Origin of the sequence: Leucobacter alluvii (assembly GCF_039530485.1) — a bacterium.
Taxonomy (GTDB): domain Bacteria; phylum Actinomycetota; class Actinomycetes; order Actinomycetales; family Microbacteriaceae; genus Leucobacter; species Leucobacter alluvii.
The window spans coordinates 679865-723274 of sequence record NZ_BAAAOP010000005.1 but is presented as its reverse complement, the minus strand read 5'-3'; the positions used below and the strand labels follow the sequence as shown (position 1 = coordinate 723274).

The 43410-nt window shown below is 66.9% G+C and carries 40 protein-coding genes (1 of these 40 running past the window's edge); 12 read left to right on the top strand and 28 right to left on the bottom strand.

Translation table 11 applies throughout. The features are described 5' to 3' along the window. Positions 1 to 102 precede the first annotated feature (102 nt). The 4 genes from qcrB to ctaE are packed head-to-tail and all read right to left on the bottom strand — an operon-like array spanning position 103 to position 4334. Positions 103 to 1731: a cytochrome bc1 complex cytochrome b subunit gene (gene qcrB / locus ABFX18_RS07900; protein WP_090149058.1), complete on the bottom strand. Its 1629-nt coding sequence runs from the start codon at positions 1729 to 1731 to the stop codon at positions 103 to 105. After that, positions 1728 to 2843 (bottom strand): cytochrome bc1 complex Rieske iron-sulfur subunit, encoded by a 1116-nt coding sequence (qcrA, locus tag ABFX18_RS07895; protein WP_090149056.1) that lies wholly within the window; start codon positions 2841 to 2843, stop codon positions 1728 to 1730. Before qcrA ends, qcrB begins: the two co-directional genes overlap by 4 nt. Positions 2844 to 2889: 46 nt before the next feature. Continuing rightward, positions 2890 to 3699, bottom strand: a complete 810-nt coding sequence (gene qcrC, locus ABFX18_RS07890) for a cytochrome bc1 complex diheme cytochrome c subunit (protein ID WP_346057940.1) — start codon at positions 3697 to 3699, stop codon at positions 2890 to 2892. Between the two features lie 20 nt (positions 3700 to 3719). After that, entirely contained in the window at positions 3720 to 4334 is a 615-nt protein-coding gene (ctaE, locus tag ABFX18_RS07885; RefSeq protein WP_090149051.1) for an aa3-type cytochrome oxidase subunit III, read from the bottom strand. A gap of 195 nt (positions 4335 to 4529) precedes the next feature. Between ctaE and trpD the strand changes: the two genes are divergently transcribed. Beyond that, the gene (trpD, locus tag ABFX18_RS07880) at positions 4530 to 5594 is read left to right on the top strand and encodes an anthranilate phosphoribosyltransferase (RefSeq protein WP_346057939.1); all 1065 of its coding nucleotides are present in this window, start codon (positions 4530 to 4532) and stop codon (positions 5592 to 5594) included. 40 nt (positions 5595 to 5634) lie between these two features. Here trpD and ABFX18_RS07875 read toward each other — a convergent pair whose 3' ends face one another. The 5 genes from ABFX18_RS07875 to ABFX18_RS07855 all read right to left on the bottom strand — a co-directional run bounded on the left by ABFX18_RS07875 (position 5635) and on the right by ABFX18_RS07855 (position 13761). Then, complete coding sequence (locus tag ABFX18_RS07875; RefSeq protein WP_346057938.1) at positions 5635 to 6402, bottom strand: M23 family metallopeptidase; 768 nt, start codon at positions 6400 to 6402, stop codon at positions 5635 to 5637. A gap of 192 nt (positions 6403 to 6594) precedes the next feature. Next, positions 6595 to 7917 (bottom strand): carboxypeptidase-like regulatory domain-containing protein, encoded by a 1323-nt coding sequence (locus tag ABFX18_RS07870; protein WP_346057937.1) that lies wholly within the window; start codon positions 7915 to 7917, stop codon positions 6595 to 6597. Between the two features lie 38 nt (positions 7918 to 7955). After that, positions 7956 to 10961, bottom strand: coding sequence for a glycosyl hydrolase (locus tag ABFX18_RS07865; RefSeq protein ID WP_346057936.1), 3006 nt, complete (start codon positions 10959 to 10961; stop codon positions 7956 to 7958). Positions 10962 to 11192: 231 nt separating this feature from the next. Beyond that, entirely contained in the window at positions 11193 to 13106 is a 1914-nt protein-coding gene (locus ABFX18_RS07860) for a BCCT family transporter (RefSeq protein WP_346057935.1), read from the bottom strand. Continuing rightward, on the bottom strand, positions 13099 to 13761 hold the full coding sequence (locus ABFX18_RS07855) for a phosphoribosylanthranilate isomerase (RefSeq protein ID WP_200328793.1): 663 nt from the start codon (positions 13759 to 13761) through the stop codon (positions 13099 to 13101). The genes ABFX18_RS07860 and ABFX18_RS07855 overlap by 8 nt, the downstream gene beginning before the upstream one ends. 141 nt (positions 13762 to 13902) lie before the next feature. Here ABFX18_RS07855 and chrA point away from each other — a divergent pair, with 141 nt between their 5' ends. Further along, positions 13903 to 15129, top strand: a complete 1227-nt coding sequence (gene chrA / locus ABFX18_RS07850) for a chromate efflux transporter (protein ID WP_346057934.1) — start codon at positions 13903 to 13905, stop codon at positions 15127 to 15129. Between the two features lie 480 nt (positions 15130 to 15609). On the opposite strand, the gene ABFX18_RS07845 is transcribed toward chrA, so the two are convergent. The 3 genes from ABFX18_RS07845 to ABFX18_RS07835 are packed head-to-tail and all read right to left on the bottom strand — an operon-like array spanning position 15610 to position 18178. Then, positions 15610 to 16407, bottom strand: a complete 798-nt coding sequence (locus ABFX18_RS07845; protein ID WP_346057933.1) for a phosphatase PAP2 family protein — start codon at positions 16405 to 16407, stop codon at positions 15610 to 15612. After that, a complete protein-coding gene (locus ABFX18_RS07840; RefSeq protein WP_346057932.1) occupies positions 16404 to 17258 on the bottom strand; it encodes a TrmH family RNA methyltransferase in 855 nt (284 codons plus the stop codon). Before ABFX18_RS07840 ends, ABFX18_RS07845 begins: the two co-directional genes overlap by 4 nt. Then, a complete protein-coding gene (locus ABFX18_RS07835; protein ID WP_346057931.1) occupies positions 17255 to 18178 on the bottom strand; it encodes an alpha/beta fold hydrolase in 924 nt (307 codons plus the stop codon). Before ABFX18_RS07835 ends, ABFX18_RS07840 begins: the two co-directional genes overlap by 4 nt. 125 nt (positions 18179 to 18303) lie before the next feature. On the opposite strand from ABFX18_RS07835, the gene ABFX18_RS07830 reads away from it, so the two are divergent. Then, entirely contained in the window at positions 18304 to 19002 is a 699-nt protein-coding gene (locus ABFX18_RS07830; RefSeq protein ID WP_346057930.1) for an exonuclease domain-containing protein, read from the top strand. 75 nt (positions 19003 to 19077) lie between these two features. Here ABFX18_RS07830 and ABFX18_RS07825 read toward each other — a convergent pair whose 3' ends face one another. Next, positions 19078 to 19326: a type B 50S ribosomal protein L31 gene (locus tag ABFX18_RS07825; protein ID WP_090149019.1), complete on the bottom strand. Its 249-nt coding sequence runs from the start codon at positions 19324 to 19326 to the stop codon at positions 19078 to 19080. 121 nt (positions 19327 to 19447) lie between these two features. Beyond that, positions 19448 to 20239, bottom strand: coding sequence for an ABC transporter ATP-binding protein (locus ABFX18_RS07820; protein WP_346057929.1), 792 nt, complete (start codon positions 20237 to 20239; stop codon positions 19448 to 19450). A gap of 24 nt (positions 20240 to 20263) precedes the next feature. On the opposite strand from ABFX18_RS07820, the gene serB reads away from it, so the two are divergent. Then, on the top strand, positions 20264 to 20914 hold the full coding sequence (gene serB / locus ABFX18_RS07815; protein WP_346057928.1) for a phosphoserine phosphatase SerB: 651 nt from the start codon (positions 20264 to 20266) through the stop codon (positions 20912 to 20914). 18 nt (positions 20915 to 20932) lie between these two features. Here the strand turns inward: serB and ABFX18_RS07810 are convergent, their stop codons facing one another. Together ABFX18_RS07810 and fabG are read right to left on the bottom strand one after the other, a co-directional pair. After that, positions 20933 to 21742 carry an isocitrate lyase/PEP mutase family protein gene (locus ABFX18_RS07810; RefSeq protein WP_346057927.1) on the bottom strand — a complete coding sequence of 270 codons (810 nt, stop codon included), beginning with the start codon at positions 21740 to 21742 and terminating at the stop codon, positions 20933 to 20935. Between the two features lie 64 nt (positions 21743 to 21806). Beyond that, the gene (gene fabG, locus ABFX18_RS07805; protein WP_090149010.1) at positions 21807 to 22517 is read right to left on the bottom strand and encodes a 3-oxoacyl-ACP reductase FabG; all 711 of its coding nucleotides are present in this window, start codon (positions 22515 to 22517) and stop codon (positions 21807 to 21809) included. Positions 22518 to 22648: 131 nt separating this feature from the next. Between fabG and ABFX18_RS07800 the strand changes: the two genes are divergently transcribed. Genes ABFX18_RS07800 through ABFX18_RS07785 form a run of 4 tightly spaced genes read left to right on the top strand, consistent with a single transcriptional unit; the run spans position 22649 to position 25079 of the window. Further along, positions 22649 to 23023, top strand: a complete 375-nt coding sequence (locus ABFX18_RS07800; protein WP_346057926.1) for a DUF3099 domain-containing protein — start codon at positions 22649 to 22651, stop codon at positions 23021 to 23023. Beyond that, on the top strand, positions 23020 to 23265 hold the full coding sequence (locus ABFX18_RS07795; RefSeq protein WP_346057925.1) for a hypothetical protein: 246 nt from the start codon (positions 23020 to 23022) through the stop codon (positions 23263 to 23265). Before ABFX18_RS07800 ends, ABFX18_RS07795 begins: the two co-directional genes overlap by 4 nt. Then, the gene (locus tag ABFX18_RS07790) at positions 23258 to 24181 is read left to right on the top strand and encodes an SURF1 family cytochrome oxidase biogenesis protein (RefSeq protein WP_346057924.1); all 924 of its coding nucleotides are present in this window, start codon (positions 23258 to 23260) and stop codon (positions 24179 to 24181) included. Before ABFX18_RS07795 ends, ABFX18_RS07790 begins: the two co-directional genes overlap by 8 nt. Beyond that, positions 24174 to 25079 carry a cutinase family protein gene (locus ABFX18_RS07785; RefSeq protein ID WP_346057923.1) on the top strand — a complete coding sequence of 302 codons (906 nt, stop codon included), beginning with the start codon at positions 24174 to 24176 and terminating at the stop codon, positions 25077 to 25079. Before ABFX18_RS07790 ends, ABFX18_RS07785 begins: the two co-directional genes overlap by 8 nt. Here ABFX18_RS07785 and ABFX18_RS07780 read toward each other — a convergent pair. From ABFX18_RS07780 to sufB, 10 genes are all read right to left on the bottom strand, one after another. Continuing rightward, entirely contained in the window at positions 25076 to 26674 is a 1599-nt protein-coding gene (locus ABFX18_RS07780) for an ABC-F family ATP-binding cassette domain-containing protein (RefSeq protein ID WP_090148997.1), read from the bottom strand. The genes ABFX18_RS07785 and ABFX18_RS07780 overlap by 4 nt on opposite strands. Positions 26675 to 26762: 88 nt before the next feature. Further along, on the bottom strand, positions 26763 to 27500 hold the full coding sequence (gene pgl / locus ABFX18_RS07775) for a 6-phosphogluconolactonase (RefSeq protein WP_346057922.1): 738 nt from the start codon (positions 27498 to 27500) through the stop codon (positions 26763 to 26765). A gap of 16 nt (positions 27501 to 27516) precedes the next feature. After that, a complete protein-coding gene (gene gndA, locus ABFX18_RS07770; protein WP_336662052.1) occupies positions 27517 to 28971 on the bottom strand; it encodes an NADP-dependent phosphogluconate dehydrogenase in 1455 nt (484 codons plus the stop codon). Beyond that, positions 28968 to 29906, bottom strand: coding sequence for a glucose-6-phosphate dehydrogenase assembly protein OpcA (locus ABFX18_RS07765; RefSeq protein WP_090148993.1), 939 nt, complete (start codon positions 29904 to 29906; stop codon positions 28968 to 28970). The genes gndA and ABFX18_RS07765 overlap by 4 nt, the downstream gene beginning before the upstream one ends. Beyond that, the gene (gene zwf, locus ABFX18_RS07760; protein WP_346057921.1) at positions 29903 to 31438 is read right to left on the bottom strand and encodes a glucose-6-phosphate dehydrogenase; all 1536 of its coding nucleotides are present in this window, start codon (positions 31436 to 31438) and stop codon (positions 29903 to 29905) included. The genes ABFX18_RS07765 and zwf overlap by 4 nt, the downstream gene beginning before the upstream one ends. A 218-nt stretch (positions 31439 to 31656) precedes the next feature. Further along, complete coding sequence (locus ABFX18_RS07755; RefSeq protein WP_211648429.1) at positions 31657 to 32007, bottom strand: metal-sulfur cluster assembly factor; 351 nt, start codon at positions 32005 to 32007, stop codon at positions 31657 to 31659. Between the two features lie 17 nt (positions 32008 to 32024). Further along, positions 32025 to 32783: a Fe-S cluster assembly ATPase SufC gene (sufC, locus tag ABFX18_RS07750; RefSeq protein ID WP_090148986.1), complete on the bottom strand. Its 759-nt coding sequence runs from the start codon at positions 32781 to 32783 to the stop codon at positions 32025 to 32027. Between the two features lie 3 nt (positions 32784 to 32786). Beyond that, a complete protein-coding gene (locus tag ABFX18_RS07745) occupies positions 32787 to 33113 on the bottom strand; it encodes a non-heme iron oxygenase ferredoxin subunit (RefSeq protein WP_346057920.1) in 327 nt (108 codons plus the stop codon). Continuing rightward, complete coding sequence (gene sufD / locus ABFX18_RS07740) at positions 33113 to 34300, bottom strand: Fe-S cluster assembly protein SufD (RefSeq protein WP_346057919.1); 1188 nt, start codon at positions 34298 to 34300, stop codon at positions 33113 to 33115. Before sufD ends, ABFX18_RS07745 begins: the two co-directional genes overlap by 1 nt. Further along, positions 34300 to 35718, bottom strand: coding sequence for a Fe-S cluster assembly protein SufB (sufB, locus tag ABFX18_RS07735; protein ID WP_090149813.1), 1419 nt, complete (start codon positions 35716 to 35718; stop codon positions 34300 to 34302). Before sufB ends, sufD begins: the two co-directional genes overlap by 1 nt. A gap of 284 nt (positions 35719 to 36002) precedes the next feature. On the opposite strand from sufB, the gene ABFX18_RS07730 reads away from it, so the two are divergent. Then, positions 36003 to 36953: a COX15/CtaA family protein gene (locus ABFX18_RS07730; RefSeq protein ID WP_346057918.1), complete on the top strand. Its 951-nt coding sequence runs from the start codon at positions 36003 to 36005 to the stop codon at positions 36951 to 36953. 229 nt (positions 36954 to 37182) lie between these two features. On the opposite strand, the gene ABFX18_RS07725 is transcribed toward ABFX18_RS07730, so the two are convergent. Further along, on the bottom strand, positions 37183 to 38211 hold the full coding sequence (locus tag ABFX18_RS07725; RefSeq protein ID WP_346057917.1) for a hypothetical protein: 1029 nt from the start codon (positions 38209 to 38211) through the stop codon (positions 37183 to 37185). A gap of 584 nt (positions 38212 to 38795) precedes the next feature. Then, positions 38796 to 39728, bottom strand: a complete 933-nt coding sequence (locus ABFX18_RS07720; RefSeq protein ID WP_090148975.1) for a heme o synthase — start codon at positions 39726 to 39728, stop codon at positions 38796 to 38798. A gap of 88 nt (positions 39729 to 39816) precedes the next feature. Here ABFX18_RS07720 and tkt point away from each other — a divergent pair, with 88 nt between their 5' ends. The 3 genes in view from tkt to ABFX18_RS07705 are tightly spaced (at most 29 nt apart) and all read left to right on the top strand, a layout consistent with a single transcriptional unit that may run on beyond the window. Beyond that, the gene (gene tkt / locus ABFX18_RS07715; RefSeq protein WP_346057916.1) at positions 39817 to 41904 is read left to right on the top strand and encodes a transketolase; all 2088 of its coding nucleotides are present in this window, start codon (positions 39817 to 39819) and stop codon (positions 41902 to 41904) included. Between the two features lie 29 nt (positions 41905 to 41933). Then, positions 41934 to 43043: a transaldolase gene (tal, locus tag ABFX18_RS07710; RefSeq protein ID WP_346057915.1), complete on the top strand. Its 1110-nt coding sequence runs from the start codon at positions 41934 to 41936 to the stop codon at positions 43041 to 43043. Between the two features lie 2 nt (positions 43044 to 43045). Then, on the top strand, positions 43046 to 43410 hold the beginning of the coding sequence (locus tag ABFX18_RS07705) for a glucose-6-phosphate isomerase (protein WP_346057914.1). Its footprint extends 1264 nt past the window's final position; 365 of the gene's 1629 nt are visible here — the first part of the coding sequence; it begins with the start codon at positions 43046 to 43048; the stop codon falls past the right edge of the window.

Sequence of the window (43410 nt, the reverse complement as noted above, 5' to 3'; positions counted from 1 at the left end):
CGACGGCCGGTACGACGAACACACCCCGGGTGTCGGACCAGAACTGCGGTCCAACACCCGGGGTGTGTTCAGAGGGGAGCCCTCCGCTGGGTCGTGCGAGGGCTAGTGGCCCTCGTGGTGACCCTGCTCGATCTCACCCTTGCTCGGCGGAACGATGCGGTCCTCGAAGAACCAGCGGCTGAACCCTGCACGAAGTCGCTTCGAGAACGGGATGCGGCCGTCGTCGTTCGGGCGGAGCATCATCGGTGCGTAGTCGTGGTAGCTGACGAGCTGCCACGACTCGTACTCGTCGAGCGGTTTGTGCACCTCGACGAATTCGCCGCCGGGCATGCGCACGATGCGACCGGACTCGTACCCGTGTAGTGCGATCGAGCGGTCCTTCTTCTGGAGCGCGATGCATGTGCGCTTCGTCACCTGGTAGGCGATGATCGGCCCGAGGATCAGCAGCGCCTGGAGGCCGTGGATCACCCCTTCCATCGACAGCTGGAAGTGGGTCGCCATGAGGTCGGAGCTGGCTCCTGCCCACATCACCGCGTAGAACGTCACGCCGGCAGCGCCGATGGCGGTGCGGGTCGGGGCGTTGCGGGGACGGTCGAGGATGTGGTGCTCGCGCTTGTCGCCCGTCACCCAGGCCTCGATGAAGGGGTACACCATGACGAGAACGATGAAGATCCCGATGATGCCGAGGGGGAGGAGCATGTTCCAAGACCAGGTGTACCCGAACCACTCGGTCTCGAGCCCCGGCGGAATCAGACGGAGCATGCCGTCCGCGAATCCGATGTACCAGTCGGGCTGGGTACCGGCCGACACCGGGGATGGGTCGTACGGACCGTAGTTCCAGATCGGGTTGATGCCTACCAAGGAGGCGATCAGCACGATCACACCGAACACGATGAAGAAGAAGCCGCCGGCCTTCGCCGCGTACACGGGGAGGACCGGGAAGCCGACGACGTTCTGCTGCGTCTTGCCCGGGCCAGGGTACTGCGTGTGCTTGTGGATGACCACGAACGCGAGGTGCAGAGCGATGAAGAGGATCACCAACGCCGGCAGCACCATGATGTGGAGCATGTACAGGCGTCCGACGATCGCAGTGCCCGGGAACTCTCCACCGAAGAAGAAGAAGGAGAGGTACGTTCCGATGACGGGGATCGCCTTGATAATGCCGTCGATGATGCGGAGGCCGTTGCCCGAGAGCACATCGTCGGGGAGCGAGTATCCGGTGAAGCCCTCAGCCATGGCGAGGATGAACAGCACGAAGCCGATCACCCAGTTGAGCTCGCGCGGCTTGCGGAATGCGCCCGTGAAGAAGATGCGGAGCATGTGCAGGCCGATGGAGGCCACGAAGAGCAGCGCCGCCCAGTGGTGCACGTGGCGCATGAGCAGCCCGCCGCGCACCGAGAAGGAGATGTCGAGGGTCGAGGCCATGGCCACCGACATCTCGACGCCCTTCATCGGAACGTAGGGGCCCGTGTAATGGGTCTCCACCATTGACGCCTGGAAGAAGAGCGTCAGGAAGGTTCCGGAGAGGAGGATGACGACGAAGCTGTAGAGCGCGACTTCACCGAGAAGGAAGGACCAGTGGTCGGGGAAGACCTTGCGGCCGAACTCCTTGACGGCGACGCCGATCTTGGTGCGCTCGTCGATGTAGTTCGCGGCGGCGGCCGTGAAGCGGCTCGATCCGTTCTGAGCCTGCTGGCTCGACGCGGGGGATTCGGTGACGGTGCTGCTCACTTGAGGCGCTCCCAAAAGCTCGGGCCGACGGGTTCATGGAAATCACTCTGAGCGACGAGGTAGCCCTCGTCGTCGACAGTGATCGGCAGCTGCGGCAACGGACGCTTCGCCGGTCCGAAGATCACCTTCGCGTGCTCCGAGACATCGAACTGCGACTGGTGGCAGGGGCACAGGAGATGGTGGGTGTGCTGCTCGTAGAGCGCGACGGGGCACCCGACGTGCGTGCAGACCTTCGAGTACGCGACGATGCCGTCGTACGACCAGTCCTTGCGCTCCGGAAGTTCGCGGAGATCTTCCTGGTTCAAGCGCATGAGCAGCACGATGGCCTTCGCCTTGGCGTCGAGCAGGTGGACGCTGCCACCGCGCTCATCGAGGGTCATCTTCTCGAAATCCTCGTGATTCAACGTCTCGGGGATCACGTGGAATGCCGAGCCGATGGTCACTTCGCTGGCCTTGATGGGGACGCCGGAAGGATCGCGTGCGAGTCGCACGCCCTCGGCCCACATCGTGTGGTGCGCGAGTTCGACGGGATCGCGATCCTGCGGTCCGAGACCGCGCAGGAGCGTGATTCCGGGCAGCGGGAATGCGATGAGCGCTCCGATGAGGCTGTTGCGCACGAGCGAGCGCCGGGAGAAGCCCGACTCCTCATCAGCGAGCTTGAAGACCTCGGCCGAGCCCTCGCGGGTCGGCGCGTCGCTCGGGGTCGGGTGGCGGTAATCGATGGACTCGTGGTCCGCCATGATCGCCTTGCCCCAGTGCACTGCGCCGATGCCCACGGCGAGCAGGGCGAGAGCCATGCCGAGGCCGACGAACATCGTGTGCAGGCGGATCGCCATCAGTTCGCCCGTTTCGATCGGGAAGAACATGTAGGCGAGCACGGCGCCGAGGCTGCCCGCGATCGACAGGTAGAAGAGGCTGTACACCGTGCGTTCAGCGCGCTTCTCCTTCTTCGGATCGAGATCCGTAACACGCTTGCGGTGCGGGGGAAGGCCCGGATTCTGCACGGCGTCGGACGGGATGACCGCGGTACCTGCGGCTGCCTCGGCCGAGCCGTGGCCGGCGGCAACGACAACGGCGTGCTCGCCGCCGTTGTTCTTCGCTTCCTCTGCCATGTTGCTCCTTGACTCCTGACTCATGAAAACTGTGACGCGTTGTCGACTAGTTCGACTTCGCGGTGACCCAGACCGTGAGGCCGATGACGGCTCCCAGGCCGATCACCCAGATGAACAGACCTTCGGCGACGGGGCCGATCGATCCGAGGGTGAGGCCGCCGACCGCCGGCTGATTCTCGATGTACTTCAAGTACGAGATGATGTCGGCCTTCTCCTGCGGGGTGATGTTCGCATCGTTGAACACCGGCATGTTCTGCGGTCCGGTGATCATGGCTTCGTAGATGTGCGTCGGAGCGACACCGGTCAGCTTCGGAGCGAATTTGCCCTCGGTGAGCGCGCCGCCGGCGGCCGCCACGTTGTGGCACATCGCGCAGTTGATGCGGAAGAGCTCAGCGCCGTTCGCGATGCCCTCGTCGTCGCTGTCAGCCTGCAGGTAGCGCGTCTCGGGAAGCCCGGGTCCGGGAGCGAGCGAGGCGACGTACGCCGCCATCTGCAGCGTCTGCTCCTCGGTGAACTGCTGGGGCTTCACCATGCCCTGCGGCCCCTGGAAGGCGAGGGGCATGCGTCCCGTGCCCACCTGGAAGTTGACGGACGCTGCTCCCACACCGATGAGTGTGGGGCCATCGGGAGTGCCCTCTGCGGCTGCTCCGTGGCACGTGGCGCAGTTGGCGCCGAACAGCTTCTCGCCCGCTTCGATCGTCGCGGGGGAGGTGAGGTCGACCTCTGCCGTGGCGGAGGTCTGGCTGAAACCGGCGTACGCTGCGCCGGTCACGAGCAAGCCGACGGCGACGAGTGCGGCCGTCGCGAGCGGGTGCCTGCGGCCGGACTTGCGAAGATTCTTCTTGGCGCGAGCCATGATGTCGATTGCTCCTGACCCTATTTGAGGACGTAGATGACGATGAAGAGGATGATCCACACGATGTCGACGAAGTGCCAGTAGTAGGACACGACGACTGCGGTGGTCTCTTCTTTATGCGTGAAGTTCTTGACGGCGTAGATGCGGCCGATGACCAGCAGGAAGGCGACGAGGCCCAGGGACACGTGAATGCCATGGAAACCGGTGGTCATGTAGAACGCCGAGCCGTAGGGATCGGAGGCCAGGGTGATGCCCTCTGACACGAAGGTCGCGTACTCGTACGCCTGGCCGGCGACGAAGATGGCTCCCATGAAGAAGGTCAGGTAGAACCACTCGACGGTTCCCCACTTCTTCATGCTGGCGCCGGTGGCGCGCGGCTGCATGCGCTCCGCCGCGAAGACACCCGCCTGTGCGGTGAATGACGATGCGACCAGAATGAGCGTATTGATCAGCGCGAACGTGAAGTTGTGCTTCTCGGTCTGCTCGGCCCACAATTCGGGGTTCATCGCCCGCAGCGTGAAGTAAATCGCGAAGAGGCCCGCGAAGAACATGACCTCGCTGCCGAGCCACACGATCGTGCCGACGGCGACGAGATTCGGTCGCTTCACCGCAGGCACGGCTGACTTGGTATTCATAGTGGTCGTTGTCACCCTTCCATTATGGCTGAAAGTCAGGTGTGGATTTTCACCCGGGCACGGCGAGCCGAACTTTCTGCATCGTTCACCGGTAGCCTACCGTCTCCGGTGGCCGACGGATCGCACGCGAAGCCCTCATTCATCGGATGAAGTGGCGTGATCTCGCGGGTTTCCAGCCGTCGATAGAATCGACGCATGATCGACGAACGGACTTGGCCGACCGTACTCACCACCCTTCTCGAAGGGGATGATCTCAGCGTCTCGCAAGCCGAATGGGCGATGTCCCGGTTCATGACGGGAGACGCGAGCGGCGCGCAGATCGGTGCGTTCCTCGTGGCGCTGCGATCGAAGGGCGTCACCGTCGATGAGGTCATCGGGTTCCGCGACGCGATTCTCGCGGAAGCGCTCCCGCTGGATCTGCCCGCCATGTCACTGGACATCGTCGGCACAGGCGGAGATCGCTTCGGTACCGTGAACATCTCGACGATGGCATCGATCACCGCCGCCGCGGCCGGTGCGCCGGTGGTGAAGCACGGCAACAAGGCGGCGAGCAGCCTCTCCGGCTCCTCGGACGTGTTGAGCGCGCTCGGCATCGATCTGGCTCTCGACGGGCCGCAGCTCTCGCGCGCCTTCGAGGCATCAGGGATCGCGTTCGTGCACGCGGCGAGGTTCCTCCCGGGGTTCCGCCATGTCGGAGCAGCCCGTAAGGAACTCGGGATCCCGACGGTCTTCAACTTCCTCGGCCCGCTCTGCAATCCGGTGAGGCCAGAAGCATCGGCGGTCGGCGTGGCCGACATCGACCGCATCCCGATCTTCGTCGGCGTCTTCCGACTGCGAGGTGCTTCAGCGCTCGTGTTCCGGGGCGATGACGGGCTCGACGAACTGACGACGACGGGCCACTCGCGACTCTGGGAGGTGAGCCGGGGCGGGCTGACCGAGCATGACATCGATCCACGTGATCTCGGGCTCCCGCGCGCTCAGATCAGCGACCTCGTCGGGGGCTCGCCCGATGAGAACGCCGAGGTGGTCCGCCGCGTCCTCGCCGGCGAGTCCGGGCCGATTCGAGACATCGTGCTGCTCAATGCGGCGGCGGGTCTCGTCGCGTTCGATCTCGCGCAGCGCCCCGAGACGGCGGAACGCGCGCTGCTCGAGCGCTTGGGCGAGAAGCTCGTCGTAGCCGCAGAGGCGATCGACTCGGGGAAAGCGGCTGCGAAACTCGACGACTGGGCTCGCGCCACGTCGTCAGCTTCTGACGCCTGATACAGGCGTGCACGGGGGAGCGCTGCGCGGGAGTGCCCGTCTAACTCGAGGGCGGCTCTTCCCGATCCGGCGTTCGGGCGGGAACCGGTGACGCATCGCGGTCGGTGCGGTAGTACTTCGCGAGGAACGGCATCGGATCCACCGGCTCATCCTCGACGCGCAGCGCGAGGTGGAGATGAGCTCCGAACGAGATACCCGTGGAACCGACCCGCCCTGCGGGCTCGCCCATCTCGATTCGATCGCCGACCTTCCAGGAGTGGGAGCCGGACTGCATGTGGCAGTAGCGGCTCGTCACGTCCTTTCCGTCGATCTCGTGATCGATCGTGAGCGCGAAACCGCATCCGTCCGTGGCGTCGCCGGCTTCCGAGACGACTCCATCGGCGATCGCGAGGATCTCCGTGCCCGCGCCAGCCGCGAAATCCTGTGCGTCGTGGAACTGCTCGACCGGCGCCGTGCGATATCCGAACGGGTCGGTGAGCGCCACGGGGGTCGCGAACGGATAGTTCACGACGGAGCGCGCCCGGAACGAGTAGCCGATCGAAGAGGGCGCGTCGGTGTCGACGACATCGATCTCTGCGAGCGACGACGGCAGGTCGTCGACGGACACCTCTGAGAACAGTCGCTGCTGCACGGCCGCAGCGTCGGCAGTTCCCGACTCCTGCATCAGCGGCAGCGCGAACGTGGCGACAAGCCCGCAGACGCTGACCGCTGCCGCACCGCGGGAGAGACGGGTCCGTCGAGCTCGCGAAGCGGCCGGGGCGTTCGGCATCTCAGCGTCCGGCACATGCGCGCGCCGTGGACTGGTCACGTATTCAGGTTCGGCGGACTCTGCCGAAGCAGTGCCGTTCGAGCTGTCTAGCGGAGGTGCGGAGGTCGTCATGCAAACTTTCATCTGGGGGGAGCGAGTGGATCCGCTCGGGCATAGGGGCCAGGGTACCGGCTCGCGTCCGTGGGCGCCACCGAGGGCCGCGGGCGGCATGACGCATGCCGCCCGCGATCCTCACTCGGTGCCGAGCTGCTGACGACGGCGCGCGACGAGGGTGCCGCCCGCAGCGAGCAGCGCTGCCGCGAGTGCGACGAGCCCCGCGATTCCGGCGCCAGTGACGGGCAATGATCCGTCTCCCGGTTCACCGGCGCCGCCTGACGCGCCGTCCGCATCGCTTGCCGCCTCTGCCTGCGTTCCCGCGGCGGCGCCCGACGCATCGCCCGCGGCGTCGGATGCCGAAGCGTCTGCGTCCCCGGAGCTCGCGCCCCCAGCATCGGCGCCGTCGGCGGCGCTCGATCCGGCGGCATCGGATCCGGATCCTGCTCCGCCAGCTGCGGCAGCGGCATCCGAATCCGCGTCCGCTGCGAGCACCGCATCCGAGGTCACCAACGAGACGAAGGGGGAGCTTCCCGTTCCGTGCGCGAATACCCATGCCGTCACAGATTCGCCCACGAGCTCGTCGGTCAGGTCAAGGCTGGTGCTGGTGCTCTCGAGCGCCCTCTCCCCGGCGCTCCAACGATGGGAGACGGACTCGAGATCCGGATCGAATGCGGGATCGACAACGGTCAGCGTTTCACCCGAGCGCGCTTCTCCTGCGATGGTCGGTTGGTCCGCAGCGAACTCCCCTTCCGGCGCGGTGCCCAGGGGGATCGAGCCGAAATCGACGGAGGCGCCCGCGAAGACCAGCGCATCCTGCGGCGCCGGTGCGGCAGCCTCTCCTCGCGCGGCGACCCACGGCACATAGCCTCCGGCCGGGACCCGGGGAATCGTGATCTCGCCCTCCTCGTCGGCGTATTCGCGCTGCGACTCGCTCGGGGCGCCGTTCACATCGATGCCTCGCACATGCGCGGCGGCATCATCGAGATCGATGAGCGTCTCTCCGCCCTCAATGATCGAAAGAGTGATCTCGCCGCCCCACCGCTCGAGGTCGTGCTCCGCGAACGGTGCCGCATCGCTCACCCCATCGGTGATCTCGAACGCGGGCCGATCGTCCGCGTACGAGGAGTTTCCGCCGAGTGACTCCCCGAGCGCGAAACGGGCGTTCGAGACGGACGTATCGTACTGCAGCGTGTAGGCGCCATCCGGCAGGAAATCGAGCGCCCAGGACCCGTCGGAGCCCGTCTCGGTCGCCTGTTCGAAGACGTAGGACTGCTGATCCCCTTCCCATCGGTAGGCAGAGACCTCCACGCGGCCGACGGGGGCGTCGTCTTCGGTCACGCTTCCGGTGATGGTGGCATCGACGGCGGCTGCGCTCGTCGCGCTCAACGGTGCTGCGATCAGCACTGCAGCGAGGAGGGCGGCCGGCATTCCACGGCGAAGGGCGGGGCGAGAGGTCATGCTGTTCTTTCTGGTCGTGACGGTTGTCGTGCGCATGTTCAGGCCACCCGCGCCTTCCCGAATGCCGTGAGCGTTACCGGCCCCATGAGCCCGTAGGCCTGCGACGGCACGACGCCGTAGACAGCCGGATTGACGACCCTGAGACGGTTGATCAGCGGGGACGCGACCTCGACGCGCAGCGTGTTGCGGCCGGTGCGCACGTAGTCGGTGATGTCGAGTTCCGTATCACTCAGATCCACATGGTCGACCGGCACGCTGTTCACCCACACGCGGAAGGTGTCGAGTACCTGCCCCAGGGAGAGGCGGACACCGCCCGAGCCGGGCCGCCACGACGCGTCGAGCGCGAAGGTGGTGCGATAGTCCCCGATTCCGGCGACGTCGGCGTACCCCAATTGCGTCCAAGCACCGAGCGCACCGCTCTCCACGCGGTGGGAGACATGGTCGGTGGCGACGCCGTCCGCAGCGGGCTGCCAGTCGTGGAGCGTGAGCGACCACTCGGCGAGCTCGATGGGGTCCGGGAGGGAGGGCACGAGCGTCTGCTTCTGCCGGCCGTCGGCGAAGCGCACCGAATGAGGGCCCGCCTGCGAGGCGTGGAGGTACACCGCTCCGTCAGCGCGCACGGACACATCGTCTCCACTCGTCTCGATGACGACCGCGCGGGGCGTCGTCGCTCCGGCCCAGCCCTGCGGCGCGAGCACGACGACGGTCGACTGCGCCGGTTGCAATCGCAGATGCACGGTGATGGCCGCACCGTCTCGCGTGTATTTCGCGAGCGGCCGGATCGCTCCCGTCCACGCGTCGAGTTCGTAGGGCACGTGCGAATCCGAGGTGGCGAGTACGGTGACATCCTGCTCGACGTACGCGAGCTTATCCTTGCCCGGATTGTGCTTGGCGTTGACGAAGTAGAAGTAGTCGACGCCGTCGGAAACCCGGTGCACGTGCTTCACGCTCGAGCTGGAATGGCTGACGGTTCGGGTCACACCCAGCGCGGCCAGGGCCAGCGGAATGTCGTCGTTGCCCGCGGCATCGGCCACATTCGGGAGTGCGCGCATCTGGGCGATGATGTCGACGACTCGCTGATTCGTGGCGGCGTCGCGGAACCCGGTCGACGCAGGTGCGCTCCAATTGCCGAAGAAGACGATGGGGAAGCCCGACTGAGCCAGGGCGAGCAACGCCTCACCGGCGCGCACCGACATCGTGGCCTCGTTGCCGCGGAACCGGTCGATGTCGAGGATGAACGCGCGGTAGTTGCCGCCGTCCGGCGCGAAGCGACCGCCCTGGAGCACCGAGAGTTCTTGGAAGAGTCCTGATTCGTTCAGGAATCCGTGCGACCACCCGATCGGGATGCCCGCAGCCGTCGCCCACGGCGCACCGATGCCCGTCTGCGCCCAGCCCTTCTGCCGGAAGAACGCGATGTCGTACACGGGGCGTCCCTGCTGGAGTACCCACTGCGTGCGCGAGATGGCTGCCGCGACCCGGTCGAGGTGCTTCCACACGGGCATGCGCGGACCCCATGCCTCGGAGTAGCCGACGCCGCCGTTGTAGGGGGAGAAGGCGGCGAACCCTGGCCATGCGGCGCCCGGTGCGGCCGCGTACGCGTATCCGTGCAGCACCGTCTGATTCACTCCGCCGCAGAAGGTCTCGGCGAGCGTGTAGAGCACTTCGTTGCGCCACGTCGTGAGATACGCCTTGTTGAGGTACGCCGACGATTCGCAACTGAGCAGCTTGCGCCCAGCGATGTCTCGCCCGCTTGCGAGCACGCGGTAGTCGTCGACGTTCTTCGCGCCGAGGGACTCCGTCTCCGGGATGTCGACGATGCCGGCCTGCTCGATGGAATCCTGCTCGAGGCCGTATGCCTGCACGCGGTATTCGAGTCCGTACGAGTGCGCCCAATCCCGCAGCGGAATGAGGTGGTACTCGGAGTACAGCTCGCTCATGACCTGGTTGAAATCGTCTCGGACGCGAGTGGTGACGACGTCGTCGAAGTCGTAGAGGTACTTCTCCTTCGTCTCGACGAGTGCGGGCAGGAACGGGAAGACGTCGTAGCTCATGCGCTTCTGGAACTCTTCGCGAGCCTTCGGCGTCCAGATGGTGGCGTGCGTCTCGATCTCGAGCGAATCCTCGAAGAAGCTGCCGCCGACGGTCCCGAGCAGTCCTTTGATGCGGTCAGTGAGGAGGTTCGTCTCCCAGTAGTCGATGAGCGTCTGCGCGCCTGTCGCGCTGAAATGATCGACCACGTACGACGTGGGGTTCGTGTGGTCGCCGCCCTCCGGGCGCTGACCGCTCCCGCGTTCCCAGTACGCGAGGAGCACCCAGGAGCCGCCCGTGGCGGGCGCCGTCCACTCGAGGCGTTCGTTCGCGACGTCGCCCGTCAGGTCGACGAGGCTGCTGCGCTTCAGCACGGTCGTCTTCCCGACGCTGACGATCTCGAGCGCGTGCACGCCGATGAGCGCGCGCTCGGTCACCCCTGGCTCCGGGGGAGTGATGGGCTCGGGGAGCGGCCCCGAGAACGCGCTGCCCGGGGCGAGCGTCGTCGATCCGTGGGCGATCTCCTTGATCGCGGCCTCGGACTGGGGCGTGATGTTCGGCGTCGCCGCGGGCCATGACGGCCCGAGGGTGATATCGATCTCGATGCCCTCTTCCTCCGCGGTGGCGAGGGCGGTCTCGACTGCGGCGATCCAGTGCTCACCGCCCCATCCGAAGTTGTCGATGTCGAGCCCGCCCTTGACGCTGTGGTGGACATCGGAGATCTCGAGGCCGCCGAAGCCGGATCGCGCTGCGGTGCGCACCTCTGCCGCGATCTGCTCGAGGTCCACCTGACCGTTGGGCCACCACCAGCGGAATCGCGGAGCCGTGGCCATCGTCGGGTTCGTGAACCCGTCGAGCGTCGCGGCTCCGGTGCCGGTCTCAGCGCCAGCGACGGCGAGGGCGGCGGCGGGGTGGGACGCCGAGAGGGCGGCCACCCCCGCGGCGGTCACCGCCGAGTAGCGGATGAGTTGTCGGCGAGTCAGGCCAGATGGCCGGCGGTCGACGTGGTGTGGCATGCGATTGCGCTCCCTTGCGACAACGGCGCCGCAGCTTTCGCACACTCGCCGTCGAGTTGAATCGTTTCAAAACCGTGCAGCAAAAGCCTACTGACCGTTCATCGGCAATGTCAACGTTGCCGAGACGCAACACAACGTGCTATTCGCGGCCGATCCGTGCATCGAGCATGACGCTCGCAAGTCCGTGCGATGCCGACGCGGTTGCATGCCGCGCGTCGCCATCGCACGGACTCAGCGGTCGGTCTCTCGCTCCGTCTCTCGCTCGGCATCCTCGATCGCGTGAGCGACCCCGGGAGAGGAGCCGGGGGAGGAACCGGGGGTGGGTTCCTCTTCGGGCGCGGCGATGGTGTCGATCGGCCCCGTCGTCGCGTCGACGTACCAGTCGGTGAGCGCGGGATCCTCGCTGTCGAAGCCGGCGCCGGCGCCTTGGTGGGCGGGCACGCTGTTCGTGCCGAAGACGAAGTCATCGCCGAACTCGTCGATGCCGCGCCTCACGCCCTGCGCGATCGCAGCACGAGCATACGCGCGACGGATGATGTACGGATCGGTCCGCAGGTCCTTCGCCCAGGCGATCATGATCCCGATCACGATGAAAGCGAACGGCAGCGCTGACACCACCATCAGCGACTGGAGGCCGGCGAGCGTGTCTCGTCCACCCGCAAGGAGGAGAGCGACGGCGATGAGGCTGAGGAGGAGACCCCAGACGATCGTCACCCATTTCGCCGGCTCCGGCCGTCCCATCTGCGACATCGAGGCCATCACGATGGATGCGGAGTCGGCAGCCGTCACGAAGAAGACGAGCACAGCGATCATCGCGACCACGGAGGCGATCATGCCGAACGGCAGCTCGTTCAGCATGTCGAAGAGCACTGACTCGCCGGAGCCTCCGGTGTCGAGCTGAGCGCCATGGAGCGCCTGGAAAATGGCCGTACCGCCGTAGATCACGAACCAGGTGATGACGATCGCCGAGGGCACGAGGACCACGGTCGTCACGAACTCTCGCAAGGTGCGGCCGCGGGAGATCTTCGCGATGAACATGCCGACGAAGGGCGTCCATGAGACCCACCAGGCCCAGTAGTACGTCGTCCAGGTCGACAGGAACTGCGTCGCATCCTCTCCCTGATTGGGGTTGCGCGCGAGCATGATCATCGCCTGCTGGAAGAACTCGATGATGGACGACGGCAGGAAGTTGAGCAGGTAGACCGTCGGTCCGACGATGAAGACGAAGAGGGCGAGCAGGCCGGTGAGGAACATGTTGATGTTCGAGAGGCGCCGGATGCCCTTCTTGACTCCGGCGACCGCCGAAGCGATGAAGCAGGCCGTCAGGATCGCGATCGAACCCACGATGAAGGCGTTGCCCATGGGGCCGAGCCCGGTCACGATGCGGAAACCGCTCTCGATCTGCAGGGCGCCGATTCCGAGCGAAACCGCGGTGCCGAACAGGGTCACGATGATCGCGAAGATATCGATGATCCGGCCCAGAATGCGGTTGCTGCTTCCGGGGAACACCGGCTCGAAGAGGGCGGAGATGAGTGGCGCGCGGCCGCGACGGTACGCACTGTAGGCGATCGCGCCCCCGACCAGTGCGTAGAAGGACCACGCGATCGGACCCCAGTGGAGGATGGTCTGCGCGAGTGCCGGAAGAGCTGCGTCCCCGCTGCCGGGCTCGACCTCGAGACCCGGTGCCGGATCGAGGAAGTAGGTCAGGGGTTCGAGCGGGCCGTAGAAGAGCAGGCCGATCCCGAGCCCAGCTGCGAAGAGCATCGAGATCCACGACAGGGTCGAGAACTCCGGTTCCTCGTCATCCGAACCGAGGCGGATGCCACCGGTGCGGCCGTAGCCAACGACGAGCATGAAGCAGACCACCGCGATGGCGAGGGAACCGAACAGCCAGCTGAAGTTCTCGGTGACCCAGGTGAGCGAGTTCCCGCCGACGACGGCGATGGTGTCCGGCGCGATGAAGGCCCAGACGATCACTGCGAGCGTGCAGGCGACGGCGACACCGAGGACCACCCAGTTCGTGGCGAAGCGGACTCCGGTCTGCTCGACCCCGATGCCCGGGATGAGGCCGGGGTGGGGGACCGGAGGCGGGGTGACCAGTGTGATCTTGCGCGTGCGCTTGCCTGGCTCGTGCCGGTCACTCATATGAAATATCGCTTTCGTCGGTAGGCGCGAGTTGCGCGCGTGCCGCTTCGATGAAGCGGCGGATCAGTTCTGGGTGCTTCTGGCCAGGGGAGCGCTCGACGCCGCTGGAGACGTCGACGCCGCCGGGTCGAGCGGTGGAGATCGCTGCTGCGACATTCTCGGGGGAGAGGCCGCCGGCCAGCAGCCAGTCCGGGCCGATACGGCGCGTGAGTTCGCTGTCGCTCCCGAGCGGAGAGAGATCCCACGTGTCGCCCGAACCAGGGATCGCGCCGTCGAGGAGGAGTCGTTCCTCATTCAGCTCCCCGGCGTACAACTGCGGAGCTTCGGTCAGCGACGTCGCGCGCCACACTCGAGGGAGCAGCGCCTGCGCGCTCGCCACGTCATCCGCGGTATACGACCCGTGCAGCTGCAAGACATCGAATCCGAGATCGAGTGCCAGCCGTGCCGCTTCCGCAGCGGGGATCGAGTTCACGACGAGCACGGTGTCGACGTCCGGCCGAGCGCTCCGCGCAGCGCTGATCACGGCCCGCGCGTCATCCGCCGATGCGTGGCGGGGGCTGCGCGGGCTCATGACGACGCCGATGGCATCGGCGCCGAGCTCGACTGCAAGCGCTGCGTGCGCGGGCTCGCGAAGCCCGCAGATCTTGACGTACATACCCATCCCTCGTTTCGGCGACTCTCCAGGGTACCCAATGGGCCGCGATCGACATCACGGGGCGCCGGTCGCGGGAATCGAGCGGATGAACACCGGGCTCGCCGAGCCCATGCGTCGACGTATGTTCGTTACGCTCAAGGGGTGTCTTGGCGTGCGCAGAGCCGGTCTCGGGTGCTTGAGGTGTTCGCCGTGTTCTTGCGACTCGGGTGCACCTCGTTCGGCGGCCCGATCGCCCATCTTGGGTATTTTCGCGAGGAGTTCGTCGTACGTCGACGCTGGATGAGCGACGCGGAGTACGCCCAACTCGTCGCGCTGTGCCAGTTCCTCCCCGGCCCGGCGTCGAGCCAGGTCGGCTTCGGGCTCGGACTGCGTCGGGCGGGCCTCCCCGGGGCCATCGGGGCATGGATCGCGTTCACTCTTCCGTCGGTGGCCGTCATGATCGCCCTCGCACTGGGCGCGGCTTCTCTGACGGGGCCAGTCGCCGACGGCGTGATGCACGGTGTGCTCGCGGTCGCTGTCGCCGTCGTCGCGCACGCCGTGCACGGTATGGCACGATCCCTCGCGCCGGACCTGCCGCGCGCCGGGATCGCCGCGTTCGCAGGAATCGTCGCATTGCTCGTCGGTGGCGTCTGGGGGCAGCTCGCTGTACTGTGCGGTGGCGCCGCCGCCGGAGTCCTCCTGCTGAGGCGATCTGCGGAGGTCGAAACGGACGTGGGCGCGCAGGGGAGCGGGCGGGCCATGGGCGTCTCGCGACGGAGCGGAGCCGTCGCCTTGGCGATCGGTGGCGCACTCCTCGTCGCTCTCCCGATCATTGCGGGCGCGGTGCAGCACACCGCTCTGTCGGTCACCGACGCCGCGTACCGCGCCGGAGCGACCGTATTCGGGGGAGGCCACGTCGTGCTGGCGACCCTGCAAGCGGAGCCGGCGCTCGCTCGCGGAATCGATCAGGATCAGCTGCTCTTCGGATACGGCGCCGCGCAGGCCATGCCCGGACCTCTGTTCAGCATCGCCGCGTACGTCGGCGCGCTCGCTGACGGGGCGGGGAGTGTTTCAGAGCGCGTGGGCCTCGCAGTGCTTGCGATCGTGGCGATCTTCACCCCGGGGTTCTTGCTGCTCCTCGGCGTGCTGCCCTTCTGGGTGCGGCTCCAGCGAACCCCGAGAATCGCCGCGGCGGTGCGGGGGATCAACGCTGCCGTGGTCGGCGTGCTCGCTGCGGCCTTCATCGATCCCGTGCTGACTCACGGTGTGACGGATGTCGCTGCACTCGCACTGGCGCTCGCCGCGCTGGTCGCCCTGTACCTGCGCGTGCCGCCGTGGATCGTCGTCGTGACGGGCGCGGTCTGCGGCGCCGCGTCGACTCTGCTGTAGTGCGTTGGCAGTCTGCGCGGTCGCCAACGAACTCGCCACTCGTCGTCTCGATGATCCAGAGGCCGTGTCCGTGTGTGGCGTAGTTCTTCTGATCTCAGCCAATCCACTCGGCAGCCTCGGCACGCGTCTTCTGCGATGGATAGAAGGCCCTACGAAGCACCGCATTCACACTGAACTGACATAATATAGATTATCATGCACGCTGGGCGGAGTGCGAGCGAGACCTGATCCACGCTGACGGCTGTGCGTTCGGCGCGAACATTACGCGCAACAATCGCATATGCGCCGTTGCGCGTTCAGTCCCTGGAAGCTGCCCGTCGAAAACCTGAGGCACGGAATCTCTGCGCTCGAATCGTCGCAGCATGTGTCGATTCTGGAACTCATCGTCGTCGATGAGCTCGGGCATTCCATTTCTGACATAACTCCGATCGAAACACGTGCCGATCCGCGCGCACGGTTCACGATCCGCGCTTCACACTCCTACGCCCGGCGTGAGCCGAGCAGCAGCATGGTGCGCGCAGCGAGGGCCGCCGCTCCGACGCCGCCGAACTCCCCCGCGCTGAGCATCAGGGCGGAATTCTCCGTCGCGACAGCTACACCGACGAGCACGACGGCAGCGCCCACGGTCACCCACCCGGCAATTGCGAGACCGACCGATGCACTGCCGCCGAGTACGGTCTCACCGCGCGACGTCGGCGGTCGAATCAGCGACGCAGCTGCGAACGCGACGACGGCCAACGCGATTCCTCCGTACACGTCGCTCGGACGGTGCCATCCGTAAGCGAGCAGCTGCCACCCGACAGCTGCGATGAGGGCAGCGCCTCCGAGCGCGACGAACGCGCGCACGCGGCTCGGCACCGCCCAGATGAGCGCCGCGGTGATAGCAGCGAAGACCGTCATATGGCCGCTCGGAAACGTGTTCGCCGCGTCGAGCTCGAAGAGCTCGGGGCGGGTCAGGAGCCGCAGCTTCAGCAGCTGAGCGGCGAGGATCGACAGCGCCGGGATGACGGTCACGACGAGCGCTCGTCTGAAGCCGTGCGACACCCAGGCGATCACGCCGACGACGACGAGTGCGATCGCGACCGTCGGAATCGACACGAGGTTGAGCGGCGGAGGCGGGGTGAACGTGAAATCTGCGGCGTCGAGCACGCTCTCCTCGGCGCGCTGCCCGACGACGTTGCGCACCCCGAGCACGTACGACGCGATGCCGACAGCAGCCCAGAATACGAGGAACCAGGTCGCGCGGAGCCGGCCGCTCGCGGCGACGACGCCGCTCACGCGCGGGCTCCGAGCACCGAGACCGAGCCGGCCCCCGAGCGGGCATCCGCCGTGCGCACCGCCCAGAGCGCGAGCGCTGCCGCAGTCGATACGTTGAGCGAATCGACGCCGTGCTCCATCGGAATGACCACGGCGCGCGTCGAGGCGGCAAGCGCACGATGCGTCAGGCCGGCGCCCTCAGTGCCGAACATCAGTGCGAGACGCTCCGGAAGCTCGTCGACGTAGTCGGCGAGATCCTCAGCGTCGTCGCGCAGCGCGAACGCGGTGAGTTCGTACCCGGCGTCGCGGATCATCGGGCCGGCCTCCCGCCAATCGGGCAGCCGCGCCCACGGCACCTGCAGCACGGCGCCCATGCTCACGCGCACAGCGCGACGGTACAGCGGATCAGCGCATGCCGGCGTCAGCAGCACCGCATCTGCTCCGAGCGCCGCGACGGAGCGGAAGATGGCTCCGACGTTGGTGTGATCGGCGAGGTCTTCGAGTACGACGATACGCCGAGAGTCCCTGAGCAGGGCTTCGGGGTCTCGGGCCTGAGGTCGGTGCATGGAGGCGAGAGCTCCGCGGTGCAGATGGAACCCCGTGAGCGCCGCGAGCTGATCCGACTCCCCCACGTACACCTCCACATCGGGGAACGCTTCGAGCAGCGGTTCGACGCGCGGCAGCCACTCCTCGAGCAGCAGAACGGAGCGCGGGCGATGCCCCGCTCGCAGGGCACGCTCGATCACCTTCGGCGACTCGGCGAGGTAGAGGCCTTCTTCCGGCTCCCGCACCCGGCGCAGCGCGACATCCGTGAGCTGGGTGTAGTCGGCGAGCTGCGGGATGTCGAGATCAGTGATTCGCGTCACCCTCACGCGCGGCCCCCTGCGATGGCTTCTGCGGCGATGCTGCGCGTCGACGGAGACACGACCGTGAGCGGAGCGATGAAGTCTGCGACATACGCAGCCGAGTCGTGCACGGCCTCGTAGTGCACCAGATGGCCGGTGCCGGGAATGATGCGGAGCTGCGATCCGCGTACGCGTCGCTGCAGGTCGAGCTGCTTGGCGAGCGGGGTGATGTCATCCCGCTCCCCCGCGATCAACAGTGTCGGCATCGTGAACGCGTCAGAGTACTCGACGACGGTGTGCGAGACCGAAGCGCGGAAGGCTTCGAGCAGCGTCGAGGGGTCGGCGAACGTGCTGAAATACTGCGCGTGCTGGCCGTGAATCCATGCCCGAAGTTCAGGATCCCTCGTCTTCGCCATCACCTCGCTCATGATTCGAACGATGGCGGGATTGCCGAGGAGTGCTCGTGCGCCGCGTTCGGGCAGGAGCTCCGCGGCCCGATAGTAGCCGATCGCGAGCTGCGTGAGAGCGGCCTGCGGCCCTGCGAGTGCTGGCGCCGAGATCGGATTGATGAGGATCAGTCGGAGCGGGTCCAAGCCTTGCGCGATTGCCCGTGCCACCACGAGCGAGCCGAACGAGTGGCCGAGCACGTTGAATCCGCTGGGCGCGGCCGTGGCTGCGAACGAGCGGAGCCACTCCCCGTACAGGGCGAGATCGTGCGTACGACCGGGAATCGCTGGGCTCTCACCGAAACCCGGGAGGTCGGGAACGAGGATCCGCAATTCTGGGCGGAGCTCCACAATCCGGGCCGCGATGCCTTCGAGGCCGTGGTGATCGCCGCGAAAGCCGTGGACGAGGATCAGCGTCTCCCCCGTCTCGTCACCGTACTCCCAGGCTCGGGTGTCGACACCGAGGGCGGGAACGTGCAGAGAACGAGGGGCGAAAGTCACGGGACAGATTCTACCGAGACCCCCTGACAGCCTCCTGCTGCTGGCGGGAGGCTGTCTGGGGTTCGGGCCGAAGGCGAACGACGCGCCCGGCAGTCGATACCATCGACGGAGACGAAAGGACTTCCGTGACCGAAACGCTCCCGCTGTGGGCCGCAGACCTGGCCGTGTTCGATACCGAGACGACGGGCATCGACACCGCGCACGCCCGCATTGTGAGCGCTTCGATCGCCCTCCTCGGTGCGGGCGGCGAAGTGTCGGAACGATACGACTGGCTGCTCGACCCAGGCATTGAGATTCCCGCTGCAGCGGTGCAAGTCCACGGCATCAGCAACGAGATCGCCCGTACCAGCGGCATCGAGGCCGCAGTGGGAGTGCGCCAGATCGTCGATCAGCTGCTCGAGATGATCGAGCGCGGGTTTCCCGTCGTCGCGTACAACGCTCCTTACGACCTCACGCTGCTCGCAGCTGAGGCGGCTCGGCATGGTGTGCCATGGCCGGCGGAGATCTCCCCGGTGATCGATCCGCTCATCCTCGACAAACAGCTCGATCGCTACCGCAAGGGCAAGCGCACGCTCGAAGCGGTGGCGGCGCATCACGGGGTCGACATCGGCAATGCGCACGATGCCGGTGATGATGCGATCGCTGCGGGGCGAGTGCTCCAGAAGATTGCGGCGAAGTATGCGGACGTGGTTCCGGCGGAGCTCGACGAGCTCCATCGGCAGCAGATCGAGTGGGCTGCTGCTCAGGCGGCGAGTTTTCAGGACTACATGCGGCGGGTGCGCGACGCATCATTCGTCGCCGACGGGCGCTGGCCGATCCGCTGACGCGCCGCGGAAGCGAGAAAGGGCCGGGCGATCCGCAGAGGATCGCCCGGCCCTTTCCAGTGCCGCAGTCGCGACTTAGGCGCCGAAGCCCTTGAAGCGCTGGTTGAACTTCTCGACGCGACCGGCCGAGTCCATGATGCGCTGCTTGCCCGTGTAGAACGGGTGCGATGCGCTCGAGATCTCGACATCGAGGACGGGGTAGGTCTCGCCGTCGAGCTCGATGGTCTTCTCGCTGGTGAGCGTCGAACGGGTGAGGAACGTCTCCCCCGACGCGAGGTCGCGGAAGACGATTGCGTTGTACTCGGGGTGGGTATCGGTCTTCATGAGAGTTCCTTCGTGTTTGCCTGGGAGAGAGCGTGTAACAGCACGCCCGGAGGTCTTGGGATCGGCGAATTTCGTCGCACCAAAGTGCTACTTTAGCAGACCGAGAGGCGTATGAGTGAGATCAGGGCTTCGGGCGTGCCACAGCGGAATACCGGCCATCCGTGGACGACAGTTCGAACGGCATGTCGAAGGTCGCTTCCAGGGACTCGGCGGTGAGCGTGTCAGCAATCGGGCCGGCGGCCTGGATCTTGCCGTCGCGCAGCATGAGGACGTGGGTGAAGCCGGGTGGGATCTCCTCGACATGGTGGGTCACCATGATCATGGCCGGCGACGAAGGGGACGCTGCGAAGCCGGAGAGCATCAGCAGCAACCGCTCGCGAGCTCCGAGATCGAGGTTCGCGCTCGGCTCGTCGAGCAGCAGCAACTCGGGATCGGTCATGACCGCGCGGGCGATGAGGGCGCGCTTTCGCTCACCGTCGCTCAGCGTGCCGAAGGTATGGTCAGCGTACGCTCCGAGGTCCCACTCCGCGAGAATGCGCTCGGCTTGACGCACGTCGATGCTGTCGTAGTGCTCATTCCACCGGCCCTCGACCGAGTAGGCGGCGGTCAGCACGACGTCGCGCACGAGTTCGTTCGCCGGGATGCGCCTGGCCGATGCCGACGACACGAATCCGATGCGGTTGCGGAGCTCGAAGATGTCGACCTTGCCCAGTCGCTCGTCGAGCACCTCGACGGTGCCGCGAGTCGCGTAGTCGTTGGCCGTCGCGAGCTTCATGAGCGTCGTCTTCCCTGCGCCGTTCGGCCCGAGGATCACCCACCGCTCCGAATCCTCGACCGACCAGGTGACCCCGTCGAGGATCGGCCGGCGGTCGCGCACATAGGAGACATCGGTGAGGCGGAGCACATTGACCATAGCGCTCAGCCTATCCTGGGAATCATGACTTCTCCCGGCACCACACGCCCCCTCGTCGTGCTCGATTGCGACTCCACCACCATCCAGGACGAGGTGATCGAGTTGCTCGCCGAGGCGGCGGGGAGCCTCGACGAGGTGGCAGCGGTCACCGAGCGCGCCATGCGAGGGGAGCTCGATTTCGCGGAGAGCCTGCGAGATCGCGTCGCGACACTCGCCGGGACCCCCGAGTCGGTCTTCGCCGAAGCCTACGAGCGCGTGCGGCCGACCTCGGGCATCCGCGAACTCATCGCCGCAGTGCATGCCCGAGGCGGCAAGGTCGGCGTCGTGTCGGGTGGATTCCACGAGGTGCTCGATCCGCTCGCGGCGGATCTCGGCATCGATCTCTGGCGCGCCAATCGGCTGGACCTGGTGAACGGAATCCTCTCGGGGAGCACCGTTGGGCCGATCATCGACGCATCGGCGAAGGCGGCGGCGCTGATCGAGTGGGCGGCGGCCGAAGATATCCCGCTCTCCGCCACCATCGCTATCGGAGACGGTGCCAACGATCTTGAGATGATGGCGATCGCCGGCATCGGCGTGGCCTTCAACGGCAAGCCGATCGTGCGCGAGCGCGCCGACATTTCGATCGAAGACGATCTTGCGCTCGCCATCCCGCTGCTCGAACGGCTCGCCTGAGTCGTCTCGCCTGAGCACTCAGAAGTTGTTGAGCGCTTCCGTATCCGCTGGGATGACTCCGTCGGCCAGCAGCGACTCGCCGAGCCGCTTGAGCGCGGTCAGGGCGACGTTCTGCGGCATGGGTCCGTACGAGACACGAGCGACGCCGAGCGCTTCGTACTCGGCGGCGGTGAGGGCGCCGGGAAGGCCGATGACGCTGATCTTGCGCTCGCCGATGCCGTCGACGAGTGCCCGAGTGTCGTCGGCATCGAGCACGCCAGGCACGAACACGCACGTGGCGCCGACGTCGAGATAGGCGCGTCCCCGCTCGATCGCGTCTGCGATCGCGATCTCGCGCGGGCGGTCGCCGCCCTTGACGAGCGCGTCGGTGCGCGCGTTCAGCACGAAGGAGACCCCTTCGCGCTCCCCCGCCGCCATCGCCGCACGCATCACGGCGACCGACTCGTCGAGCGGTCGCATCTGATCCTCGATGTTCGCGCCCGAGGCCCCGGCCCCGATCGCGCGTCGCACCGTCTCGCCTGCATCGCCGAACCCTCCGTCGAGGTCGGCGGACACGGGCAGATCCGTGGCGGAAGCGATTCGCGCGATCGCCGCGATCATAGTGTCCAGCGGAATCTGCTCACCGTCGGCGTACCCGTGGCTCGCCGCGATGCCGTGACCCGCCGTGGCGATCGCACGAGTCCCCGGCAGCTGCGAGACGACGCGGGCGCTGACGGCGTCCCACACGTTCACGACGCGGAGAGCGGTCGGCGCCGCATACAGGTCGGCGAGGGTCTGGGCGTCGACAGCGACGCGGGTCAGGGAGCGGGGCTGGTGTGATGAACTCATGGGCACAGGCTACTGGTCGTGGCGCGACGGGCGAAAGGGCGCTCTCGCACCCGATCGGACTCCGTCAGTGCCCCATGCCCAGGCCGCCGTCGACGGGGATCACCGCGCCCGAGATGTATGCGGCGTCGTCCCCGGCGAGGAACGATGCCGCTCCGGCGATTTCGGCGACCTGACCGAAGCGTCCGGCCGGAATCGAGCCGAGGTACTGCTGCTGCTGGGCCTCCGGGAGGGCAGCCGTCATATCGGTCTCGACGAAGCCGGGCGCGATCACATTGGCGGTGATGCCGCGCGATCCGAGCTCTCGAGTGAGCGAGCGAGCGAATCCGACGAGTCCGGCTTTCGATGACGAGTAGTTGATCTGTCCCGGTCCCCCGTACAGCCCCACGACGCTCGAGATCAGAATCACGCGTCCGAATCGACCCTTCAGCAGGCCCTTCGCGGCGCGTTTCACCACGCGGAACGTGCCGGTGAGGTTTGTGTCGATGACGCTGGTGAACTCCTCTTCCGTCATCCTCAGGAGCAGGGTGTCCTTCGTGATGCCGGCGTTTGCGACGATCACCTCGACAGGCCCGAGTTGTGCTTCGACCTCGGTGAACGCGGCGTCGATCGAAGCCGCGTCGGTCATCTCCGCGCGTACCGTCAGCGATCCTTCCGGGCCCTCGCCCGACCGCGAGGTCACAGCGACGCGATGACCGTCCGCGAGCATGCGTTCTGCGATGGCGTAACCGATACCGCGGTTTCCGCCGGTGACGAGTACGGTGCGCGAGGTGGGCATGGGATTCCTTCCGTCTGAACAACTGCCGACCAGCCTACCCATCCGAGGGCGCTGGAAGCCGGGGACGACGGCGATCCCGGGCGCGGATTCAGGTGAACGGCGTAGGCTTGGCGGGTACGGAGAAGGGGCGCATGGCGAAGAGTTACGACGTGACGTCGGCTGGGGTGAACCCCGCCGAGGATCGCGCGCACCGCATGCGCATGTACTTCATCGCGATGACCCTGCGAGTCGCCTGCGTCGTATCGCTGTTCTGGGTCAGGGACTGGTGGGTGCTGTTGTCTGCAGCTGGGGCGATCTTCCTGCCCTGGTTCGCGGTGCTCGTCGGCAACGCGGTCGCGCACGGAGGCGAGCAGGTGCCGGACGCGCCCGAGCCATTGCAGATCAAGGCATCGGAAGCCGAACCCATCGAAGCGACGGACGTCGCCCACGAGGTCATCGTGGTCGATGTCGACCCGGAGCGACGCGGTTCCCACCCCCGTCCGCAGGCTCCTGGAGCAGAGCTGTGAACGGTGTGGTCACGCCGTCGTTGAATCTTGGCAGCGTTCCGGAGCGTCGCTTCGAATGCTCGCGAGCCGGTTGTCGAGAGGATGCCCCGTGGGCCATCCTCTGGCGCAACCCGAAGATCCACGGCCCCGAGCGCCGCAAGACCTGGCTGGCCTGCGATGAGCATCGCGCGACGCTGTACGATTTTCTCGAGGCCAGAAGCTTCCCGCTCGAGGTGCGCACGGTGGGAGAGCTCGATGACTGAACACGGAACGCTCGACCGCGACATGCCCGCGCCGTCCGCCCAGAACGCTGGGCAGCACCAGCGCGACCGCGTCGGCTGGGGGTTTCTGCGATCCGGCCGCTGGGCGGGGTACGCCGCGATGCTGCTGATCTTCTCGATCGCCTGCGTCCTCCTCGGCAACTGGCAGTTCGAGCGCCGCGCAGAGGCCCGTGCTGAGATCGACCGCATCGACAACAACTACGACGCGCCGCCGGCAGTGCTCGCCGACGAACTGCCGGAGCTGTCGGAGTTCGACGAGGATCGCCAGAAGTGGCGCACGGTGCTGGTCGAGGGCGAGTACACCGGAGACCCGTTCCTCGCACGAAACCGGCCCGGGCCCGGCGGAGTCGGCTCGGACCTGATCCAGGCATTGCGCACCGCAGAAGGATCCACGTTCTTCGTCGATCGCGGATGGGTGCCCGTCGACGGTGCGTCGGCGGAGGACATCGATCCGGAAGCCTTGCCGTCGCCCCCGGAGGGGCCGGTGACGGTAGAGGCGCGATTGCGCGCCTCGGAGCCCGAGATTCCGGGCCGCACGACGTCTGGTCGAGCGGTCGCGAGCATTGAGTTGCCGGAGATCGCCGCGCTGGCGGGAGTCTCAGATTCTGCGTACACGGGCGCCTACGGGATGCTCGTCAGCGAGTCCCCGGATGCTGAGCACGGGGTGCTTCCCGCGAAGCCCGCACGCGACGAGGGGCCGCACCTCTCGTATGCCGTGCAGTGGTACATCTTCATCGCCATCGCGGCGATCGGCGTGACGTACGCAGCCAGGCGAGAGTACCGCACCCTCAATATCGGCAGCGACGAAGTGCTCGAGTACGACCGGAGGACGGCGGAGCGAAAGCGCCGACGTGGACCGAGCGACTCAGACATCGAGGATGCATTGCTCGATGGGTGAGTCACATGTGCGAGGGATGCTGCGTCGGCTGTCCCTGCCGGGCTCGATCGTGCTCCTGGGCGCAGCGCTGGCGATGAGCGGGTGCGCCGCGCCGGTCGATCCGGCGACGACGCGAGAATCGCTCTCCGACGTGACGGAGGATCCGGCACCGCCTGAGGCGGCTGAGCTCTACGACGCGGAACTGCACCCGGAGCCGGTTGTGGATCCCGTCGATTGCGATCCCTATCTGGTGATCACCGCCCGCGGCACGGGTGAGCCGAGCCAGGGCCAGCTGCTCTCACCTGTGGCGCGAACCATTTCACAGGCACGACCCGGCGATGTGGGAGTGCTCGACCTCGACTACCCGGCCGACACGGATGTGAAAGAGGGCGGCACCCTGGGGGTGCGCACTCTCATCGACGTGCTGAACGTGCAAGCCGACGCCTGCCCCGCACAGAGATTCGTGCTGCTCGGCTACTCTCAGGGCGCTCTCGTCGTCGGCGACGGGCTCGCCGAGCCGGAGGCCCGGATGGTGGGAGCCACCGTCGGTACCGTCGCCGAGGAAGCGCTCGATCGTGTGCTCGCGGTCGTCTTCTACGGTGATCCGCGCTTCGTGGGTGCCGAGGAGTACAACGTCGGGAGCTTCGACCCGGAGACCGATGGGCTGCTCCCCCGACCTGAAGGCGCGCTCGACGCCGTCGAAGAACGCGTGCGCGATTACTGCGTGGCGGGAGATTTCATCTGCCAGAGCAGCCTGGACTTCGACGAGGAGCCGCACGTCGAGTACTACTCCAACGGGATGCAGGGCGATGGTGCCGCGTTCGTGATCACGCGACTCGACGACGCCGGTGCCGAGTTCCGCGAGGAGGACGGGGAGCGAACGCCGCCGTCGACGCCCACTCCCCGCCCGCGTTCCTAAGCGAGCTCGATGAGCTCGAGGTACTCCTTCGACCAGTGATCTTCGGTCGCGTCGGGCATGATGAGGACGCGCTCGGGGTTCAGCGCTTCGACGGCTCCCGGATCGTGCGAGACGAGCACGACGGCTCCCGAGAAGTGCGCGAGCGCGTCGAGCACCTCTTCGCGGCTCGCCGGGTCGAGGTTGTTCGTCGGCTCGTCGAGCAGCAGCACATTCGCACTCGACACCACGAGCATGGCGAGGGCGAGGCGGGTCTTCTCTCCGCCTGAGAGCACCCCGGCGGGTTTGTGCACGTCATCCCCGGTGAAGAGGAACGACCCGAGCACACGACGTGCTTCCGTCTCCGTGAGGTGCTGCGACACGGAGACCATGTTCTGCAGCACGCTCGCCTTGACGTCGAGGGTCTCGTGCTCCTGGGCGTAGTAGCCGACCTTGAGCCCGTGACCGGCGATGAGCTCACCGGTATCGGGCTCATCGACGCCCGCGAGCAGGCGCAGCAGTGTGGTCTTGCCCGCACCGTTGAGGCCCAGAATGACGACCTTCGATCCGCGATCGATCGCCAGGTCCACGCCCGCGAAGATCTCCAGAGAACCGTACGACTTCGAGAGCCCTTCGGCCATGAGCGGCGTCTTGCCGCACGGCGACGGATCGGGGAAGCGCAGTTTCGCGACCCGCTCGACTTGACGCTCGTCTTCGAGACCCGCGAGCATCTTGTCGGCGCGCGCGACCATCTGGTGCGCGGCAGCGGCCTTCGACGCCTTCGCCCCGAAGCGCGCGGCCTGATCTTTCAGCACCGAGGCCTTCTTCTCGATGTTGCTGCGCTCCTTGCGGCGACGCTCCTCGTCGGCGGCGCGCTGGCGCAGGTACAGCTTCCAGTTCATGTTGTAGATGTCGATGACCTGACGGTTGCCGTCGAGGTAGAAGACGCGGTTGACGGTCTCGCCCACGAGGTCGATGTCGTGGCTGATGACGATCACGCCGGCCTTCGAGTGCTTCAAGAACTCGCGCAGCCACACGATCGAGTCGGCGTCGAGGTGGTTCGTCGGCTCATCGAGAATCATCGTGTCGGCGTCGGAGAACAGGATGCGGGCGAGTTCGATGCGACGGCGCTGACCGCCCGAGAGCGTTTTCAGCGGCTGATCGAGAATGCGGTCGGGCAGACCGAGGTTGTTCGAGATCGACGCCGCCTCCGACTCGGCGGCGTACCCGCCGAGCGCCTGGAAGCGGTCTGTGAGATTGCCGAACCGCTTCATGGCTTTCTCTGCGACCGCCGGGTCGCTCGAGCCCATGTCCTCGGTCGCTTTCGCGATGTTCTGCTGCAGCGTGCCGAGCCCGCGCGCGTCGAGGATGCGGTGACGCGCGATCTGCTCGGGATCGCCGGTGCGCGGATCCTGCGGAAGGAAACCGAGTTCGCCGGTGACCTTGATCGCGCCTTCCGCGGGAGGCAGCTCCCCCGACAACGTGCGGGTGAGCGTGGTCTTGCCGGCGCCGTTGCGACCGACGAGGCCGATCTTGTCGCCGGGGTTCACGCGGAACGTGACCCCCGACATGAGGCGACGGGCGCCGACGTCGATGGCGAGGTCTTCGACGGAAATCATGGTGTGAGGCTCCTAGATCGTGCCGGCTCAGCGCATCACGGGGAGACGTTCTCGCGCCAGGGCTGAGCGAATGGGCAACCTCACCATCCTAGCTGCTCGAAGCAGATGGCGCTCCCAGAGCCGCGGTGTCCGCCCAGAGCACGGTCTCCGCTGCTCCGAAGACCCGTGCCGCAGGGAGCAGCGGGGCGCTCCGAGCGATGGTCCGACCGACCGCCTCCGCTTTCGCGGTGCCCGCCGCGATGAGCCAGACGTGCTCAGCACGTCGCAGCGCCGGAAGGGTCAAGGTGACGCGCTCCGGCGGTGGTTTCGGCGAATTTCTGATCGGGAGCGCTTCCGGCGCTTCGTCTGAGACGATCTCGAGCTCGTCCCTGCCGGGAAACAGAGATGCGATGTGGCCATCGGGGCCCACACCGTTCAACGCGACATCGATACGGTCGATGCCATGGACGACGGCTGCGTAGGCGCCGGCGGTCTCGTCGAGCGTGAGCCCGGAATCCGGCCCCGCCACCCGGTGCACGAGCGAAGGATCGACGGCGACCGCGTCGAAGAGCGTGCGGTCGGCGAGAAGATCATTGCGATCCTCATGACCCGACGGGACCCACCGCTCGTCGCCCCAGATGAACCGGACCCGGGTCCACTCGACGGTGTCGCGATCCGGATGGGAGCTCAGGGCCTCGAGCACACGCTCGCCGCCGGAGCCACCGGTGAGCACCGCGCACGGCACTCCCCCATCGCCCTGGCGCTGCCGGCAGACCTCGATGAACGCTCCCGCGAGCGCGTGGGCCAGTTCATCGAGGGTCGGGTGCTGCGAGATGCGCATGGACATACGAATTCGCCTGCGCCTAGGCGGAGATCTCGCTGCGGTCGCCCGACCAGAGCGTGTGGAACGATCCCGGGCGGTCGGTGCGGCGGTACGTATGCGCTCCGAAGAAATCGCGCTGCCCCTGCACGAGCGCGGCGGGGAGGCGCTCGGCCCGCAGCCCGTCGTAGTAGGCGAGCGACGAGGAGAACGCCGGTGCCGGAATTCCAGCCCCGGTTGCGTGGACGACGACGCGTCGCCACGCCTCCTGGCTCTTCGCGAGAGCCTCGGCGAAGTACGGTGCGCTCATCAGCAGGGCGAGGTCGGATTCAGCCGCATAGGCATCGGCGATCCGGTTCAGGAACTGCGCCCGAATGATGCAGCCGGCGCGCCAGATGCGTGAAATCGCACCGAGATCGATGGTCCAGCCGTATTCTGCGGCGCCCGCGCGGATCTCATCGAAACCCTGCGAGTACGCGACGATCTTTGAGGCGTAGAGCGCCTGGCGCACGTCCTCGATGAATGCGGCTTCGTCGGCAACTGCGGGCTGCTCGCTTGGGCCCGGAAGCGACGAGGCTGCCGCTCGCTGCTCAGGGTGAGATGACAGCGAGCGCGCGAACGTGGCCTCGGCGATGCCCGACACGGGAACGCCGAGCGCGAGCGCGGTCTGCACCGTCCAGGCGCCCGTGCCTTTCGCACCGGCTTGATCGAGGATCACGTCGACGAGTGGCTTGCCGGTCGCGGCATCGTTCTGACGGAGTACCTCCGCCGTGATCTCGATGAGGTACGACTCGAGTTCACCGTCGTTCCACTCGGCGAAGATGTCGGCGATCTCCGCAGGCGACTTTCCGGTGCCCCGTCGGATGAGGTCGTAGGCCTCGGCGATGAGCTGCATATCGGCGTACTCGATGCCGTTGTGGACCATCTTGACGAAGTGGCCGGCGCCATCGTGGCCCACGTGCGTCACGCACGGTTCGCCCTCTGCGACCGCGGCGATGGAGCGCAGGATCGGGCCGAGCGTCTGCCAGGCTTCGTCGGAACCGCCCGGCATGATGCTCGGACCGTTGAGCGCGCCTTCCTCGCCGCCCGAGATGCCGGCGCCCACGAAGTTGATGCCCGTCGCCCGCACGGCGCGCTCGCGCCGGATGGTGTCAGGGAAGTATGCGTTGCCGCCGTCGACGATGATGTCACCGGGTTCGAAGACGTCGACGAGGGCATCGATCGTCGCATCGGTGGCCGCGCCGGCCTGCACCATGATGATGGCCGTTCGCGGCTTCTGCAGCGACGCCGCGAACTCCTCGTAGGTGAACGCCGGCACGAACTGCGCCTCCGGGTGAGCTGCGACCAACGCCTCGGTGCGCTGCGGGCTGCGGTTGAACACCGCCACGGTGTTCCCCTCCCGGCTGGCCAGGTTGCGCGATAGATTCGCGCCCATCACGGCGAGGCCTACGACCCCGATGTTCGCTGCGGCTTCAGACACGCCAGCTCCTTCATTCATGCGTCAGTGTGGGTGGTGCGCGCAGCGCGGCTGCGCGCGAGTTGTTCGAGTACGCGGCCGTACATGACGTCCTCGCCCAGCCCGCGCAGTTCCTCCGCGAGGCATTCGCTCAACGTGCGGCGAGGCAGAACGATCTGGTGCGTCGGTTGCCCTGGCTGGCTGAGCGCCGCGTGCACGGGCGACAAGCGTTTGAGCACCGCGTCGCCGCTCTGGCGCGTCAGCGTCACCGAGTGCAGCCCCTCCGCGTGGAGAGCGCGATCGAGCAGCGTGCACTTCGTCGGAACCCCGAGCGCAAGCTCGAGCCAAGCCGCGAGCAGCTCCGTCGACGGCGACGCCTCAGAGCCGACGACCTCGACTGCTGTCACCGGCTCGAACGGCGGTTCATCGAGCACCGCGGCGAGGTACTCGCGCCAGCGCGTGAGCCGCGTCCAGGCAAGATCGGTGTCACCGGCGGAGTACCCGGAGATACGCACGTCCCACGCCGAACCGTCGGGAGCTGCGGCGTCCGTGATGCGCCGCTGCCCGATTCGGCCGAGCGGGTCGGCGCCTGGGCGATCCGGTGCCTCTTCCGGCCACCACACCGCGACCGGGGCGTCGGGCAACAGCAAACCGGTGACGAGCGCCTCGACTCCGCTGGCGACCTCACCGGAAGCGCGCAGCACGATCACATCGCTCGCACCCGCGTCCGCGCCCACGCGGATCTCCGCGTCGAGCCGATTCTCCGCCTCGGGGCGGCTGAGCAGGACGATCACTCGCATCGGGTGCTCGCTGGACGCGTGATTCGCGGCCGCGATCGCCGACTCGTCGAGCTCGCCGGAGGCCGAGATGACGAGGGTGAGCACGTGACCGAGCGCCGAGACACCGCTCTCCTGGCGCATCGAGACGAGCCGGCGCGTCACCGCGCTGACCGTCGTGTCGGGCAGACTCTCGATCATGGCCGTCTCCAGGTGCGTCCGTCGCGGGCGAGCATCTCGTCGGCCGACGCCGGGCCCCAGGAGCCCGGAACGTACTGCTCGACGGGCGCGTCGCTCTCCGCCCAGTGTCGTTCGATCGGGTCGAGGATCCGCCAGGAGAGCTCGACCTCTGCCTGACGGGGAAACAGGGGCGCGTCACCCAGGAGCACGTCGAGGATGAGGCGCTCGTACGCCTCCGGGCTGGCCTCGGTGAACGCGTGACCGTAGCCGAAGTCCATCGTCACGTCGCGCACGCGGGTGCCACTGCCGGGAACCTTCGCACCGAAACGAATGGTGATGCCCTCATCGGGCTGGACGCGGATCACGAGCGCGTTCGATCCCTGCTCAGAACGCTGCGCCTGACCGAAGAGGTTTCCAGGCTCCTTGCGGAACACGACGGCGATCTCCGTGACGCGTCGGCCGAGCCGCTTTCCGGTTCGCAGGTAGAAGGGCACCCCCGTCCAGCGGCGCGTGTTGACGTGCAGCTTCATCGCCGCGAAGGTCTCCGTGCGCGACTGCGGATCCATGCCGTCCTCATCCAGGAAGCCATTCACGAGCTCGCCGCCCTGCCACCCGGGCGCGTACTGCCCGCGAGCCGTCGATCGCTCGAGATCTTCCGGCAGCGACACCGCCTCGAGCACCTTCTCCTTCTCCGCACGCAGATGCTGAGCTCCCAGGCTGATCGGCTGCTCCATCGCGGTGAGTGCGAGGAGTTGCAGGAGATGATTCTGGATCACGTCGCGCGCTGCGCCGACGCCGTCGTAATAGCCGGCGCGGCCGCCGACGCCGATGTCTTCGGCCATCGTGATCTGCACGTGGTCGACGTAGTTCCGGTTCCAGATCGGCTCGTACATCGCATTCGCGAAGCGAAGTGCGAGGATGTTCTGCACCGTCTCCTTGCCGAGGTAGTGGTCGATGCGGAAGATCGAATCAGCGGGAAACGCGGATTCAAGCACATCGTTCAGCTCCCGAGCGGAGGCGAGGTCATGGCCGAACGGCTTCTCGATGACGACGCGCCGCCATCGCTGATCGTCTCCCGTGCGATCCACGAGCCCCGAGCTCGAGAGGTGCTTCGCCACCTCCGGGAACGCGGTCGGCGGAATCGAGAGGTAGAACGCGTGATTGCCCATCGTGCCGCGCTCTCGGTCGAGCGTCTCGACCGTGTCGCGGAGACGGTCGTACGCCTCGGGGTCGTCGAACTGCCCCTGCACGAAGCGAATACCCTCCGCGAGCTGCTCCCACGTCTCTTCGCGGAACGGCGTCCGCGCATACTTGCGCACAGCATCGTGCACGATCTCCGCGAAATCTCGATCCTTCCAGTCGCGGCGAGCGAACCCCACAAGTGCGAACCCGGGCGGCAGAAGACCTCGGTTCGCGAGGTCGTACACCGCGGGCATCAACTTCTTGCGCGACAGGTCACCCGTCACCCCGAAGATCACGAGCGAGCTGGGCCCCGCGATACGACTGAGCCTGGGATCATCCGCAGAGCGGAGCGGGTTGGAAGGAAGCTTCATCCCATCCTTTCTCACAGATCAGGAATTCAAGACGCCCCGAGCTGCCTGCGGCAGGGCACTCGGGTGTGAGAGAGCCCACCGGGCTCTCTCAGATCGCAAACCCGAGCTGCCTCCGGCAGGGCACTCGGGTGTGAGAGAGCCCACCGGGCTCTCTCAGATCGCAAACCCGAGCTGCCTCCGGCAGGGCACTCGGGTGTGAGAGAGCCCACCGGGCTCTCTCAGATCGCAAACCCGAGTGCCCGCATCATGTCGCGGCCATCGTCCGTGATGCGCTCCGGCGTCCACGGCGGCATCCACACCCAGTTGATGCGGAACGCCGTCACGAGACCGTCGAGTGCCTCCGCGATGTCGTTCTCGATCACGTCCGTGAGCGGGCAACCGGCGCTCGTCAGCGTCATGCTGATCACGAGCGCGTCGTGCTCCTCGTCGAAGGCGAGATCGTAGATCAGCCCGAGATCGACGATGTTCACGCCGAGCTCGGGGTCCGAGACATTCTTCAGCGCCTCGTACGCCTGTTCGCGGAACTCCGGATCGATCGACTGGGGTACCGTCGTGGTTTCCTCGCTCATAGCGACCAGCCTACGCCTTATGCGCTCTCGAGGAAGCGGTCGTAGCCCTCTTCCTCGAGTCGGTTCGCGAGCTCGGGCCCGCCCTCTTCGGCGACGCGGCCGTTGACGAAGACGTGCACGAAGTCGGGCTGGATGTACCGGAGGATGCGCGTGTAGTGCGTGATCAGCAGGACGCCGAGCCCGGTGTTCTGCTTCGCGCGGTTCACTCCCTCGGAGACGACCTTCAGCGCGTCGACGTCGAGGCCGGAATCGGTCTCGTCGAGCACCGCGAACTTCGGCTTCAGCAGTTCGAGCTGCAGAATCTCGTTGCGCTTCTTCTCGCCGCCCGAGAAGCCCTCGTTGACGTTGCGCGCCGCGAAGGACTCGTCCATGCGCAGATTGCCCATGGCCTCCTTCACGTCCTTCATCCAGGTGCGGATCGCCGGCGCCTCGCCGTCGATCGCGGTCTTTGCGGTGCGGAGGAAGTTCGCGTTGGTCACGCCCGGAATCTCGACGGGGTACTGCATCGCGAGGAACATGCCGGCCTGCGCACGCTCGTCCACGCCCATCTCGAGCACCTCTTCGCCGTCGAGCAGGATCGACCCGCCCGTGACCTCGTAGCGCGGGTGGCCGGCGATCGCGTAGGCGAGCGTCGACTTGCCCGAACCATTCGGTCCCATGATGGCGTGGGTCTCACCCTGCTTGATGGTGAGGTCGACACCCTTGAGGATCGGCTTGGCGCCCTGCTCGGTCTCGACGCTGACGTGCAGGTCTTTGATTTCAAGAACGGAGCTCATGTGTTAAATCTCTTTCGTAACGTTGGGGTCGATGTATACGTCGCCGTCCTCGATCTCGACGACGAAGACGGGAACCGGTTCGTAGGCCGGGAAATTCTCGGGCACTCCGGTCACCAGCGAGAACGCCGAACCGTGCGCCCAGCACTCGAGGGTGTCGCCGTCCACGAAGCCTTCGGCAAGGCTGACCTGACCGTGGCTGCACGTATCGCCGATCGCGTGCACGGCGCCGGTCCCGTCGAGCACGACCGCGATCGGCACATCGTCGACGACGACGCGGATCGCTTGGTCCTGCACGAGGTCGCTGACTGCGAGCACCTTCTGCCGCGGCATCAGCGGACGGAGTCCGCGAGCTCGGATTCGACGGCGGCGTGGAGGCGTTCCTCCGTCGCAGCGTCGCCGATCCGGGCGATGACCTCGAACAGGAAGCCGCGCACCACGAGCTTGCGCGCCTCCTCCGCGGAGATGCCTCGGCTCTGCAGGTAGAAGATGTGCTCGTCGTCGAAGCGTCCGGTCGCGCTGGCGTGACCGGCTCCCTCGATGTCGCCGGTCTCGATCTCGAGATTCGGGATCGAATCCGCCCGCGTGCCCTCGGTCAGCACCAGGTTTCGGTTCTGCTCATAGCTGTCGGTGCCGTTGGCGTTGTTGCGGATCAGCACGTCGCCGATCCAGACGGTGTGAGCGCCCTCGCCCTGCAGCGCGCCCTTGTAGGTGACGCGGCTGCGCGTGTGGGGAGCGTCGTGGTCCATGTACACCTGGTGCTCCAAGTGCTGACCGGCGTCGGCGAAGTACGCGCCGAGCGCTTCCCCGTTGGCGCCCTCGTGATCGAGATGGATCGAGGGGTTCAAGCGGACGATCTTCCCGCCGAGTGACACGACGATGTGCGTCACCGACGCGTCACGACCGACCGTCGCGTAGTGGCTCGCGAGGTGAATGGCCTCGTCGTTCCACTGCTGCACGCTCACGACCGTCAGCTTCGCGCCGTCGCCGACGACGATTTCGACATTCTCGGAGAGATGAGCGGCGCCCGTGTTCTCGAGGATGACGAGGCCCTGGGAGTGCGGGGCCGCTTCGATGACGGTGTGGCCGGCGCGCGGCGTCGTGTCGAGTGCGTCACGCGTGACCACAGCGGTCACCAGCTCTTCCGACGACACCGTCACGACGTGCGCCTCACCGAACGCCGACCAGGCCGCAGCAGCGCCGCGCTCCTCGGGCGTTCCGGCGCGTCCGATGCGCGCGTCCGATCGCGCGACCCACTCCGACGTCACGCCGGCGACCGCCGAAACGGACACGGGTACCCGCGATCCATCGAGCTGGCCGTTGAGCACCGCGTCGAGTTTCGCGACGGGCGTGTACTTCCAGACCGCTTCGCGGCCCGTCACCTCGGCGAAGTCGGCGACATCGGTCGATACTGGCCGCTCCGACCGAGTCTGGACGGGCACGCGGTTCGCCCAGTCCCCGTCGGAGTGCGCGGTCAGGCCGTGCTGAGCAGTTTCCTTCGGTGCAACAGCTTGCGTCATTATCCGACGGATCCTTCCATGCCCATCTCGATGAGCTTGTTCAGTTCGAGCGCGTACTCCATGGGCAACTCGCGAGCGATCGGCTCGATGAAGCCGCGGACGATCATCGCCATGCCCTCTTCCTCGGCGAGCCCGCGGCTCATGAGGTAGAACAGCTGCTCCTCGCTGACGCGGGAGACCGTGGCTTCGTGTCCGAGCTCCGCGTCATCCGTGCGGATGTCGATCGCCGGGTAGGTGTCGCTGCGCGAGATCGTGTCGACGAGCAGCGCGTCGCAGACCACCGAGTTGGCGGAGTGCCGGGCGTTGGCCTCGATGCGCACCTCACCGCGGTAGCCGGTGCGTCCGCCGCCCCGAGCGATGGACTTCGCGAGGATCGAGGACTTCGTGTTCGGCGCGAGGTGGATCATCTTCGCACCGGTGTCCTGGTGCTGGCCCGGTCCCGCGAAGGCGACCGACAGCGTTTCGCCCTTGGCGTGCTCACCCGTGAGGTAGATCGACGGGTACTTCATGGTGACCTTCGAGCCGATGTTGCCATCGACCCACTCCATGGTCGCGCCTTCTTCGGCGATCGCGCGCTTGGTGACCAGGTTGTACACGTTGGTCGACCAGTTCTGGATCGTGGTGTAGCGCACTCGCGCGTTCTTCTTCACGATGATCTCGACGACGGCGGAGTGCAGCGAGTCCGACTTGTAGATCGGCGCCGTGCAACCCTCGATGTAGTGCACGTAGCTGCCCTCGTCGGCGATGATGAGCGTGCGCTCGAACTGGCCCATGTTCTCCGTGTTGATGCGGAAGTAGGCCTGGAGCGGGATCTCGACGTGGACGCCCTTGGGGACGTACACGAAGGAGCCGCCCGACCAGACGGCCGTGTTCAGCGCCGCGAACTTGTTGTCGCCGGAGGGAATGACGGTGCCGAAGTACTCTTCGAAGATCTCGGGGTGCTCGCGGAGCGCCGTGTCGGTGTCGAGGAAGAGCACGCCCTGCTCCTCCAGGTCCTCGCGGATCTGGTGGTAGACGACCTCCGACTCGTACTGAGCCGCCACGCCGGCGACGAGGCGCTGGCGCTCTGCCTCGGGGATGCCGAGACGCTCGTAGGTCTCCTTGATCTCCTCGGGCAGCTCCTCCCACGTGGTGGCCTGCTTCTCCGTGGAGCGCACGAAGTACTTGATGTTGTCGAAGTCGATATCGGAGAGGTCGGCGCCCCACGCTGGCATCGGCTTCCGACCGAAGATCTGCAGCGCTTTCAGGCGACGCTGGAGCATCCATTCCGGCTCGTTCTTCAGTGCCGAAATCTCGCGCACGACCTGCTCGCTGAGTCCGCGCTTTGCAATCGCGCCGGCTTCGTCGCTGTCGTGCCAGCCGAATTCGTACTGGCCCAAGCCTTCGAGCTCGGGTCGGTCGATCAGTACCTCTGGCATGATCCCTCCCTCATTCTTCGTCTCGCCCGGGAAACCCTGGCCGAGCCGGAGGGATCCGGTCGGCGGAGTGCGCGCGTTCCGTGGATGGATGCGCACATCGGGTTCCCTGCAGCGGTGCAGTATTCTGGGCTTCGTACGTCACCGGGCAGATCCGATGCAGAGCACCGAAACACTCGGTTCGACGTTCGCAACCACAGCTTCCCATTCTACAGGTTTCCGATAGTTTCGGGGGATGTCCGCTCAGGGCGTCTCATGACTCTGGGAAGCAGCCGAGAGGAGACCCGTTGTCCAGCGCGCCCACCGCAAGCACCATCGCCCCGCGGCCGCCCGTCCCGCATCTCGGGGTCGCCTCGCGCTTCCTCCGGATCGTGGCCTGGGCGTCCTTCGTGCTGAACACGTTCATCATCGGCACCGGCGGTGCCGTGCGGCTCACCGGCTCCGGCCTCGGCTGCCCGAACTGGCCGCTCTGCGCCCCCGGCTCGCTCGTTCCCACAGAGGAGCTGACCTACCACTCGCTGATCGAGTTCGGAAACCGCACCATCTCCGGACCGTTGCTGATCAGCGCGATTCTCGTCTTCGTGCTCACGTGGCGGCTGCGCGCGAGCCGGCGCGACCTCTTCGCGATCGCGTCGGTGGTCCTGGGTCTCGTGGTGCTGCAGGCCCTCATCGGAGGCGTCATCGTCTGGCTGCACCTGAACGCGAACCTCGTCGGCATTCACTACGTGATCTCGCTCGCCCTCGTCTGCATCACGGCGGCCTACCTCACCCGCATGTACGAGATGGGCGGGCCGCGCGAACGCGTGGTGCCGAAGGGGTTCGCGATCCTCACGCACGTGACCACGCTCGCGATGGCGGTCACGGTGATCTTCGGTGTGCTGACGACCGGGTCGGGCCCGCACTCGGGCGACTCGACCATCCAACGCGACGGCATCGACGCAGTGCTCATGAGTCACATCCACGCGTGGCCCGGGTACATCGCCTTCGCGTTGACGCTGGCTCTCCTCGTGTGGGCCGCGGCTCGCCGCCTGCGTCCGCTCCGCTGGATCATCGCGCTGTTCGCGGCACTCATCGTGCAGATCGCGATCGGGATCTACCAGGCGCGCGCCGGGCTCCCCCCGTTCGCGGTCGGGGTGCACATGGTGCTCGCGGCGCTCACCGCTGCGGCCATGACGGTCGTAGTGCTGCGTCTCAAGCGGCCGGCAGCTGCACCCGCGGCGGCGATCGAGGTCGAGTAGGGCTGCTCGCGCTCCGGTCGTTCTTCGGCTATGCGCACGTCGCTCGGCAGCGGCCCGGGGCGCAGTCGCCTGCCGAGCTCTGCCGCCAGCAGGCCCGACGCCTACGGGGCTGGCGCCTGCCGTCTAGCGGATGCCGGAGCCCGATCCCTGCCCCACCTTCCCCGAAAGCGCATTTCGGCACCTGAGTTCGTCCCCGCTGAGCACCAACCGCGCTTTCGGCGACTATCTTCTATCTTCGGCGCGGTGCGGCTGGCTCGAGCGACGACGTGCGGCCCTCCGAGAGAAACTTCGCGACGGGACTCGAAATGCGCTTCCGTTCGCGTCCGAGCCGAACGAGCATGCGTGCCGCCGTGCGATCGGGCGTTTGGAGCACGTCCTCCGCATGGAAGCGCAGCCCGCGCCATCCGGCATCACGCGCACCGTCATAGCGGGCGATGTCCCGGAGGTACTGCGTGCGAGAGGTCCGGTGCTGCGCTCCGTCGTACTCGAAGAAGCTCCGCGTCGCCTCGTCGGTGAGGTCGAATCGGCCGATCTCCCCGTACACGGTTCGAATCGCGCCCTGAGTGATGAGATCTGAGATTCCGACGCTTTCGCCGATGAGCCGCAAGAGCGTCTCCATTCGCGACTCAGCGCCGTGCCTCGCGAGTCTCAGCGCGATACTGAGGCGCACGGCGCCCCGCGTGCGACGGGCTGCACAAAGATTCTCCTTCAGGTGCTCTGAGAGAATCGCCACCGCGTTGTCGAAGTGAGCGGGGCCCCTGTGCAGGAGCGAGTCGAGCGCGACCACCAGCTCCGGCCCGGGAAGCATGGTGGCGGCTTCCCTCACAGCGTCGGCCGGGAGCGAAATGGGGAGGCTCAGCGCACCTTCATTCGTCCACAATCCTGCGGGCACCTGTAGCTCGAGCGCGAGTCCGTTCGCCGCGCGGTGCCCGGCCACGCCAGCCCTGCGCATCGGCGTGGTACCCGGTGCGGAGGCCACATCCACTGGGGTTCCGGGCGTGACGTGAAGCGGGCAGCCCAGAAGTGCAAGGGCGGTCGCGTGGCTGAAGCGGTCGCCCGGGCGCAGCTTCGGCCGGAGGGCGATTGCCCGGCTCACGAGCGAGGGGTCGACCTCGCATGCCGTGCGCACGCCGCGGTGCGGGCGTGTGAGCGTGCGGTTGCGCAGCGCTCCCCTGCCGAAACCGGCGTCGAGTGCCGTTGTGACGGAGAACGGTTGCGTGCCGAATGTGTGAGTGATCCTCAGGAGCTGTCGTGACATGCGGAGAGGTTGTCACCGTGGGGACTCGTCGCGCAGGTGTTATCCACAGGCTCGCCAGCGCTTCAGCGCGCCGCGCGAGGTGCGATGCACGATGTGGAATGCGCGATGTGGAATGCGCGATGTGGAATGCGCGATGTGGAGGACTTCGATTGGTCTGTGGGTCCCGGCCGCCTGAGAGTCTGCGCGCGAGAGCGCAGTTCAGCACCGATCCGCTCTCGGACCGAGCATGAAGCGCGCTTTCGACGGAGGCGCGGATGCGAAGAGGTGCGGAGGGGCGGAGGCGCGGACGCGAAGAGGTGCGGTGGCGCCTGCGGCGTTGCACGGGAGCGGAGTGGCGCGGAGGGAACGACGGCGGCCTGGAGAAGGCGCTCGAGAGCGCAGTTCGGCATGTAGCCCACCCTGAATCGAGCACCAATTGCGCTCTCGGACGGCGTGCGGGAGCGGGCGGGGCGCGCTTGAGCGGGAGCGGGCAGGGCGCGCGGGAGCGGGCGGGAGCGGGCGGGAGCGGGCGGCGCGCAGGCGCGTGCGCGCGCGGGACGCGAAGGACCGGGAGCGCGCGTGCTGAGCGAAGCGGCGCGCGCCGCTCAGAAGGGGAGCAGTGCGTCGACCGCGATCACGAGCGAGATGACCGAGAGGTAGATGTTCGCCGTGTGGAACACCTGCATCGGCTTCCCGGCCTCGCCCCGGATCGCGTGCGCGTACAGCCGGTGCGCCTGCACGATGAAGTATCCGCCGAACACGAGTGACGCGACGGTGTAGGTCCAGCCCATCTCGGCGACGGGGATCAGCAGCAGGCTCGCCGCGACGGTCGCCCAGGTGTACAGGATGACCTGCAGCCCGACGGTGACCCGACCGCGTACGACTCCGAGCATCGGCACGCCGGCGGCCGCGTAGTCGTTGCGGTACTTCATCGAGAGCGGCCAGTAGTGCGCCGGCGTCCAGAGGAAGATGACGAGGAACAGCACCCACGCGGGCCAGTCCAGTGTGCCGGTGACAGCGGCCCACCCGATGAGCACGGGGAAGCAGCCGGCGATCCCGCCCCAGACGATGTTCTGCTCGCTGTGACGCTTCAGCACGATCGTGTAGATGACGACGTAGAAGAAGATCGCACCTGCGGAGAGCGCGGCGGCGAGCAGGTTCGTCGTCAGCGCCAGCCATACGACGGAGAGGGAGCCCATCACCCAGGAGAAGATCAGGGCGTTGCGATCGGAGATCTCACCGGTGACGAGGGGGCGGTTCTCCGTACGCTTCATCTTGCGATCCATGTCGCGGTCGATGTAGCAGTTGAACGCTCCCGCCGACCCGGCGCTCATGGCGCCGCCGATGAGGGTCGCGAGCACGAGCCACAGGTTGGGGAGGCCGCCCTGCGCGAGGATCATCGCGGGAACGGTGACCACCAGCAACAGCTCCATGACCCGGGGTTTCGTCAGGGCGACGTAGTTCTTGACCGTACGGCCGAACGAGGGTCGCCCTGCGGTAGCGCGGGCCTGAGTCTGGGCTGGGATCTGCGTGGACATCACCTTCTATGGTACCCCGCCGTTCGATAAGATTGTGCGGGGGTGCGCCAGGGCGGCGTTCACCCCGATTCAGCCGGAAAGGAACGTCTTGGCGAACGAACTGCAGTGGGATGAACTCGACGATCGCGCGGTCGACACCGCGCGGGTACTTGCGGCGGATGCCGTGGAACAGGTGGGCAACGGGCACCCGGGCACGGCGATCAGCCTCGCACCGGTCTCGTACCTGCTGCACCAGAAGGTGCTCCGTCACGATCCGTCGGATCCTCACTGGGTCGGGCGCGACCGGTTCATCCTCTCCGTTGGCCACTCGTCGCTCACGCAGTACGTGCAGCTGTACCTCGGCGGGTACGGTCTCGAGCTCGACGATCTGAAGTCGTTGCGCACCTGGGGTTCGAAGACGCCGGGCCACCCGGAGTACGGTCACACCGACGGCGTCGAGATCACCACCGGCCCCCTCGGGCAGGGCCTCGCTTCGGCAGTCGGGTTCGCGTACGCCGCGCGCTACGAGCGCGGCCTGTTCGACCCGGAGGCGGCACCCGGGACGAGCCCCTTCGATCACTTCATCTACGTCGTCGCCGGAGACGGCGATCTGCAGGAGGGCGTGACGAGCGAGGCGTCGTCGCTCGCCGGTCACCAGGAGCTCGGCAATCTCATCGCGATCTACGATTCCAACCAGATCTCGATCGAGGACGACACGAACATCTCGTTCTCCGAGGACGTGGCGAAGCGCTACGAGGCCTACGGGTGGCAGGTCATCGAGGTCGACTGGAAGAAGACGGGGTCGTACGTCGAGGACATCGCCGAGCTGCACGGAGCGATCGAAGCCGCTCAGGCGGAGACCTCGAAGCCCTCGCTCATCATCGTCAACACGATCATCGGCTGGCCCTCCCCCGGGAAGCAGAACACCGGCGGCATTCACGGCGCGAAGCTCGGCTCCGAGGAGCTCGCAGGCCTGAAGACCGCGCTCGGGTTCGATCCGGAGCAGCATTTCGCCGTCGCGCCTGAGGTGATCGAGCACACCCGCGCGGCCGTGCAGCGCGGGGCGGAGAAGCGTGCTGAATGGCAGGTGGGATTCGATGCGTGGGCGACTGCGAATCCGGATCGCAAGGCGCTCTTCGACCGGGTCGAAGCCCAGCAGCTTCCGGCCGAAGCGCTCGAGGTGCTGCCGACGTTCGAGCCCGGCGAGAGCATCGCGACCCGTTCCGCGAGCGGCAAGGTGCTCGCCGCGCTCGGCCCCGTGATGCCCGAGCTCTGGGGCGGATCCGCCGACCTCGCCGGATCGAACAACACGACCATCCCGAACGCGCCGTCCTTCGTCCCTGCGGAGCGCTCCACCAACGCGTGGCAGGGCGATCCCTACGGCCGTGTGCTGCACTTCGGCATTCGCGAGCACGCGATGGGCGCGATCCTCAACGGCATCCAGCTGCACGGGAGGACGCGCAGCTACGGCGGCACCTTCCTGATCTTCAGCGACTACATGCGGCCCGCTGTGCGCCTCGCCGCCCTGATGAACGTGCCCAGCGTGTTCGTCTGGACGCACGATTCGGTCGCCCTCGGAGAGGACGGACCGACGCACCAGCCGATCGAGCAGCTCGCCACGCTCCGCGCGATTCCGAATCTCGCAGTGGTGCGCCCTGCCGACGCCAACGAGACGGCCATCGCTTGGCACGAGATCCTCACGCGCAATGCGGGCCCGTCGGGCCTCGCGCTCACCCGGCAGAACGTGCCGGTGCTGCCGCGCGGCGGAGATTTCGCGAGCATCGAGCAGGCCGCGGAGGGAGTGCGAAGGGGCGCCTACGTGCTCGCCGACTCCCCCACGGATTCGACGGACGTCCTGCTGATCGCCACCGGCTCCGAGGTGCAGCTCGCCGTCGAGGCGCGCGAGCGTCTCGCCGCCGAGGGCGTGGGAGCGCGCGTCGTGTCGGCGCCGAGCCTCGAGTGGTTCGCCGAGCAGACGGAGGAGTACCGCGAGAGCGTGCTCCCGAAGGCGGTGACCGCGCGCGTGAGCGTCGAGGCCGGTCTTTCCCTCGGCTGGGACCGGATCGTGGGCGACCGCGGTCGCTCCGTGTCGATCGAGCACTTCGGCGCCTCCGCCGACTACCAGACACTCTTCCGCGAGTTCGGCATCACGACCGACGCCGTCGTCGCAGCTGCGCACGCGTCGCTCGCCGCCTGAACCCGCATCTCTGAAAGGATCATCACAGGATGACGAACCCTCATACCTCCGCCCTCAGTGAGGCCGGAGTCAGCATCTGGCTCGACGATCTGTCGCGCCATCGCCTCGAGAGCGGCGAGCTCGCCTCGCTGGTGGAAACGGTGAACGTGGTCGGTGTGACCACGAATCCGACGATCTTCGCGAACGCCATCGGCGGCGGCGACGGCTACGGAGACCGGCTCAAGGACGCCGCTGCGCGCGGACTCGACACGGATGCGGCGATCGTGGAGCTCACGACCGCGGATGTGGCCGACGCATGCGACCTGCTCGCCGACGTGTACGCGTCGACGGGTGGACGAGACGGCCGGGTGTCGATCGAGGTCGAGCCGGGCCTGGCCCGCGACACGACCGGTACGGCGACCCAGGCTCAGGATCTCTGGGCTCGCGTCGACCGTCCGAACGCCATGATCAAGATTCCGGCGACCGTCGAGGGGCTCGATGCGATCACCGAGACCATCGCGGCGGGGATCAGCGTCAACGTCACGTTGATCTTCAGCCTCGAGCGCTACCGCCAGGTGATCAACGCGTACCTCGCTGGCCTCGAGCGCGCTCGTGCTGCGGGCATCGATCTCTCGACGATTCATTCGGTCGCGTCCTTCTTCGTGTCTCGCGTCGACTCCGAGATCGACCGTCGACTTCGCGAGATCGGCACACCGGAGGCGCTCGCGCTCACCGGACAGGCAGGCATTGCGAATGCCCGCCTCGCATACGAGGTGTTCGAGCAGTCCTTCGACACCGAGCGTGCTCGGTTCCTCGTCGGGCTCGGCGCGAATCCGCAGCGTCCGCTGTGGGCGTCGACGGGCGTGAAGGATCCCGCGCTCGCGGATACGGCGTATGTGACGGGTCTCATCGCTCCGAACACCGTGAATACGATGCCGGAGGCGACGCTGCGGGCATTCGCCGACCACGGGCACGTCCCCGGCGACACGATCTCGGGATCGTACCTGGAGTCGAACCAGGTGCTCAACGCGATCGACGCCCTCGGCGTCGACTACGCCGAGGTCACCGAGCTGCTGGAGCAGGAGGGCCTGCAGAAGTTCGAGGCTTCCTGGTCGGAGCTGCTCGGCACGGTCGAGCAGGCACTTCGAGAGGCTCGTTGATCATGGCCCTGGAGGTCAACGTCGATGGCGGTCTGCGCGACGCGGAAGCAGCGCTCGCGACGCTCGTCGAGGATCGTGTCGCGGGACGTATCTTCGCCCACGACGCGACCCTCTGGGGTGAAGCGGCTGCGGCGGAAGCCGCGATTCGGCTCGGCTGGACCGATGTCGCCGCCACCGCTGAGCGCCTGATCCCGGAGATCGAGCAGCTGCGCTCGGACTTGCGCGCGGATGGAGTCGATCGCATCGTGCTCTGCGGCATGGGCGGATCGAGCCTGGCGCCTGCAGTCATCACTCGCTGGGCCGGAGTCGATCTCACCATGATCGACTCCACCCATCCCGATGTGGTGCGACGCGCGCTCGCCGGAGA

What these genes read in the sequence shown, in the direction of transcription:
- ABFX18_RS07780 (WP_090148997.1), bottom strand. Translation starts at nt 26,674, where the DNA reads ATGATTTCCGTCGAAGACCTCGCCATCGACGTCGGCGCCCGTCGCCTC.
- ABFX18_RS07820 (WP_346057929.1), bottom strand. Translation starts at nt 20,239, where the DNA reads ATGGTCAATGTGCTCCGCCTCACCGATGTCTCCTATGTGCGCGACCGC.
- pgl (WP_346057922.1), bottom strand. Translation starts at nt 27,500, where the DNA reads ATGTCCATGCGCATCTCGCAGCACCCGACCCTCGATGAACTGGCCCAC.
- ABFX18_RS07765 (WP_090148993.1), bottom strand. Translation starts at nt 29,906, where the DNA reads ATGATCGAGAGTCTGCCCGACACGACGGTCAGCGCGGTGACGCGCCGG.
- zwf (WP_346057921.1), bottom strand. Translation starts at nt 31,438, where the DNA reads ATGAAGCTTCCTTCCAACCCGCTCCGCTCTGCGGATGATCCCAGGCTC.
- ABFX18_RS07825 (WP_090149019.1), bottom strand. Translation starts at nt 19,326, where the DNA reads ATGAAGACCGATACCCACCCCGAGTACAACGCAATCGTCTTCCGCGAC.
- ABFX18_RS07720 (WP_090148975.1), bottom strand. Translation starts at nt 39,728, where the DNA reads ATGTCCACGCAGATCCCAGCCCAGACTCAGGCCCGCGCTACCGCAGGG.
- ABFX18_RS07810 (WP_346057927.1), bottom strand. Translation starts at nt 21,742, where the DNA reads ATGAGTTCATCACACCAGCCCCGCTCCCTGACCCGCGTCGCTGTCGAC.
- serB (WP_346057928.1), top strand. Translation starts at nt 20,264, where the DNA reads ATGACTTCTCCCGGCACCACACGCCCCCTCGTCGTGCTCGATTGCGAC.
- ctaE (WP_090149051.1), bottom strand. Translation starts at nt 4,334, where the DNA reads ATGAATACCAAGTCAGCCGTGCCTGCGGTGAAGCGACCGAATCTCGTC.
- ABFX18_RS07725 (WP_346057917.1), bottom strand. Translation starts at nt 38,211, where the DNA reads ATGTCACGACAGCTCCTGAGGATCACTCACACATTCGGCACGCAACCG.
- ABFX18_RS07800 (WP_346057926.1), top strand. Translation starts at nt 22,649, where the DNA reads ATGGCGAAGAGTTACGACGTGACGTCGGCTGGGGTGAACCCCGCCGAG.
- ABFX18_RS07755 (WP_211648429.1), bottom strand. Translation starts at nt 32,007, where the DNA reads ATGAGCGAGGAAACCACGACGGTACCCCAGTCGATCGATCCGGAGTTC.
- sufC (WP_090148986.1), bottom strand. Translation starts at nt 32,783, where the DNA reads ATGAGCTCCGTTCTTGAAATCAAAGACCTGCACGTCAGCGTCGAGACC.
- ABFX18_RS07870 (WP_346057937.1), bottom strand. Translation starts at nt 7,917, where the DNA reads ATGACCTCTCGCCCCGCCCTTCGCCGTGGAATGCCGGCCGCCCTCCTC.
- tal (WP_346057915.1), top strand. Translation starts at nt 41,934, where the DNA reads ATGACGAACCCTCATACCTCCGCCCTCAGTGAGGCCGGAGTCAGCATC.
- gndA (WP_336662052.1), bottom strand. Translation starts at nt 28,971, where the DNA reads ATGAATGAAGGAGCTGGCGTGTCTGAAGCCGCAGCGAACATCGGGGTC.
- ABFX18_RS07745 (WP_346057920.1), bottom strand. Translation starts at nt 33,113, where the DNA reads ATGCCGCGGCAGAAGGTGCTCGCAGTCAGCGACCTCGTGCAGGACCAA.
- fabG (WP_090149010.1), bottom strand. Translation starts at nt 22,517, where the DNA reads ATGCCCACCTCGCGCACCGTACTCGTCACCGGCGGAAACCGCGGTATC.
- ABFX18_RS07785 (WP_346057923.1), top strand. Translation starts at nt 24,174, where the DNA reads ATGGGTGAGTCACATGTGCGAGGGATGCTGCGTCGGCTGTCCCTGCCG.
- qcrC (WP_346057940.1), bottom strand. Translation starts at nt 3,699, where the DNA reads ATGGCTCGCGCCAAGAAGAATCTTCGCAAGTCCGGCCGCAGGCACCCG.
- ABFX18_RS07790 (WP_346057924.1), top strand. Translation starts at nt 23,258, where the DNA reads ATGACTGAACACGGAACGCTCGACCGCGACATGCCCGCGCCGTCCGCC.
- trpD (WP_346057939.1), top strand. Translation starts at nt 4,530, where the DNA reads ATGATCGACGAACGGACTTGGCCGACCGTACTCACCACCCTTCTCGAA.
- ABFX18_RS07860 (WP_346057935.1), bottom strand. Translation starts at nt 13,106, where the DNA reads ATGAGTGACCGGCACGAGCCAGGCAAGCGCACGCGCAAGATCACACTG.
- ABFX18_RS07855 (WP_200328793.1), bottom strand. Translation starts at nt 13,761, where the DNA reads ATGTACGTCAAGATCTGCGGGCTTCGCGAGCCCGCGCACGCAGCGCTT.
- sufD (WP_346057919.1), bottom strand. Translation starts at nt 34,300, where the DNA reads ATGACGCAAGCTGTTGCACCGAAGGAAACTGCTCAGCACGGCCTGACC.
- ABFX18_RS07865 (WP_346057936.1), bottom strand. Translation starts at nt 10,961, where the DNA reads ATGCCACACCACGTCGACCGCCGGCCATCTGGCCTGACTCGCCGACAA.
- qcrA (WP_090149056.1), bottom strand. Translation starts at nt 2,843, where the DNA reads ATGGCAGAGGAAGCGAAGAACAACGGCGGCGAGCACGCCGTTGTCGTT.
- sufB (WP_090149813.1), bottom strand. Translation starts at nt 35,718, where the DNA reads ATGCCAGAGGTACTGATCGACCGACCCGAGCTCGAAGGCTTGGGCCAG.